The organism is Micromonospora sp. WMMD730 (assembly GCF_049178955.1).
Lineage (GTDB): Bacteria > Actinomycetota > Actinomycetes > Mycobacteriales > Micromonosporaceae > Micromonospora > Micromonospora wenchangensis.
The window spans coordinates 1,143,115-1,200,785 of record NZ_JBMHML010000002.1; the positions used below are offsets into that span (position 1 = coordinate 1,143,115).

Genomic DNA, 57,671 nt, shown 5'->3' on the forward strand with positions numbered 1-57,671 from the left:
CGACCTGCCCGAGCAGCGGCGGGGCGACGTCGCCGACGACGTGGCCACCCGCCGCTGGCTGCTCGACATCCTCGGCGCGCTCAGCGCCCGCGAGCGGGCCATCGTGGTGCTCCGCTACTACTTCGACCTACCGGAGGCGCAGGTGGCCCGCGAACTGGGGGTATCGCTCGGCACGGTGAAGAGCACCGGTTCCCGGGCGTTGCAGAAGCTGCGCGCCACCGGGATCCCGGCGGCCCAGGGGACCGGCCGATGACCGAGCTGGAGCAGTTGCGCCGGGCGATGCGGGCGACCGAACGGCCGTACCCCGAGGATCTCGACCTGACCGTGATCATGCGGGACGGCCGGCGGCTGCGCCGACGCCGCCGGCTCGTCGGCGCGGGCGCGACGGCGCTGGCCACCGTGCTGGTGGCCGGCGGCGTCGGACTCGGCGTGCGGTGGGCCGGGCCGCCGGCGGCGGACCGCCCACCCGCCCGCGCCGCCACCGTGCCCGACGCGACGCCCCCGGCGACCGCGTCGCCGACCCCCGGACCCACCCGGTGGGAGCCGCCCCGGAAGCCGATCGGCGAGGTGATCGACACCGGCATCCGGTACGGCGTCGAGCAGCGGGTGTACTACCTGGTGGCGGTCGACGTGCCCGAGGCGCCCCGGGTGCGGGTCGGGTTGATGGCCGGCCGCCGTACCCCCGCCGGCGAACTGACCGACGACATCGTCCTCAACGACGTGCGGGGCAGCGACCGGCGACCGGGCTTCCACGAGATCGGGTACGACGACGCGACCCCCTCGGACGACCGCCCACCGGTGCCGACGTTCGGCTACTTCGTCGGGCCGGCGAGCCGGATCGTCGGCACCGCCGGGGGCCGGCAGGTCGACGCCCGGCTGGCCCGGTGGAGCACCGACCCGGAACTGGTGATCTTCTGGTTCGATCCGGTCGACCTCACCCCCGGCGTACGACTCGACGGCATCGTCGCCCGCGACCGCTCCGGCCGCCTGCTCTGACCGGCGACGGGGCGGCCGGGTGCCCCGGTCCGGGCGGCGTGGGCGGTGCGTACCCCGTGGGCGCGGACCTCGTGCCGGGCTCCGGTCCGTCGGGTGGCCGCCTCCCGACGTGCTTGTATCGTGCCGGGCGTGACGCGCACCGACTGGTCGGACATCCGTGGACGGCTCGCCCGGTTGGCCGCGACGCCGGACTCCGGTGCGGTGTTCGGTGCCGGCGACCACGGGTGGGAGCTCGAACCACCACTGACCGCCGAGGAGTTGGCCGAGGTGGGGGAGCAGTTGCGGGTGGAGCTGCCCGCCGAGTACCTGTCGTTCCTGCGGGAGGCGGGTCGGGGCGGCGCGGGGCCGGCCTACGGGCTGTTCCCGATGCGCCGGCGCGACGGACGGTGGCAGTGGGAGGGCGACGGCGCGGACCTCACCACACTGGCGGCGCTCGGGCGTCCCTTCGCCCACGTCGAGGCGTTCAACCCGGCCGACGGCCTACCCGCCGAACCCGAGGAGGACGACTACGACTCCCCCGAGGCGTTCACCGCCGCGCAGGACGCCCACTGGGAGCGGTACGAGCAGGTCGTCTACACGCCGGAGAACTCGGTCGGCCTGCTCTACCTGTGCCATCTCGGCTGCGCGTTACGGGAGGCACTCGTCGTCAGCGGTCCCGCCCGGGGACAGATGTGGGCGGACGACATCGCCGAGGGCGGTGGGTTCCGGCCGCTGTACGACGACGACGGGACACCGCTGGGCTTCGCCCGTTGGTACCGGCGCTGGCTGGAGGCGGCCGAGCGCGAGGTCGCACCCGGCTAGCCGTCCTGGTCGACGGCGAACGGGCAAGCCGCGAAGCGGCGCAACAGTCGAGCGCCCCGGCATCGACGACGAGCGGCCACGCTGGCGCTCGTCACGGCCCAACCTATCGGTCACGACCAGTCCGACGCGTGGCGCGATACTCAAGGAACCAGTAGGTGGCCATGAGGACCGATGCGGCCAGCAACAACCCCGCACCGATCCACCGGCCCTGAGCGCGCCAAGCGCTGGGCGTGACCTCCGTGAGATTCCCTACCCCCAGGAGAGCGTAGAAGCCAATGCACGCCGCCCCTGCGGCCCACACGCGGGGGTAACGCAGGGTCCGCCCGAGCAGCTGAACCGTTGGCGTGCGCCGGCTGCGAACAACCACCCAAGCAGCGCACCCGATCAGGGCGACAGCAGCGCCGGCAAGCAGAGTGTCGGCAACCAGGAGGTCCATGACCGTTTCACCCGACTCATAGGTCGTCACGGCAGTCACGGTAGCGGTACCACACAGCTGCCGACCGCAGACATATGGGCAGCCGTCGTCTGGTGCGGCGGGCGTCGGGTGACCCGATCATGGCATCGGTGTTGGTCATGCCCGGCAGCCGCCACGAGATCGAAGACACCTACGTGTGGTCCTGACCTGGTCAGGACCACACGTCGCCGTAGAAGTCCTCGTCATCGTCGGCTTGCGGCAGCGGGGTCCGCCACCACAGCTCGATGAGGAACTCCTGGGTGTCGGCCCGCCTGCGGTGGACCCGAACCCCGTAGACGCCGGCTCCCTGCGAAGGGGTGACCTCCATTGCTGCTCCGGAGGTGATCACCTCGACGACCAGCTCTCCGGTCGGGCAGTGCAGCTCAAGCTGTCGAGATTCGTCCCACGGGCCGCTGTCCGGCGCGGGCTCACTGGCCCACGTCCGGAGTTCAAGGCCCACCTTCGATGCGTCCGAGAGAACTCGAACGCAGATTTCGTACGTGGACGCGCCGGCTACCTGGTCCTCCGCGTCCTGGAGTGACTCGCCTTCGTCGCCGGCATCACACCACACGTCCCGCAGGACAAAGTGGCCATAGTGGGGGCTGAAGGTGGTGCGGTGCATCATGAGCGGCTTCATGGGTCCGGAGGCTGGCACCACCGTCCGACATTCGGGTACGAGAACGGCCCAGGCTCGGCGAGTGTGCCGCTGACCTGGGCCGGAGGGTGTGGAGCGGGCGACGGGAATCGAACCCGCACCGTCAGTTTGGAAGACTGAAGCTCTGCCATTGAGCTACGCCCGCGTACGCCCGGAAACCGGACGCGCCGCAAGCCTACCCCCACCCCCTCCCCCCGGCATTTCCTCCCCCCGACCTCGTGTCCTCGGTGATCAAGAGGTTTGCGTCACCCTCGACGCTCCCCCCTGACGCAAACCTCTTGATCACCGAGACCGTGCCGAGGTCGCGCCGAGACCGTGCAGCGGACATGTCGAGGACACGTCGAGTGCGCACCGGGGACACGCCGGGTGAACGCCGGGGGCGTACGGCACACACGTCGAACGCGAGTGGGGGACGGGCCGGTGGGGGACGCCCCGGCATACCGGGCAGGGCGCGACGGCATACACTTCTTTCGCCACGGGGTGTGGCGCAGCTTGGTAGCGCACTCGCTTTGGGAGCGAGGGGCCGTGGGTTCAAATCCCGCCACCCCGACTGCGTGCGCATCCCGGGATCATCCCCGGGAGGCGACGCCGATCCGTGCGGTTCGCCGGGCGCTGCCGGAGCAGCGTCCCGGCTCGCCTACACTCGATGCGCGCAATCACGCCCAGACCCAGACCCACCACTGAGATCCGTCAAGGAGTACGCCTGTGAAGAGCACCGTCGAGACTCTGAGCCCGACGCGCGTGCGGCTCGCCATCGAGGTGCCGTTCGTCGAGCTCGAGCCGAGCCTCAAGAAGGCGTACCGGGAGATCGGCCAGCAGGTCCAGGTTCCCGGCTTCCGTCGGGGCAAGATCCCGGCCGCCGTGATCGACCAGCGGGTGGGCCGGGGCACCGTGCTCAACGAGGCGGTGCAGGAGGCGATCCCGCAGAACATCCTCGCCGCCGTACGTGAGCACGACCTCAAGACGCTCGGCCGTCCCGAGGTCGAGATCACCGAGTTCAACGACGGTGACTCGCTCAACTTCACCGCCGAGGTCGACGTCCGGCCCGAGCTGACCCTGCCGGACCCGGCCACCGTCGAGGTGACCGTCGACGAGCTCCAGATCGACGAGAGCGAGATCGACGAGCAGGTCAAGAACCTGCGCGAGCGGTTCGCCACGCTCAAGACCGTCGAGCGGGCCGCCGCCGAGGGTGACTACGTGCAGATCGACCTGAACGCGACCGTCGACGGCGAGGACGTGCCGGGCGGCTCGGCGAGCAACATCTCGCACGAGGTCGGCAGCAAGCAGCTCCTGCCGGGTCTGGACGAGGCCCTGGTCGGTCTCGCCGCCGGCGACGACACCACCTTCACGACCCAGCTCGTGGGCGGCGACTTCGCCGGCCGGGACGCCGAGGTGGCGGTGACCGTCCGCACGGTCAAGGAGAAGGAGCTGCCGGAGCTGGACGACGACTTCGCCCAGATGGCCAGCGAGTTCGACACCATCGAGGAGCTGCGCGCCGACCTGCGGGAGAAGGTCACCCGGGGCAAGCGGGTCGAGCAGATCTACGCCGCCCGGGACAAGGCCCTGGAGCAGTTGGTCGCCGCCGCCGAGGTGCCGGCGCCGGAGGGTGTCGTCCGCGAGGAGGTCGAGAGCCGTAAGCAGGCGATGGTCGACCAGCTGGAGCGGATCGGCGCCTCGATGGAGGAGTACCTCGCCGCCGAGGAGAAGACCGAGGAGCAGATCGACACCGAGCTGACCGAGGCGGCGACCGAGGGCGTCAAGATCCAGCTGCTGCTGGACACCCTGGCCGACGCCGAGGACACCCAGGTCTCCGACGACGAGTTCGGCCACGAGATCGTCCACCGGGCGCAGCGCGCCGGGATGGCCCCGCAGCAGTACTACGACCAGCTGGTCCGCTCCGGTGCCGCCGCCGCCGTCTTCGGTGACGTGCGGCGCGGCAAGGCGCTCGCCTCCGTGATGGAGAAGATCAAGATCAAGGACTCGGCCGGCAACGAGGTCACCCTCGACGCGCTGCGGGCCGAGAGCGAGCAGGCGCACGACCACGACCACGAGCACTGATCCGACCCGGTAGGCCGCCGTGCGCCCGTTGCGGCGCACGGCGGCCGAACCCCTTTTCCGGGTACGTCCCGAGCCTGCTGCGCTGAGAGCGAACAGTGCCGCGAGCGGGAGTCGATCACCCGGTGGAGCGGTTAATGTCGGGTACGACGGTACGGAGAGCGAAGGGCTGCCATGACCGACATGCACATCCCAGCGAAGCCGCTCCGGGCGATCGAAGCCCGAGGTGGCGACACCATTGGCAACCTCGACGACTCGGTCTACAACCGGTTGCTCAAGGAGCGCATCATCTTCCTCGGCAGCGAGGTGAACGACCAGGTCGCCAACCGCATCTGCGCCCAGCTGCTGCTGCTCGCGGCGGAGGACCCGGACCGCGACATCTTCCTCTGGATCAACTCGCCGGGCGGCTCGGTCTACTCCGGCATGGCGATCTACGACACCATGCAGTACATCGACAACGACGTGTCGACCGTGGCGATGGGCATGGCCGCCTCGATGGGTCAGCTGCTGCTCTGCGCGGGCACCAAGGGCAAGCGGTACGCCCTGCCGCACGCGCGGATCATGATGCACCAGCCGTCCGGTGGCCTTGGCGGCACCGCGTCGGACATCGCGATCCAGGCCGAGCAGATGCTCTACACCAAGCGGATGTTCCAGGAGCGGGTCGCCCACCACACCGGGCAGAGCCAGGCGCAGATCGAGGCCGACTCGGACCGCGACCGCTGGTTCACCGCCCAGGAGGCCATGGACTACGGCTTCATCGACAAGGTGATCATCGGAGCCACCCAGGTTCCGGATGGCGCCGGGACCCTGAGCTGAGGAGCTGACGATGACCGATCTGAGCCTGCCGCCCCAGTTCGCGGCCGTGCACAACCGTTACGTCCTGCCGTCGTTCGTCGAGCGCACCTCGTACGGGGTCAAGGAGTCCAACCCGTACAACAAGCTCTTCGAGGACCGGATCATCTTCCTCGGCGTCCAGGTCGACGACGCGTCGGCAAACGACGTGATGGCGCAGCTGCTGACCCTCGAGGGCACCGACCCGGACCGCGACATCATCATGTACATCAACTCGCCCGGTGGTTCGTTCACCGCCATGACGGCGATCTACGACACCATGCAGTACGTCCGGCCGGACATCTCCACCGTCTGCCTGGGCCAGGCGGCCAGCGCGGCGGCGGTGCTGCTGTCGGCGGGCACCCCGGGCAAGCGGATGGCGCTGCCGAACTCGCGGATCATCATCCACCAGCCGGCCACCGAGGGCGGCTACGGGCAGGGCTCGGACATCGAGATCCAGGCCCGGGAGATCCTGCGGATGCGCACCCAGCTGGAGGACATGCTCTCCCGGCACTGCAACCGGCCGATCGAGCAGGTCCGCAAGGACATCGACCGTGACAAGATCATGACGGCCGAGGAGTCCAAGGAGTACGGGCTGGTCGACACGATCCTGACCAGCCGCAAGAAGGGCCTGCTGGCCGCCAACGCGGCCCGCTGAGCACCATCGTTCGGAGGTCGGTCGGGGCGAGCAGTTCCCGGCCGACCTCTGACACACCCGTTTTGGGGGTCGGAGAAACCCTCGCCAGCGGGTAACGTCGGGGCCGTACGGCGTGGCCGGGTCGGACCGGCGGAACGGATTTCACCACGGACGGGCGTTCCGGCGCCCGCGGTTCAGGGCCGGTCTCCGGTCGACGAGTGCAGGGAGAACGTAGGTGGCACGGATCGGTGACGGCGGCGACCTACTGAAGTGCTCGTTCTGCGGCAAGTCGCAGAAGCAGGTCAAGAAGCTCATCGCGGGCCCAGGGGTCTACATCTGCGACGAGTGCATCGACCTCTGCAACGAGATCATCGAAGAGGAGCTGGCCGAGTCCGGCGAGGTGAAGTGGGAAGAGCTTCCCAAGCCGATGGAGATCTGCCAGTTCCTCGACAACTACGTCGTCGGTCAGGACCAGGCCAAGAAGGCGCTCGCGGTGGCGGTCTACAACCACTACAAGCGCATCCAGGCCGAGGCGGCCAACGCCCCCGGCTCCGGTAGCGACGCCGTCGAGCTGGCCAAGTCCAACATCCTGCTGCTGGGCCCGACCGGATGCGGCAAGACGCACCTCGCGCAGACCCTGGCCCGGATGCTCAACGTGCCCTTCGCGATCGCGGACGCCACCGCGCTGACCGAGGCGGGCTACGTCGGCGAGGATGTGGAGAACATCCTCCTCAAGCTGATCCAGGCCGCCGACTACGACATCAAGCGCGCCGAGACGGGCATCATCTACATCGACGAGGTCGACAAGATCGCCCGTAAGTCGGAGAACCCGTCGATCACCCGGGACGTCTCCGGCGAGGGGGTGCAGCAGGCCCTGCTCAAGATGCTTGAGGGCACGGTGTCGAACGTGCCGCCGCAGGGCGGGCGCAAACACCCGCACCAGGAGTTCATCCAGATCGACACCACCAACGTGCTGTTCATCTGCGGTGGCGCCTTCGCCGGCCTCGACCAGATCATCGAGGCCCGCACCGGCTCCGGCGGCACCGGCTTCGGCGCCCGGCTCCGGTCGGTCTCCGAGCGTTCCACCGACGACATCTTCAGCCAGGTGATGCCGGAGGACATGCTCAAGTTCGGGCTGATCCCCGAGTTCATCGGCCGACTGCCGGTGATCACCAACGTGCGCAGCCTGGACCGTTCCGCCCTGGTGCGCATCCTCACCGAGCCGCGCAACGCCCTGGTCCGGCAGTACCAGCGGCTCTTCGAGCTGGACGGCGTCGAGCTGGAGTTCGAGCCGGCCGCGCTGGAGGCGATCGCCGACCAGGCGATGCTCCGGGGCACCGGTGCCCGTGGTCTGCGCGCCATCATGGAAGAGGTCCTCCTCTCCGTCATGTACGAGGTGCCGAGCAACCCGGACGCCGCCCGGGTGCTGATCACCCGCGAGGTCGTGCTGGAGAACGTCAACCCGACCATCGTGCCGCGCGAGTTCACCGGTCGCCGGGCCCGTCGCGACCGCGAGGAGAAGTCGGCCTGACCGACACCCCGACCACCGTCGGAAGCACGGCCCCCGCCCGGGGCCGTGCTTCCGCGCGTACGGCGCTTCTGCCCTGAGCGCCGTCTGAACGGGCCCGTCCCTCCCGATCCACACCCCCGGCTCGCGATCGGCTCTCGGCCGCGCTCGGGGCGTCCACGTGGTGCCCGGTGGTCGACGACGGGCGGCCGAGCGCCCGGCGTCCGGGGACGAAGCCCGGGCGGGGGTCCGCGTTCCGGCCCCGTCGGGCCGCGCACTGTCCCGGGTCGCCGTCCGCCCGTACCCTGGGCAGCATGCGCGTCGCCGTCTGCCAGCTCAACGCCCGCGACGACCGGTCGGCCAACCTGGCCGCCGCCGAGGCTCTGCTCGTGCGGGCCGCGGCGGCCGGTGCCGACCTGGCGGTCCTTCCCGAGTACGTCGACTATCTCGGCCCGGCCGACGGGATGCCGCCGGCCGAGGGGGTGGACGGGACGGTGGGCACCTTCTTCGCCGAGGTGACCAGCCGGTTGGGGATCTGGCTGGTCGCCGGCTCCTTCCACGAGATCGGGCCGGATCCGGCGCACACCTGGAACACCTCGCTGGTCTTCGACCGGTCCGGCACCCTCGCCGCCAGCTACCGGAAGATCCACCTGTACGACGTGGAGATCCCCGGACGGGTGTCCTACCGCGAGTCCGCCACGGTGGCCCCCGGAGCGGAACCGGTGGTGGTCGACGTGGAGGGCCTGCGGGTGGGCCTGACCATCTGCTACGACCTGCGCTTCCCGGAGCTGTACCGGCGACTCGCCACGGACGGGGGAGCGCACCTGCTCGTCGTGCCGGCGGCGTTCATGATGCACACCGGGCGGGACCACTGGGAGGTTCTGCTGCGGGCCCGGGCGATCGAGAACCAGTGTTTCGTGGCCGCCGCCGGGCAGACCGGTGACCACGACCCGGGCCGGACGTGCTTCGGCCGCAGCATGGTGGTCGACCCGTGGGGCACGGTGCTCGGCCAGGTGCCGGACGGACCGGGTCTCACCGTGGTCGACCTCGACCTGGACCGGCTGCGCACGATCCGCGCCGAACTGCCCAGCCTGGCCAACCGCCGCCTCTGACGCACCCGCGGGCGGGGCCGGGCGCGGTCAGCTCAGCAGCACCCCCACGACTGCCAGCGTGATGATCGCCGCCGCCGTCACCAGCAGGGCCGTTCCCATCCTGGAGGGCCCGCGCCGGGCCAGCCGCACGACCGACAGTACGACGACGACGAGCACGACCGCTGCGATCACCAGTTGCCAGAATGGCATCAGGAGTCCCAGTAGTGCGTCGTCGGCGAGGGTGACCGTGGGGGAGCGGGACGCCTCATCCATGGCAGCCACTCTGGCACGGATCGGCCACCTCGGCGTTGTTTCGGTGCGCGGGCGCAACACCGGCAGGGGTGCACGCCGGCGGGTGATGCCCGCCGACGAAGGTAGTGACGATCGTTGATTTGCCTTCCGTGGGGCGTCCGCGTAACTTTCTCTCTGCACGCGGGAGGCCGGACGAACTGGCCGAAAGCGGGCACCAGGATCGTGGCGGAGACGCCGAGCGATGCTGAGGATCGGGCGGTGCGGGACTCCTCGGAAAGTCGGGGTTGCGAACGCGAAGCCGACCGGGTAAGGTTCTGAAGCCGGCAGGGAGCCGGGCGGGCACCGCGAAAGCGGATGCCGGCCGGTCTGCTGATTCCCACGATCGCAACGACCACCGGAAACGGTGTGCGTGACAACGTGGATAAGGCTGAACCAGGCTGACAGATCGCGACAGCGAATTTGACAGCGGAATTCAGTCCAAGTAACTTAGAGAAGTTGCCCCGGTCGGGTTGCCGTTGGTGCGGTGGTTTGGCTGGTGTGTGGTTGTTCTTTGAGAACTCAACAGGGTGCTTGTAAAGCCAGTGCCAATTGTTTTATACCCCGGGCTGGCCGAATCTTCGGGTTTGGTTGGCTGGGATTCCTTTGGCAACACTTTTGTTGTCAGGATGCTGTTCAACAGGTTTTTGTTGGAGAGTTTGATCCTGGCTCAGGACGAACGCTGGCGGCGTGCTTAACACATGCAAGTCGAGCGGAAAGGCCCTTCGGGGTACTCGAGCGGCGAACGGGTGAGTAACACGTGAGTAACCTGCCCTAGGCTTTGGGATAACCCTCGGAAACGGGGGCTAATACCGGATATGACCTTGCCCTGCATGGGGTTTGGTGGAAAGTTTTTCGGCCTGGGATGGGCTCGCGGCCTATCAGCTTGTTGGTGGGGTGATGGCCTACCAAGGCGACGACGGGTAGCCGGCCTGAGAGGGCGACCGGCCACACTGGGACTGAGACACGGCCCAGACTCCTACGGGAGGCAGCAGTGGGGAATATTGCACAATGGGCGGAAGCCTGATGCAGCGACGCCGCGTGAGGGATGACGGCCTTCGGGTTGTAAACCTCTTTCAGCAGGGACGAAGCGCAAGTGACGGTACCTGCAGAAGAAGCACCGGCCAACTACGTGCCAGCAGCCGCGGTAAGACGTAGGGTGCGAGCGTTGTCCGGATTTATTGGGCGTAAAGAGCTCGTAGGCGGCTTGTCGCGTCGACCGTGAAAACTTGGGGCTCAACCCCAAGCCTGCGGTCGATACGGGCAGGCTAGAGTTCGGTAGGGGAGACTGGAATTCCTGGTGTAGCGGTGAAATGCGCAGATATCAGGAGGAACACCGGTGGCGAAGGCGGGTCTCTGGGCCGATACTGACGCTGAGGAGCGAAAGCGTGGGGAGCGAACAGGATTAGATACCCTGGTAGTCCACGCTGTAAACGTTGGGCGCTAGGTGTGGGGGGCCTCTCCGGTTCCCTGTGCCGCAGCTAACGCATTAAGCGCCCCGCCTGGGGAGTACGGCCGCAAGGCTAAAACTCAAAGGAATTGACGGGGGCCCGCACAAGCGGCGGAGCATGCGGATTAATTCGATGCAACGCGAAGAACCTTACCTGGGTTTGACATGGCCGCAAAACTTCCAGAGATGGGAGGTCCTTCGGGGGCGGTCACAGGTGGTGCATGGCTGTCGTCAGCTCGTGTCGTGAGATGTTGGGTTAAGTCCCGCAACGAGCGCAACCCTCGTTCGATGTTGCCAGCGCGTTATGGCGGGGACTCATCGAAGACTGCCGGGGTCAACTCGGAGGAAGGTGGGGATGACGTCAAGTCATCATGCCCCTTATGTCCAGGGCTTCACGCATGCTACAATGGCCGGTACAATGGGTTGCGATGCCGTGAGGTGGAGCGAATCCCAAAAAGCCGGTCTCAGTTCGGATCGGGGTCTGCAACTCGACCCCGTGAAGTCGGAGTCGCTAGTAATCGCAGATCAGCAACGCTGCGGTGAATACGTTCCCGGGCCTTGTACACACCGCCCGTCACGTCACGAAAGTCGGCAACACCCGAAGCCGGTGGCCCAACCCTTGTGGAGGGAGCCGTCGAAGGTGGGGCTGGCGATTGGGACGAAGTCGTAACAAGGTAGCCGTACCGGAAGGTGCGGCTGGATCACCTCCTTTCTAAGGAGCACCATCCGGTGAAAGCCGGTATGGAGCCCGCGGCCTGCGAATGTCGGGTCGGGGTGCTCAGATGGCGGAGACACTGGCAAGTTTTTCCCTGGCAACGGCCGGGATACCTAGTACAGCTGCTTCGGTGGTGGGAACGGGGTCCTGGTGCGGCTGGTGGAGGGATGTGAGCACCCTGTTGGGTCCTGAAGGAACAACCTGAGGTTGTTTTTTCGGAGGACTGTTCTGGAGCGTGAGCTTCGGTGGTCTGCCAGGCATGGCCTGGTCTCGCATACCGGATTCTGTTCTGCCTTGTGGGGTGGGGTGGGGTTGCTGGTGTGGGGCTTTCGGGTTGTGGGTTGGTTGTTTGTTGAGAATTGCACAGTGGACGCGAGCATCTTTGTGGTCAAGTTGTCAAGGGCGAACGGTGGATGCCTTGGCACCAGGAGCCGATGAAGGACGTGGGAGGCCGCGATAGGCCTGGGGGAGCTGTCAACCAAGCTGTGATCCCAGGGTGTCCGAATGGGGAAACCTGGCACCAGTCATGTGGTGTCACCCGCACCTGAACACATAGGGTGTGTGGGGGGAACGCGGGGAAGTGAAACATCTCAGTACCCGTAGGAAGAGAAAACAATGTAGTGATTCCGTGAGTAGTGGCGAGCGAAAGCGGATTGAGGCTAAACCGGTTGCGTGTGATACCTGTCAGGGGTTGCGTGGTCGGGGTTGTGGGACCCTGCTGAGTGTACTGACATGCATTCGAGGAGTTATAAAATCAGTGGCTAGCCGAATGGTGTGGAAAAGCCAACCGTAGTCGGTGAGAGTCCGGTAGGTGAAAGTTGCTGATCTTCTGTGGGTGTTCCCGAGTAGCGGCGGACTCCTGAAATCTGCCGTGAATCTGCCAGGACCACCTGGTAAGCCTAAATACTTCCTGGTGACCGATAGCGGACGAGTACCGTGAGGGAATGGTGAAAAGTACCCCGGGAGGGGAGTGAAATAGTACCTGAAACCGTTCGCCTACAATCCGTCGGAGCCTTGCGGGGTGACGGCGTGCCTTTTGAAGAATGAGCCTGCGAGTTAGTGGCATGTGGCGAGGTTAACCCGTGTGGGGGAGCCGTAGCGAAAGCGAGTCTGAATAGGGCGTCGTAGTCGCATGTTCTAGACCCGAAGCGGAGTGATCTAGCCATGGGCAGGCTGAAGCGCGGGTAAGACCGCGTGGAGGGCCGAACCCACCAACGTTGAAAAGTTGGGGGATGACCTGTGGTTAGGGGTGAAAGGCCAATCAAACTCCGTGATAGCTGGTTCTCCCCGAAATGCATTTAGGTGCAGCGTCGTGTGTTTCTTGCCGGAGGTAGAGCACTGGATGGTCTAGGGGGCCTACAAGCTTACCGAAATCAGCCAAACTCCGAATGCCGGTAAGTGAGAGCGCGGCAGTGAGACTGCGGGGGATAAGCTTCGTAGTCGAGAGGGAAACAGCCCAGATCACCAGCTAAGGCCCCTAAGCGTGTGCTAAGTGGAAAAGGATGTGGGGTCGCATAGACAACCAGGAGGTTGGCTTAGAAGCAGCCACCCTTTAAAGAGTGCGTAATAGCTCACTGGTCAAGTGGTTCCGCGCCGACAATGTAGCGGGGCTCAAGCACACCGCCGAAGCTGTGGCATTCACATTTTAATCTCGCTTGGACTTGATTCCTTGTGCAGGTGTGTGGATGGGTAGGGGAGCGTCGTGCCGGGGGTGAAGCAGCGGGGTGACCCAGTTGTGGACGCGGCACGAGTGAGAATGCAGGCATGAGTAGCGAAAGAAGGGTGAGAAACCCTTCCGCCGGATGACCAAGGGTTCCAGGGCCAGGCTAATCCGCCCTGGGTGAGTCGGGACCTAAGGCGAGGCCGAGAGGCGTAGTCGATGGACAACGGGTTGATATTCCCGTACCCGCGAAAGAGCGTCCCTGATGAACCTCGTTGTGCTAACCACCCGAGCTGGCTGATGTCTTCGGACGGATGTTGGGGAGCGTGGGAACCTGGCGGGTAGTAGTCAAGCGATGGGGTGACGCAGGAAGGTAGCTGAGCCCGGCCGGTGGTTGTGCCGGGGTAAGCGTGTAGGCCGACATGTAGGCAAATCCGCATGTCATGGGGCTGAGACGTGATGCCGAGCCGATTCAGGTGAAGTCAGTGATCCTATGCTGCCGAGAAAAGCCTCTAGCGAGTTCTGAGCGGCCCGTACCCCAAACCGACACAGGTGGTCAGGTAGAGAATACCGAGGCGATCGGGCGAACTGTGGTTAAGGAACTCGGCAAATTGCCCCCGTAACTTAGGGAGAAGGGGGGCCGGAGACGTGAAGCCCCGTGCGGGTGGAGCGTTGTATGGCCGCAGAGAGCAGGGGGAAGCGACTGTTTACTAAAAACACAGGTCCATGCGAAGAAGTAATTCGATGTATATGGACTGACGCCTGCCCGGTGCTGGAACGTTAAGGGGACCTGTTAGCTCCTTTTGGGGGCGAAGCGGAGAACTTAAGCGCCAGTAAACGGCGGTGGTAACTATAACCATCCTAAGGTAGCGAAATTCCTTGTCGGGTAAGTTCCGACCTGCACGAATGGCGTAACGACTTCCCCACTGTCTCAACCACAGGCCCGGCGAAATTGCAGTACGAGTAAAGATGCTCGTTACGCGCGGCAGGACGGAAAGACCCCGGGACCTTTACTATAGCTTGACATTGGTATCTGAATGGACTTGTGTAGGATAGGTGGGAGCCGGTGAAACCTGTACGCCAGTATGGGTGGAGGCAATCTTGAAATACCACTCTGGTTGATTTGGGTATCTAACTTCGGACCGTTATCCGGTTCAGGGACAGTGTCTGGTGGGTAGTTTAACTGGGGCGGTTGCCTCCTAAAGGGTAACGGAGGCGCCCAAAGGTTCCCTCAGCCTGGTTGGCAATCAGGTGTTGAGTGCAAGTGCACAAGGGAGCTTGACTGTGAGACTGACAGGTCGAGCAGGGACGAAAGTCGGGACTAGTGATCCGGCACTTGCGTGTGGAAGCGGTGTCGCTCAACGGATAAAAGGTACCCCGGGGATAACAGGCTGATCTTCCCCAAGAGTCCATATCGACGGGATGGTTTGGCACCTCGATGTCGGCTCGTCGCATCCTGGGGCTGTAGCAGGTCCCAAGGGTTGGGCTGTTCGCCCATTAAAGCGGTACGCGAGCTGGGTTTAGAACGTCGTGAGACAGTTCGGTCCCTATCCGCCGTGCGCGTAGGATACTTGAGAAGGGCTGTCCCTAGTACGAGAGGACCGGGACGGACGAACCTCTGGTGTGCCAGTTGTCCCGCCAGGGGCACGGCTGGTTAGCTACGTTCGGAAGGGATAACCGCTGAAAGCATCTAAGCGGGAAGCCTGCTTCAAGATGAGGTATCCCACCCCACTTTGTGGGGGTAAGGCCCCCAGCTAGACGACTGGGTTGATAGGCCGGAAATGTAAGCTCGGTAACGGGTTGAGTTGACCGGTACTAATAGGCCGAGGACTTGATAACAAGGCTGCTACGCGTCCACTGTGCAACTCTGAACAAACACCAAACAACCCCCCACAGTGTGTGGGTGTGTGTGTTGTTTGATATGTTCATAGTGTTACGGCGGTCATGGCGGAGGGGAAACGCCCGGTCACATTCCGAACCCGGAAGCTAAGCCCTCCAGCGCCGATGGTACTGCACTCGGGAGGGTGTGGGAGAGTAGGACACCGCCGGACAACCTTTCAGTTGAGGCCAACCCCGAACAGGGGTTGGCCTCAACTGCATTCCACACCATATCTCTCCCCCCGGAACTGCTCCCCACCATCCATTTCCCCCCGGAACTGCTCCCCGCCATCGGTGGGAGAACCCTCGCCACCGAAGTCGGAAACTCAAGCCGCCCCGGACGCGGAAAGGTCACGCCCCCGGAACCCCTCGCCCCGGCCCAAGGACCCCAAGGCTGAGCGCTGGTGGGTTGAGGGCTGGTGGGCGGAAGAAGCGGCCATCCCGACACGGGATACCCCTACCTCCCCGACATGGGCGGTAGGCAACCAGACACAAAGCGGCGCCCAGCCCCAGCCCAACACGGAATACCCCCACTCCCCGATACAGGCGGCACCGTCCCAGACATAGACCACACCCGCCCCCGACCCAGAACGGGATGCCCCACATCCCCGACCTCGGAGTAATCAACAACCGCTGAAGCAACCGACCATGACACGCCACGACAGCGCCAAGCGCCAAGCCAAGCTGACCCAACCACTAACACCCATCAGCAGGCAGCCCCGCACGGCCACCACCAGCCGGCGACATCACGATGACCCTGACCGCCCCAGTACCGGCGCGGTCAGCTCGACCCCGTGGACAGGGATCGCTTGGGTGGCAACGTTGCGGTAATGCTCGGCTGGGAAAGCGCAACGTCGCCGACATGGCACGGTCAGCGCAAGGGCCCCGAGGGAGACAGGGGCGGCGAGGGCAACCGGGGGTCGAGGAGGCGGAGGGCGTCCTGGTGGCGAGCGGGGAGCTGGGCGAACGGCGAACTGGGCCAGCGGCGAACGGGGCCAGGGGCGAGCGGGGAGCTGGGCCAGGGGCGAGCCGGGCGAGGGGAGGCCCGGCGGCGGTCAGTCCCGGGTCTGGATGCCTTCGCGGAGTTGGCGGAAGAGGCTGGCCGAGTCGTCGACGGAACGGTTGGCGAACATGCCCATCGCCACGCTGCCGTGGTCGGCCCAGCCGCAGATCGCGAAGTCGCCACCGTCACCGCTGGTCCGACCACACTTCATCACGCCGCCGTACTTCCCGGCGGGCACCGTACGGAGGTCGGTCACCTTGCCGGTCTCGTCGGCCATCAACCGGAACAGGCTGTCCAGGTCGCGTTCCGGCTGCCAGAGCAGCGTGGTGCCACCGAAGAACAGCACCGTCCGCTTCTCGTCGGCGGGGTCGCGGTAGACCGTACCGATGCTTCGGTCCAGGTCGATGTCGGCGGCGAATCCGGCGCGCAGGTAGTCGGCGGTGCTGCGGGCCCGGTCGGAGTCGTCGCGGGTGAGACCGGCGAGGTGGCCGGGCGGGTCCAGCCGGACGTCCTTCTGCTGGGCGATGCGCCAGCCCGCGGTGCCGAGCGCGGCGGCGCCGACGAGGCCGACCACGAGCGCGACGGTGAGCGCGATCCGCCGGCGTCGGGACACCGGGCCCCGCCCCTGCGGGCTCTGCTCCGGGTCGTGGGTGCTCAACCGGATCGGCTCGTCGGTCAGCTCGACCGGTTCGGGACCCTCGATGAGCTGACGCTCGGTGAGATGTGCGTCGGACATGTTCGCCACCGTACGCGAATGACCGGTGGCGCACGTCGGGTCCGCCGAAGCGCTCCGTAGACTTTCACAGGTGACCGAGAGACTGGATGCCCGACGCCCCGACGCCCCGACCCTTGCCGGCCAGTACCAGCCCGGCGAGGTAGAGCAGCGACGGTACGAGCAGTGGGTAGCCGCCGGCCACTTCCGGGCGTCGGCGCAGAGTGACAAGCCCCCGTTCACCATCGTGATCCCCCCGCCGAACGTCACCGGTGTGCTGCACATGGGCCACGCCCTGGACCACACCGTCCAGGACTCGCTGGTGCGCCGTAAGCGGATGCAGGGGTACGAGGCGCTCTGGCTGCCCGGCACGGACCACGCCGGTATCGCCACCCAGAACGTGGTGGAGCGGCAGCTCGCGGGTGAGGGGCTGTCCCGGCACGACCTCGGTCGGGACAAGTTCGTCGAGCGGGTCTGGCAGTGGAAGGCCGAGTCCGGCGGGGCGATCCTCGGCCAGATGCGCCGGCTCGGCGACTCGGTCGACTGGGACCGGGAACGCTTCACCATGGACGAGGGCCTGTCCCGGGCCGTGCAGACCATGTTCAAGAAGCTCTACGACGAGGGTCTGATCTACCGGGCCAACCGGATCATCAACTGGTGCCCGCGCTGCCTGACCGCCCTGTCGGACATCGAGGTGGAGCACACCGACGACGAGGGTGAGCTGGTCTCGATCCGGTACAGCGACGACGTGGTGGTCGCCACCACCCGGGCCGAGACCATGCTCGGGGACACCGCCGTGGCCGTGCACCCCGACGACGAGCGTTACCGGCACCTGGTCGGCACCGAGGTCGAGGTGCCGTTGACCGGCCGGCGTATCCCGATCGTCGCCGACGAGCACGTCGATCCGGCGTTCGGCACCGGCATGGTCAAGGTGACCCCGGCGCACGACCCCAACGACTTCGAGATCGGCCAGCGGCACGACCTGCCCGCCCTGACGATCATGGACGAGCGGGGCGTCATCACCGCGCCCGGTCCGTTCCAGGGCCTGGACCGGTACGAGGCCCGCCCGGCGATCGTGGCGGCGCTGCGCGAGCAGGGCCGGGTCGTGGCCGAGAAGCGGCCGTACGTGCACGCGGTGGGGCACTGCTCGCGGTGTCGTACCACGGTCGAGCCGCGGCTGTCGTTGCAGTGGTTCGTCAACACCACCCCGCTGGCGAAGGCGGCCGGCGACGCGGTGCGCGACGGCCGGGTGAAGATCGAGCCGGCCGAGCTGGCCAAGCGCTACTTCGCCTGGGTCGACAACATGCACGACTGGTGCATCTCCCGGCAGCTGTGGTGGGGCCACCGCATCCCGGTCTGGTACGGCCCGGCGGGCGAGATCGTCTGCGTCGGCCCGGACGAGACGCCCCCCACCGGCGAGGGCTGGGTCCAGGACGAGGACGTCCTGGACACCTGGTTCTCCAGCGGCCTGTGGCCGTTCTCCACCCTCGGCTGGCCGGAGCAGACCCCGGACCTGGCGAAGTTCTACCCGACCAGTGTGCTGGTCACCGGCTACGACATCCTCTTCTTCTGGGTCGCCCGGATGATGATGTTCGGCCTGTACGCGATGGACGGCCGGCAGCCGTTCGACACGGTCGCCCTGCACGGCATGGTCCGCGACCAGTACGGCAAGAAGATGTCGAAGTCGTTCGGCAACGTGGTCGACCCGTTGGACTGGGTCGACCGGTACGGGGCCGACGCGACCCGGTTCACCCTGGCCCGGGGCGCGAACCCGGGCGGGGACGTCCCGGTCAGCGAGGAGTGGTGCCAGGGCTCCCGCAACTTCTGCAACAAGCTGTGGAACGCGACCCGGTTCGCGCTGCTCAACGGCGCGCACACCACCGGCCCGCTGCCGGCCGCCGACGGGCTCTCCACCGTCGACCGGTGGATCCTGTCCCGGCTGGCGCACGTCACCGCCGAGGTGGACGAGCAGTTCGAGGCGTACGAGTTCGCGAAGGTGTGCGACCTGCTCTACCACTTCGCCTGGGACGACGTCTGCGACTGGTACGTGGAGCTGGCCAAGCCGGTGCTCGCCGAGGGCGGGCCGGCCGCCGACGCCACCCGCCGGGTGCTCGGGCACGTGCTGGACCAGTTGCTGCGGCTGCTGCACCCGGTGATCCCGTTCGTCACCGAGGAGCTGTGGACGGCACTGACCGGCGGCGAGACCGTCATGACGGCAGCCTGGCCGACCGCCGACCGTGCGCTGGTGGACGACGCCGCGGAGCGCGAGGTCGGCACCGTTCAGCGGGTGGTGACCGAGATCCGGCGGTTCCGCTCCGACCAGGGGCTGCGGCCCACCCAGCGGGTGGCCGCCCGGCTGGACGGGCTGGCCGGGGTCCAGATCGCCGCGCACGAGCCGCTGATCCGTTCGCTGGCCCGGCTGGACGCCCCGGCCGACGACTTCCAGGCCAGCGCCACCCTCGCCATGCCCGGTGAGGTCAGCGTGGCGCTGGACACCCGGGGGTCGATCGACGTGGCCGCCGAGCGGGCCCGGCTCACCAAGGACCGGGCGGCGGCTGAGAAGGAGGTCGCGCAGGCCCGGGCGAAGCTCGACAACCCGGCGTTCGTCGGGAAGGCGCCCGAGCCGGTGGTCGCGAAGATCCGCGACCGGCTGGCGGTGGCCGAGGCCGACCTGGTCCGCATCGACGCCGCTCTGGAGGCGCTTCCCTCGTGACCGACCGCACCGATCAGACCAGCCGGCCCGGGGCCGGGCGCGGCGAGTTCGCCGCCGTCGACGCCGAGCTGGCCGCGCGCGGGTTCACCCGGATGCACTTCGAGCTGGACCGCATCGAGATGCTGCTCGACCTGCTGGGGAGCCCGCAGCGGGCGTACCCGTCGATCCACCTCACCGGGACGAACGGCAAGACGTCCACGGCCCGGATGATCGACTCGCTGCTGCGGGCCTTCGGCCTGCACACCGGCCGCTACACCAGCCCGCACCTGGAGACCGTCCGGGAACGGATCAGCCTGGACGGGGAGCCCGTCGACGAGGCCCGCTTCGTCGCCACGTACCGCGAGGTGAAGCCGCTGGCCGACCTGGTCGACCAGCGGTCGGCCGAGCCGCTCACCTACTTCGACCTGACCACCGCGTTGGCGTTCGCCACGTTCGCCGACGCGCCTGTCGACGTGGCGGTGGTGGAGGTGGGGCTGGGCGGTGCCGAGGACGCCACCAACGTGCTCCAGGCCGGGGTGGCGGTGCTCACCCCGATCGGGTTGGACCACACCGAGTGGCTCGGTGACACCCTGGAGGACATCGCCCTGCACAAGGCCGGCATCATCCACTCCGGGGCGACGGTCATCGCCGCCGCGCAGGAGGAGGAGGCGGCCCGGCCGATCCTGGAACGGTGCGCCGAGGTCGGTGCCACGGTCGCCCGGGAGGGCGCGGAGTTCGGGGTGCTGCGCCGGGCGGTCGCCGTCGGCGGCCAGGTGCTGACCCTCCAGGGCCTCGGCGGGGTGTACGACGAGGTGTTCCTCCCGCTGCACGGGGCGCACCAGGCGCAGAACGCGGCGGTGGCGCTGGCCGCCGTCGAGGCGTTCCTCGGGGCCGGGGCGAAGCGGCAGCTCGACGTCGAGGCCGTCCGGGAGGGTTTCGCCGCGACCAGCTCCCCGGGCCGGCTGGAGAAGGTGCGCAACGCCCCGACGGTGCTGCTCGACGGGGCGCACAATCCGCACGGGATGGCCGCCACGGTCACCGCGCTGCAGGAGGAGTTCGCGTTCAGCAAGCTGGTCGGGGTGCTCGCCGTGCTCGGCGACAAGGACGCCGCCGGCCTGCTGGAGCTGCTGGAACCGGTGCTCGACTCGCTCGTCGTCACCCGCAACTCCTCGCCCCGGGCGATGCCGGCCGAGGAACTGGCCGAGCTGGCCCGGGAGGTCTTCGGGCCGGACCGGGTCCAGGTGGCCGACTCGATGCCGGATGCCATCGAGGCGGCCGTCGCCGAGGCCGAGTACGACGTGCCCGGCGAGTTGGCCGGGGTGGGGGTGCTGGTCACCGGCTCGGTGGTGACGGTGGCCGACGCCCGACGGCTGCTGAAGCGATGACCGGCCCGACCCCGGGCCGCCCGCACCCGGACCGCCGCCCTGCCGACCCCCCGGAGCCGGCCCGAAGCGCCGGCCCGGCCGGAAGTGCCGGAAGTGCCGACCGCACCGCCCCGACCGCAGGCACCGGCCCGGCCGCAGGCAGTGCAACGTCCGACCGCACCGGCCCGGCCGAGGGCACCGGCCCGGCCGGGCGGCGCTCGGGGCTGCGTAACCCCGAGGCGGCCGTCCGGGGTCTCGGGGCCGGGACGCTCGGCCTGGAAGCGCTGGTGCTGCTGCTGGCCATCCAGCCGATCCGGCTGGTCGGCGGGCACTTCGGCGGGGCGGCGATCGCGGCCACGGTGGCGCTGGCCGTGGCGGCGGTGCTGCTGGCCGGCCTGATGCGACGCCCGTGGGCCTGGTCGGCGGGCACCGTGTTGCAGGGGCTGCTGCTGCTCGCCGGCCTGCTGCACTGGTCGCTGTTCGGGCTCGGGGTCATCTTCGCCCTGGTCTGGGCGTACGCGTTGCACGTGCGGCGGGTCATCCTCGGCTGAGCGGGGTCACGCCTCGGCGCGTTCCCGCCACTGGGTCAGCGCGATGCCGTGCCCGTCCGGGTCCCGGAAGGCGGCGGCCCACACCTCCAGTTTGGTGCCCCGGTTGACCACCCGGGGCGCGTAGGTGAACCGGACGCCGGTGTCCTTGAGCCGCCGGTACGCCGCCTCGATGTCGTCCACCTCCAGGTTGACGTGGACCAGCCGGCGGCTGATCGGGGCGGCCCCGGTCACCTCGCGCAGCACCAGCCGGGTCTGCCCGGAGGCGAGCACCGCGTTGCCGGTGCCCCGGTCGAACTCCTCGAAGCCGAGGTCCCGGTAGAAGTCCAGCGAGCGGGACAGGTCGGTGACCAGCAGGGTCAGCCCGACGCCGCTGATCGGGCCGGCCGCGTCGTCGCCCCCGGCGGTCGCGGCAGCCGGGTCGTACCCGAAGATCGCCTCGTCCAGGTCGGGGTCGAGCCGGCCGTCACCGGTGGTGGGCCCGTCCAGCGGTACGTCGACCGGGTCGAGGATCGGCGCGTCGAACCGTTCCTCGGCGGGCGGCCGGGGGGCGGGCGCAGCGGTGGCCGGGCCGGCGGCGGCACCGGTGGGGGTGGTGCCGGCAGGGCCGGTGGCGGCAGTGGACGCGGCGGCGGTCGAAGCGGCGGCGGTGGGGGCGGTGGCTCGGCGGGGGAGTTGGCCGGTCGCCGGCTGCTCGACCAGGGTGCCCTCCAGCACCACCGGGCCGCCCGGCCGCTGGTGCACCACCACCCGCTCCCGCTCGTCGGTCAGCACCTCCACGTCGTCGCGCAGCGGCTCGGACCGGACCGGGTCCGGGTGCGGCGGCTCCGGACGCAGCGGATCGGCCCGGACCGGGTCGGCGGGCGGCGGGTCGCGCAGGTCGTCCCGGAACTCGTCGTGGAAGTCGTCGTCGGCCGTGCGGCCCGCCCACGGCGGGGCCTCCTGCTGGATCAGCAGGTCGTCGAGCGGCTCGGCGTCGGCGTACTCCGGGGGCAGGTCGGTCACGCCCGCGGCGGCCTCGGTGTGGGTCGGCACCTCGTCCCACAGGACGCGGACGTGCCGCTGGTCGTCCAGGGCCACCCGGATCGGCAGGGTCTGCCCCAGCGACGGCCACTTCGCCACCGGCACCCGAGGCTCGATGATCTTCTTGGACCGGGGCGGCAGGCCCGGCGCGTCGATCACCAACTGGAGCTCGCACCGGCCGAAGGAGTACTGGGTGGGGGGTTCGGAAGCGCTGTGCACGTGCCCGACGCCGACCACCCAGGTGCGTCCGCCGCCGCGTACGGTGCCCAGGGCGACGGCGAGCACGACCAGGGCCACGCCGAGCGCGACGATGGCCCAGCTGGTCATGCCCAGCCCGAACAGGACGACGAAGACCGCCACGGTGCCGAGCACCGCGGCGATCAGCTTGCGTACCGGCGCGATGGTGCGGTTCCCGCCATTCGCCACAGTGGACCTCCCAGGGGTCAGAGCCAGGCTAGGCCGCGCGGCGACCGAGGGAAAGAGCAGCCGCCGCGCCGGTGCCGGTACCGGGTCGCTAGGCTGACCGTACCCAGCCGAACCGCCTTGTGCGCACAGGAGGAACCCAGCGTGTCCAGCAGCAGCCCGGATGAGCGCACCCTCGTACTGATCAAGCCCGACGCGGTGCGTCGTGGCCTGGTCGGCGAGATCATCTCCCGTTTCGAGCGCAAGGGCCTGCGGATCGACGCGCTGGAGATCCGGACGCTCGACGGCGGGTTCGCCGACCAGCACTACGCCGAGCACGTGGACAAGCCGTTCTACCCGCCGCTGAAGACGTTCATGACCAGCGGGCCGCTGGTGTCGCTGGTGCTCTCCGGCGACCAGGTGATCGAGGTGGTCCGGGCGATGATCGGCAGCACCGACGGGCGTAAGGCCGCCGCCGGCACGATCCGGGGTGACCTGTCGCTGTCCAACCGGGAGAACCTGGTGCACGCCTCGGACTCCACCGACAGCGCCAAGCGCGAGATCGCGCTCTGGTTCCCCGCCCTGGGCTGACCCCGGGACACCCTGCTGGCGGCCCAGGGGCGCGGAGCCGCGTCAGGTGGCCGGGCGGTCGCGGAACGGGCGACCCCGGCCGAGCGCGTCGGCGTACCCCCAGCGGCCCCTGATGTCGAGCAGCTCGATCTGGCCCAGTTCCTCGGGGACCGCGGCGTCGACGGCGAGATGGTCCTCGTACGGTTCCAGCCCGAGCAGCACGCGCAGCAGCATCAGGGGCGCTCCGGCCGACGGCGCGTACGGGCTGTCGGTGAAGCCGTGCGGGACGGGGACGTGGGTGGTGGCCCGGTCGTAGCCGGTGAGGTACGCCGGCAGCCGGCCCTGGAAGTGCCGGGCGGCGTCGAGCAGCCCGGTGGCGACCCGGGCGGCCTGCGCCCGGAACCCGGCCCGGCGCAGCCCCCAGGCGATCAGCGAGTTCTCCCAGGGCCAGACCGCGCCGGTGTGGTGGCCCAGCGGGTTGTAGTCGGCTGCCGTGCTGGCCAGGGTGCGGATGCCCCAGCCGGAGTACAGCGCCGGGGACATCAGGTGCGCCACCAACTGCTCGGCGCGGTGCGGGGCGACGATGCCGGTGCACAGCAGCTGCCCCATGTTGGACGTGAGGGAGTCCAGCGGGACGCCGTCGAGCTGCACCGCCACCGCGTAGTGGCCCTGGTCGGGCAGCCAGAAGTCCCGGTCGAACCGGTCCCGCAGCCGGGCGGCGTCGCGGTCGAGCTGGTCGGCCCAGGCGGGATCGTCCCAGAACCGGCGGGCCATCCGGGCGGCCCGGCGGCGGGCCTCGAAGGCGTACCCCTGGATCTCGCAGATCGCCAGGGGGTAGGTGGCCGGTCGGCCGTCGGCGAAGCAGATCGCGTCGGCGGAGTTGCGCCAGCTCTCGTTCTGCGGTCCGGTGCGGGTCGGGCGTCGGGTGGACCAGACGTAGCCGCTGTCGGCCCGGTCCGCGTCGTGGTCGAGCCAGCCGATGGCGGCCCGGATCTCGAACTCGAACCGGCGTACCAGTTCCGCGTCGCCGGTCCAGCGTTCGTACTCGTCGAGCAGGATGACGAAGGCGGCCGTGGTGTCGGCGGCGCTGAAGCTGGCCGACTCCGGGGTGTCGTTGAACGCGCCGGAGTCGCCGTACCGGCTCTCCTGGACGATCTTGCCGGGTTGTTCGCCGCGGAACGGGTCCTGCCGGACGCCCTGGCTCAGCGCCAGGATGCGCAGCGTGTTGACCGCCCGTTCGGGCATGAACGGCAGCGCCTGGAAGCTGCTGACCAGGCTCTCCCGGCCGAGCAGCGCCATCGACCAGGGCAGCCCGGTGGCGGGCAGCGCGGTCTGGAAGTTCAGCCCGGGGTAGTGCAGCGCGGCCAGGTCCCGCACGCCGTACTCGTACGCCTGCTGCAGGGGTTTGTGGTCGGCGCGCAGCCGGGGCACCCCGGCGGTGCGGGCGCTGATGTCCCGGCCCCGCTGGTGCTGGCTGCGCCCCACCGAACTGGTCAGCCGTTCCCGCAGGTCACGGCGGTGCAGGTCGCGCAGGAGGGCGAGCACCCGCAGCCGGGTGGACCAGGTGCCGTGGGGGTCGACGGTGAACGTCCAGGTCAGGCCGTGCTCGTCGAGCGCGGCCGGCGTGCTGGAAGTGATCACGGTTTCCCGGTGCAGGCCGGCCCGCTTGTAGTGCAGCCGTAGCGCGTCGTCGGCGATGGTGACGGTCACCGGCCGGGCCCTGCGGAAGCCGTCGCGGACCTCCAGCACCTCGGCGAAGTCCGCGCCCGCGTCGAGCCGGACGACGTAGCGCACCGGTTCCGGCGCGTAGTTGAACAGGGTGATCTCCTCCTCGTACTCCGGACCGACCCAGCGGTGCCGCAGCACGGAGGTGGTGGCGTTGACGTAGTGGGTGGGTTCGCCGGGGACCAGTCCGAACTTCGCCTCGTAGGTGGCGACGTCGTCGACGGAGAGCACCGAGAGGGACTCGGTGTTGATGGTCAGCGCCCAGGTGGACAGGAACCGGGTGTCGAAGGAGAAGAGCCCGAGCGGGGAGGTCGGGGTGGCCCGCACGTCCCCGTTCTTCTCGCTGATCATGAACATGTTGCCGGCGAAGACGCTGGTGACCTCGTGCAGCCCGATGACACCGGAGGCGGTGTGCGGGACCAGTTCGGCGGCGGGTTCGGTGCCGACGCTGTCGGCGGCGACCGGGAGCAGCCGCCGGAAGGTGAACAGCAGCGCCAGGTCGCCGGCGACCGAGGCGTCGCCGCGCAGCAGCATCGACACCATGTTGTCCCGGCCGGCCAGCAGCCGGACGAACGCCTCGGGTCGGACCTCGACCGTGCAGTCGGGGTGTTTGCCGGTGCGGGCGACCCGGATCTGTGCGCCGTCGAGCCGGACGAACCAGGTGGCGGTCTCGCCGCCCTCGGCGACGACGTCGAACCGGAGCAGTCCGCTGGGGGCGACGGGCAACCGGCCCCGGCCGTCGGCGACCAGGGCGGCGAAGAACTCGTCGATCCGCCCGTCCACGGCCCGCTCCCGTTCCACCGCTGCGCCACCCGAAAAAGGTCCAGGTGTGCCAAAAGGAACAATACGCCGTGCCCGAACCGACCGGGCGCGCTTAAGTGGAAGAACGCCACTACCTGCGAAAACGCCGGGGAGGGTTCGACGATGGACGGGCAGACTGCCGCCGGGATGCGGTACTGGACGTACGGGCACGGCAGGCGCGGCACCTTCCTGCTGGTGCACGGCTGGTGCTGCGACCACGACTTCATGGCACCCCTGGCCCGGCACCTGGCCACCCGCCAGGACCGGGTGATCGCCGTCGACATGCCGGGCCACGGGGCCAGCCCGCCCCCAGCCGACGGCTACGGGGTCACCGCGATGGCCGGTCACCTGCGGGCCTTCGTCGCCGCGCTCGACCTGCGCCGGGTCTTCGTGATCGGGCACAGCCTGGGCGGGGTCTGGTCACTGCAGGCCGCCGCCGGGGACCGGGACCGGTTCGCCGGGCTGGGACTGCTCGACTCCGCGGTGGCCGGGGCACCCGGTTCCGCCGCCGCGATCGCCCAGGTGGCGGCGTCGCTGCGGGAGGACACCTCGGGCGCGGTCCGGGAGTCGATCGTCAGGTCGTACTTCCCGCCGTACTCCGACCCGCGCCTGGTGGAGCGGGTGGTGGCGGCCACCGCCCGCCCGTCGACCGAGGTGGCGTACGCGCCGATCGCCGGGCTGGCCGACTGGATCGCGGCCGAGCAGGACGTGGCCGCCCTGCGCCGCTGGGACCGCCCGCTGCTCTTCGTGGGCAGCAACGCCCCGTTCGCCGACTACGCCCGGCTGGCCGAACTCGCCCCGCAGGCGTTCATCGGGCAGACCGTGGGTTCCGGGCACTTCGTGCAGCTCCAGGTGCCGGCGCAGGTCGACGCGATGGTCGACCGCTACCTGGAGGTCACCGACTAGCGTCGCCCGCACCGCCTCAGAGGGTGTCCAGCGAGGCGCGGCGACGGGACTCCGCCTCGAAGATCGTCAACAGACCGGCGGCCAGCACGGCGTAGCCGACCCCGACGGCCAGTTCGAGGCCGATCGCCGGCAGGACGTCGCCGAGCGGGGCGCCGCCGGCCAGCCGCCGGGCCGCGTCGGCGGCGTGGGTGATCGGCAGCACCGCGCCGACCGCACGGATGCCCGCCGGCAGGCTGTCGGCCGGCACGTTGACGCCGGTGAACAACAGCAGCAGCGCCACCGCCACGTTCGAGATCAGGAAGACGTCCCGGAAGCGCAACCCCAGCGCGCCCAGGGTCAGCCCGAAGAAACCGCAGGCCAGCGCGGCGGTGGCCAGTGCCAGCAGCAGGCCGGGCAGGGCGGTGGCCGGGACCCGCAGGCCGAGCAGGAGCGCGGCCACGGTGAGCGTGCTCGCCGCGATCAGCAGGCCGTTGCCGGCGTACGGCAGCACCCGGCCGAGGAAGATGGCGGTGCGGCTGCGCGGGGAGAGCAGCACGTGCCCCAGGGTGCCGAAACGCCGCTCGTTGGCCACCGCCATGGTGCCGCCGTAGACGCAGGCCAGCGCGGCGGTGAGCACCGCGTTGCCGACGACGTAGAACCGGTCGTCGGCGACCCCGAACTCCCGCCCCAGGTAGGCGAAGAAGAAGAGTTGGAACAGCGGGCCCACCAGCAGGGTGCCCACGAAGATCGACGGGGTGGTCCAGTTGAACAGGGCCCGGTAGGCGATGACCCCGCCCACCCCGACCAGCCGCAGCAGCGCGCCCACCGGTGCCTCCTCAGGCCAGGGCCAGGGTCGCGGTGACCCGGGCCCGGCGCTCGACGTACGTCATCAGGGCCCAGCCGGCGGCCAGGCAGGTCAGGCTGATCGCCAGGCAGACGGCCAGCGCCGGCCAGACCGGCCCGCCGGACGCGGCCTCGTGCACCGCGCGGGCACCCCAGGTGGTCGGCAGCACCGCGGCGACCGGCCCGGTCCAGCCGGGCAGCGCGGTGACCGGCACGAGCATCCCGGAGACCAACCAGATCGGGTACTCCAGCGTGTTCGCCAGCGCGTTGGCGTGCCGCAGCAGCACGAAGCCGGACGCCAGCAGCAGCCCGAACATGCCCAGCCCGGCGATGCAGCCGGCGACGGCCACCGGGAAGGCCACCGGGTGGGCGAAATCGAGCGGGATGCCGTACAGCAGCCGGCCCCAGGCCAGCGTGGCGAGCATCGCGTACGTGCCGGTGATGCCGGTGGCCAGGGTGACCGGCAGCAGCACCAACGCCGGCGACCGGGGTGCTAGCATGATCATCTCCAGGGTGCCCTGCCAGCGCTGGTTCTGGATCGCCCCGCCGGAGCCGAACAGCACCGTCGACCAGACCCCCATCAGGCCCGCGCCGACCGCCGCCTCCAGTAGCCGGTCCGGCTCACCGCCGGCCCGGAACAGGTAGACCGCCAGGGTCGCCTGCACCACCGGGACGATCAACGCGATGGCGATCTCGAACGGGGAACGGCTGAGCTGCTTGACGTGCAGCAGCGCACCGACCGCGATCATCCGCAGGGTGTTCACGCCGGCACCGGCCCGGCCACCGGCGTCGGCGCCGCCGCCCGGTTGACGATCGCCACGTACGCGTCCTCCAGGGTGGGCTGCCGGGCGGTCACCCGGCCCAGCCGTACCCCGTCCAGCTCCCGCAGCACGTCGGCCTGCACGTCCACCCCCGCGTCGGACTGCACCCCGAGGACCTGCGCCGCCCCGTGCACCGCCAGGCTCACCTCGCGGACGCCCGGCCGGGCCCGGATCGCGGCCAGCTGCCCGTCGGTCACCCCGTACGCCTCCACCTCCAGCACCCGCCGGCCGTCGGCGTGGTGGCGCAGCTCGGCGGGGGTGCCCAGGGCCTGGATCCGGCCGCCCGCGATCACCGCCATCCGGCCGCACAACTCGTCGGCCTCGGCCATGTAGTGCGTGGTCAGCAGCACGGTGGTGCCGGTGGCGGCCAGGTCGGCGACGGTCTGTCGCAGCTCCCGGGCGGCCACCGGGTCGACCCCGATCGACGGTTCGTCGAGGAACAGCACCCGGGGCCGGTGCAGCAGCCCCCGGGCGATGTGCAGCCGTTGGCGCATCCCCCGGGAGTAGCCCTCGACCCGGTCGTCCTCCCGGCCGGTCAACCGGACCAGCTCGAACAGTTCGGCGATCCGGCGCTTCTGCTCCCGGCCCGGCACGCCGTACAGCTCGGCGAAGTAGCGCAGGTTGTCCCGGGCGGAGAGCCGGTCGTAGAGCCCCCGGTCGCCGCCGAAGACGTACCCGATGCGACGGCGCACCTCCCGGGTGTGCCGGACCACGTCGAAGCCGCATATCCTCGCCGTGCCCGCCGTCGGGACGAGCAGGGTGTTGAGCAGCTTGATGGTGGTGGTCTTGCCGGCGCCGTTCGGGCCGAGCAGGCCGAACAGCTCACCGTGGCCGACCGCGAGGTCCACCCCGGCGACGGCGTGCACCTCCCGGCGCTGTGGTCGTAACCATCCGGTCCGGCTGCGGTAGCTGCGGTGCAGCCCGACCGCCTCGATCGCGTGCTCACCCATGGCCGCGAATCTATGGGCCGGCCCGGCCGCCCGCACCCCCGTTACTCGGCGGCGGCGACCCGGACAGGTCGAGTATCCTTGCCGGTACAGGCGACGACCCGGCCATCACCGGTGAGCCTCCGGAAGAAAGGGCCCGCAGGGTCCGACTAGAACCGGACGGGGCGGCCCGTCACAGCCGGCCAACGAGCGGGCGGTCGATCCTGACCGTCAAGCGGGGTGGTACCGCGGGCCAGGCCCGGAGCGTCGACGACGGCGTACCGGACAGGGCTCGTCCTCGCAGACCACGACTGAGTGAGCTGCCAGAGGAGAGCGACCCCCGATGGGCTATCCGCTGCACGACCCGACCGCCGCCGGCGTCCCGGCGAGCCCGGACCTGCCCGACGTCGAGCGCCGCGTCCTGGAGCACTGGCGCACCGACCAGACCTTCGAGGCGTCGGTGACGGCCCGGCCGGCCGGCGACGACGGCAAGAACGAGTACGTCTTCTACGACGGCCCGCCGTTCGCCAACGGCCTGCCGCACTACGGACACCTGTTCACCGGGTACGTCAAGGACGTGGTGCCGCGCTACCAGACCATGCGCGGCCGGCACGTCGAGCGGCGCTTCGGCTGGGACTGCCACGGCCTGCCCGCCGAGGTGGTGGCCGAGAAGCAGCTCGGCATCACCAGCAAGGCGGAGATCCTCGACCTCGGGGTGGCCCGGTTCAACGACGCGTGCCGCTCCTCGGTGCTGGAGTTCACCCAGGACTGGGAGCGGTACGTCACCCGGCAGGCCCGCTGGGTCGACTTCACCAACGACTACAAGACCCTCGACCTGGACTACATGGAAAGCGTCATGTGGGCCTTCAAGACCCTGCACGACAAGGGCCTGGTCTACGAGGGCTTCCGGGTGCTGGCGTACTGCTGGCGGTGCGAGACGCCGCTGTCGAACACCGAGACCCGGATGGACGACGTCTACCGCGACCGGCACGACCCGACGCTGACCGTGTGGTTCGGGCTGACCGCCGACGAGTCCGCCCCGGAGCTGCTGCGTGGGCCGGTCAGGCTGGGCGTCTGGACCACCACGCCGTGGACCCTGCCGTCCAACCTCGCGCTCGCCGTCGGCCCCGACATCGAGTACGCGGTGCTCGACCGCGACGGGGAACGGTTCGTCGTCGGCGCGGCCCGGCTCGGCGCGTACGCCAAGGAGCTGGAGGGCTACCAGCAGGTCGGCACCGTGTACGGCCGGGACCTGGTCGGGCGGCGGTACACCCCGCTCTACGACTTCCTCGTCGAGCAGGCCGGCGAGAACGCCTACCAGGTGCTCGGCGCGGACTTCGTCACCACCGAGGACGGCACCGGGATCGTGCACCTCGCCCCGGCCTTCGGTGAGGACGACCAGAACGTCTGCAACGCCGCCGGCATCCCCACCATCGTCACCGTGGACGACCACACCCGGTTCACCGCGTTGGTCCCGCCGTACTCCGGTGAGCAGGTCTTCGACGTCAACAAGCCGGTGATCCGGGAGCTGAAGGAGCGGGGGGTGGTGCTGCGGCAGGACACCTACACCCACTCGTACCCGCACTGCTGGCGCTGCGACACCCCGCTGGTCTACAAGGCGGTGTCGTCGTGGTTCGTCGCGGTGACGCAGTTCCGGGACCGGATGGTCGAGCTGAACCAGCAGATCAACTGGACGCCCGGGCACATCAAGGACGGCTCGTTCGGCAAGTGGCTGGCCAACGCCCGGGACTGGTCGATCAGCCGCAACCGGTTCTGGGGCTCGCCGATCCCGGCCTGGAAGTCCGACGACCCCACCTATCCCCGGGTGGACGTCTACGGTTCGCTGGCCGAGATCGAACGGGACTTCGGCGTACGCCTGACCGACCTGCACCGGCCGGCCGTCGACGACCTGACCCGCCCCAACCCGGACGACCCGACCGGCAGGTCGACGATGCGCCGGGTGCCGGAGGTGCTGGACTGCTGGTTCGAGTCCGGTTCGATGCCGTTCGCCCAGGTGCACTACCCGTTCGAGAACGCGGACTGGTTCGAGCACCACTACCCGGGCGACTTCATCGTCGAGTACATCGGGCAGACCCGGGGCTGGTTCTACACCATGCACGTGCTGGCCACCGCGCTGTTCGACAGGCCGGCGTTCCGTAACTGCCTCAGCCACGGCATCCTGCTCGGCTCCGACGGGCGCAAGATGTCCAAGAGCCTGCGCAACTACCCGGACGTCTACCACGTCTTCGACGCGTACGGCTCGGACGCGATGCGCTGGATGCTGATGTCCTCGCCGGTGCTGCGCGGCGGCGACATGGCGGTCACCGAACCGGCGATCCGCGACGCCGTCCGGCAGGTGCTGCTGCCGCTGTGGAACGTCTGGTACTTCTTCTCGCTCTACGCCAACGCCGCCGGGCACACCGCCCGGCGCCGGACCGACTCGACGCACCTGCTCGACAGGTACGTGCTGGCCAAGACCCGGGAACTGGTGGAGACCGTCGGCGCGCAGATGGACGCGTACGACATCTCCGGGGCGTGCGGCACCGTCCGGTCCTACCTGGACGCGCTGACCAACTGGTACGTGCGTCGCTCCCGGGACCGGTTCTGGTCGGGTGACGCCGACGCGTTCGACACGCTGTGGACGGTGCTGGAGACGCTCTGCCGGGTGGTGGCGCCGCTGGCCCCGCTGACCGCCGAGGAGATCTGGCGCGGGCTGACCGGCGAGCGGTCGGTGCACCTGACCGACTGGCCGTCGGCGCAGGACCTGCCCGCCGACCACGACCTGGTCGCGGCGATGGACGCCACCCGGGACGTCTGCTCGGCGGCGCTGTCGCTGCGCAAGGCCAAGGGGCTGCGGGTCCGGCTGCCGCTGCCGAAGCTGACCGTGGCCTCGCCGGTCGCCGACCAGCTCCGGCCGTTCGCCGACCTGGTCGCCGACGAGGTCAACGTCAAGGAGGTGGCGTTCTCGGCGGAGGTCGCCAGCTACTGCCAGCAGGTGCTGACGGTGGTGCCCCGGGCGCTCGGCCCCCGCGTCGGCAAGCAGGTGCAGCAGGTGATCAGGGCGGTCAAGGCGGGGGAGTGGGAGCTGCGCGACGGCGCTCCGGTCGCCGCCGGGGTCACCCTCGCCGAGGGTGAGTACGAGCTGCGCCTGGTCGCCGCCGACGCCGAGCACTCCGCGCCGCTGCCCGGTGGTGAGGGCGTGGTGGTGCTCGACACCGAGGTCACCCCGGAGTTGGCCGCCGAGGGGCTGGCCCGGGACGTGGTCCGGGTCGTGCAGCAGGCCCGGCGGGACGCCGACCTGGACATCTCCGACCGGATCGTGGTGTCGGTGTCGGCCTCCGAGCAGGTCCGGGCGGCGGTGTCGGCGTACACGGGGTTCGTGGCCCGGGAGGTGCTCGCCGACACGGTGGACTTCGCCGACGGCGTCGACGGCTTCGCCGGTGAGGTCGGCGACGGCGAGCGGGTGACGGTGACCGTCCGCCCGGTGTGAGGACGTCGGTGGGTCCCGGCCCGACGGGCCGGGACCCACCGACCACCCGCGCCATCCAGCAGGCGGACGCGCGTGCACCCGTTGGGTCCTACGGGCGTCCGTCCGCTACCGTGACACCGCCTGTTTCACCGTACGACCGCCGGAGGACCCGTGCCGCTGCTCTACACCATCGGCAAGCTCACCGTGGGACCCGCGATGCGGCTCGCGTTCCGCCCGGTCGTGGAGGGGCTGGAGCACATTCCGGCGAGCGGCGGCGCGATCTTCGCGGGCAACCACCTCTCCGTCGCCGACGAGTTGCTGCTCGGCACCGTCGTTCCCCGGCACCTCGCCTTCTGGGCCAAGTCGGAGTACTTCACCGGCACCGGCCCGAAGGGCGCGCTGTCCAAGTTCGTGCTCACCGGCCTGGGGGCCATCCCGGTCGAGCGGGCCGGTGGCCGGGCCGCGCTGTCCGCGTTCGACGCGGCCATCCCCGCGCTGCGCGGCGGTGACCTGGTCGCCGTCTATCCCGAGGGGACCCGGTCGCCCGACGGCCGGCTCTACCGGGGACGGACCGGCACCGCCCGGCTGGCGGTGGCGGCCGGGGTGCCGGTGATCCCGGTCGGGGTGACCGGCACCGACAAGGTCCAGCCGATCGGCACCCGGATTCCCCGCCCCGGCAAGGCGAAGATCGTCATCCGGTTCGGCAAGCCGCTGGACTTCACCGGCCGCTCCGACGACCGCACCTCGCTGCGGGAGATGACCGACGAGCTGATGGCCGAGATCCAGAAGCTCACCGGCCAGGAGTACGTCCCCCGGTACGCCCCCCGCCGCGCCGAACCCACCTCGGGCGGTACGCCCACCGCCGGCAGCGCCCCGGCCTGACCGCCGCGCCCGCACCCGACCGGCGCGGGCCGGTGTGACCGGCACCGCCGCCTGACCCACCTGCGGGGCTGACCGCAGGACCAGCCCGGCCTCCGTACGGTGGCCGGGCTCAGCCCTGCTTCGGGATGACGATCTGGGCGCGCATGGTGGCGAGCAGTCGGGCGCTGTCGTCCACCGAGAGCCGGGTGAACACACCCGTGGCGCTGCTGCCGTGGTCCACCGAGGTGCAGACCACCACGTCGGTGCCGTCGGACGAGCCGGTGGCGCAGCGTTCGTACCGGCCCCGCACGCCGCTGTCGACAGGTTGGGGGGTATCCAGCTTGAAGGTGTCGGTCAGCCGCACCATCGCGTCGTCCGCGTCGGACTCCGGCCGGAGCCGGAAGCCGGTGTCACCGAAGACGATCACCCGTTTGCCGTCGGAGGTGCTGTAGACCCCGGCGTAGACGTCCTCGGCGAGCAGGTTCGCCTTGCGCACCTCGGTCTTGAGCTTGTCGACCTCGCTGCCGGAGTCCGAACGCAGGGTCAGGTCGGCCACCTGAGCGGGCAGGGCGGCGTCGGCCGGGTACTGCTGCCAGGCCGGCTTGCCGAACCAGGCGGGGCAGCCGCAGCAGCAGACCAGGCTGAGCAGCAGCACCCAGGGCCAGCGTCGCCGCTTGCGGCGGACGTACCCCTTGGGCGGCCGGTTGGGCGGTGGCTGCGGCGGCGGGGCGGGCGGCTGCGGGCGGACCCGCCGCTGCTTCGGCGGGCGGGGCGGCGTGGGCGGCGGCTGCGGTGGCGGTGACGCCGGGCGGGCCGGGGGTGGCGACACCGGGCGCGCCGGTGGCAGGGGCGCCGGCCGCGCGGCGGGCACCGGCGTGACCGGGTACGGCCGGGTCGGCGAGGGTGTGACCGGCCCGGCCGGTGCCGCCGACTGGTACGGTGCCGCCGGGCTGTGCTGGCGTGGCGGGGTCGGCGTGTGCTGGTGCGGCGGGGTGGGGGTGTGCTGGTGGGGCGGGACCGCCGCGGCGGCGGGTGGCGGCTGGTCGACGGCCGCCGGGTAGGGGTGGGTCGGCGGTGGCGCGTACGGCAGCGGCACCGGCTCCGGATGGTGTACGTCCCAGCCACCGGTGTCGACACCCGCCCACGGGTCGACCGGCGTGCGGTGTTCGGGCAGCTCCGGCGGGGGCGGTGGAGGTGGCGGAAGCGGCACGAACTGGACCGACTCACCCCACGCGGGGCGACGCGGCGGCGGTGGGGGCACGGCGGCGGAACCGCTCCACCGGGGTACCGCGGGCTCCTCCAGCGTCTGGTCGGGACGCTGCCCGCCCGGGTGCTCGACCCGGGTGGCGTCCGGCCGCTGCTCCACGCGGGTGGCGTCGGGACGCTGCGCCACCGGCGTGTCGTCGGGATGCCGCTCGATCCGCGTGGGGTCGGGACGCTGCTCCGGCCATCCGGCGTCGGGCTGCTCCACCCGGGTGGCGTCGGGCCGGTGCGGTGCGCCGGGCGGGGCGATCCGGCCCGGAACGGCGGCCGACCCCCGGGCCGGGGTGACCGGGCCGGGTGCGACCCCCCGCGCCGGCCCCGCCGACTCCACCGGATCGGCGGACGCGACCGGGCTGACCTGACCCGCTGGGCTGGTCGGCTCCGGCGGGCTGGTCGGCTCCGGCGGGTCGGATTGAGCGGCAGGGCCGGTAGGTGCCGGCGGGCCGCCCTGCGTCGCGGTGCCGCCCTGCGCGGTGGGGTCGTCCTCCGTGACCGTGTCGCCCTGCGCGGTCGGGTCGTCCTCCGTGACCGGGTCGCCCTGCGCGGTCGGGTCGTCCTCCGTGACCGGGTCGTGCTGGTCGGTCGGGGCTTCCGGTGCGGTCGGGGTGCGCCGCTCGGCCGGGTCGTCCTGCGCGGTCGGGTCGGCGGGCCGCGGTGAGGTGTCGGGGGCCGGCGGTGGTTCCGACTCCGTGTCGGGTCCGGGGGAGTTGCCGGCGGGCGGCGACGGGGCGGGCCCTGGTGCAGTGGGGACGGCGACCGGCTCTGCGGGGGCGGTGGCGTCACCGGCCGGGTCGGCCGGCGGAACCGGAGCGGGTGCGGCGGCCGGCGTCGCCGGGTCGGTGGGGTCGCTGGGCGGCGGTACGGGGAGGTCGGCCGGACCGGTGGCGACCACCGGATCCTGCTGCCGACCCGGGACGGGGTCGTCCCCGTCGGCCGGCCGGTCTGCTCCCGGCTGCGGCTCCGGCATCGCGGCAATCTCCTCTCGCACCGGTTGCGAGGTTAGTACCGGGCCGCCACCTCGACCAATCGGCCGCCCTCGGCCCCCGCCGACCGGGAAGCCTCGCACAGCCGGCCCGGGGCCCGCCGGTGCGGTCCCCGTCGGCCGGCCGACCGGTGACGGTGGGACGGCTGACGGGAGCGGGCAGGTCGGCGGTGCGGCGAGCCGTCCGCCGGTGGACGCGTACCCTTGGGCTCCATGAGTGCTCCGTCCACGACCCCGCGCCCCGCCGCGGCCCCGACCGACGACGCGGCGGTCGCGTCGCCGCACCACGACGCCACGTTGTCGGTGTGGCCCCGGCTGGAGGCGCTGCTGCCCCAGGTGACCAAGCCCATCCAGTACGTCGGTGGCGAGCTGGGCGCGGTGGTCAAGGACTGGGACGCCGCGACCGTACGGTGGGCGCTGATGTACCCCGACGCGTACGAGGTGGGGCTGCCCAACCAGGGCGTGCAGATCCTCTACGAGGTGCTCAACGAGCTGCCCGACGTGCTGGCCGAGCGGACGTACGCGGTCTGGCCGGACCTGGAACGGCTGATGCGCGAGCACGACGTGCCGCAGTTCACCGTCGACGCGCACCGCTCGGTGCGCCGGTTCGACGTGTTCGGGGTCTCGTTCTCCACCGAGCTGGGCTACACCAACCTGCTCACCGCGATCGACCTGGCCGGCATTCCGATGCTGGCGGCCGACCGCACCGACGCCGACCCGGTGATCGTGGCCGGCGGGCACGCCGCGTTCAACCCGGAGCCGATCGCCGACTTCATCGACGCCGCCGTGCTCGGCGACGGCGAGGAGGCGGTCCTGGAGATCACCACGATCGTCCGGGAGTGGAAGGCGGAGGGCTCCCCGGGCGGCCGGGACGAGCTGCTGCTGCGGCTGGCCCGCACCGAGAGCGTCTACGTGCCGCGCTTCTACGACGTGGACTACCTGCCCGACGGCCGGATCCAGCGGGTGGTGCCGAACCGCCCGGACGTGCCGTTCCGGGTGCACAAGCGCACGACGATGGACCTGGACGCCTGGCCGTATCCGAAGAAGCCGCTGGTGCCGCTGGCCGAGACGGTGCACGAGCGGTACGCGGTGGAGATCTTCCGGGGCTGCACCCGGGGCTGCCGGTTCTGCCAGGCCGGCATGATCACCCGTCCGGTGCGGGAGCGGTCGATCACCACCGTGGGGCAGATGGTGCAGCAGGGGCTGGAGTTCTCCGGCTTCCACGAGGTGGGGCTGCTGTCGCTGTCGTCGGCCGACCACTCCGAGATCGGCGACATGTGCTCCGGCCTGGCCGAGCAGTACGCCGGCACCAACGTGTCGCTGTCGCTGCCGTCGACCCGGGTGGACGCGTTCAACATCGACCTGGCGCAGGAGTTGTCCCGCAACGGCCGGCGTACCGGGCTGACCTTCGCCCCGGAGGGCGGGTCGGAGCGGATCCGCAAGGTCATCAACAAGATGGTGTCGAAGGACGACCTGATCCGTACGGTGGTCACCGCGTACACCAACGGCTGGCGGCAGGTGAAGCTGTACTTCATGTGCGGCCTGCCCACCGAGACCGACGCCGACGTCCTGGAGATCGCCGACATGGCGCACGAGGTGATCCGGGCCGGGCGGGCGGCCACCGGCTCCAAGGACATCCGCTGCACCGTCTCGATCGGCGGGTTCGTGCCCAAGCCGCACACCCCGTTCCAGTGGGCGTCGATGGAGCGGCCCGAGGTCATCGACGGCCGGCTCAAGCTGCTCAAGCAGGCCATCAACGCGGACCGCTCGCTCGGCCGGGCCATCGGTTTCCGCTACCACGACGGTGAGCCGTCGCTGATCGAGGGCCTGCTCAGCCGGGGTGACCGCCGGGTCGGCGCGGTGATCCACGAGGTGTGGCGCAACGGTGGCCGGTTCGACGGCTGGAGCGAGCACTTCTCGTACCAGCGCTGGGTGGACGCCGCCGCAGCGGTGCTGCCGGGCTTCGGTGTCGACCTGGACTGGTACACCACCCGCGAGCGCGACGAACTGGAGGTGCTCCCCTGGGACCACCTCGACTCGGGCCTGGACAAGGACTGGCTCTGGCAGGACTGGCAGGACTCGCTGGGCGAGTACGAACAGGACGACTGCCGGTGGACCCCGTGCTTCGACTGCGGCGTCTGCCCGTCGATGGACACCGAGATCCAGATCGGGCCCACCGGCCGCAAGCTCCTACCGCTCACCCCGGTGACCGCGTTGAAGGTGCCCACCGGCGCCCAGCAGTGACAGGCGACGGGACGGGGCGGCGCGCCACGGCGGGCCGCCCGTCCCGTTGCGGCGGGTGTGCGGCTATCGTCACCGGCAGCCCGCGCCACGGGGACCGGTGACCAGACCGAGGAGTACGACGATCAGCAGGAAACCACAGCCGGAGGGCGGGCAGGCGCCCGTCGTCCAGCGTGTCCGCATCCGGTACGCCAAGCGCGGGCCGTTGCGGTTCACCTCCCACCGGGACTTCGCCCGCGCCTTCGAGCGCGCCCTACGCCGTGCCGCCGTGCCGGTGGCCTTCTCCCAGGGCTTCACCCCGCACCCGAAGATCTCCTACGCCAGCGCCGCCCCCACCGGCGTGGCCAGCGAGGCGGAGTACCTGGAGGTCGGCCTCCAGGCGGCGGTGGACCCGGAGCAGCTACGGGTGGCCCTCGACGCGGCGCTCTCGCCCGGCCTCGACGTGCTGGACGTGGTGGTCGCGACCGGGGGCAGCCTGGCGGAACGGATCGAGGCGTCGTACTGGCGCATCGAGCTGCCCGGGGTCGAGCAGGCGGTGGCGCAACGGGCGGTCGCCGCCTTCGTGGCCGCCGAGGAGGTGCAGGTCGAGCGGATGACCAAGCAGGGCCGGCGGACGTTCGACGCGCGGAACGCGGTGACCCGCATCGATGTGTTGCCCCCGGTGCAGACGCCTTCCGGGGCAGCGGAGCCGTCATGTGCGATACTCGAACTGGTCGTACGGCAGGTCACCCCGTCCGTACGACCCGATGACGTCCTTTCCGGCCTCCGCGTGGTGGCCGCCCTGGAGCCGCCGGTCTCCCCGAGGGTGATCCGGCTGGCGCAGGGCGTGTTGACCGCGCAGGGCGCGATCGTGGATCCGTTGGACGCGGATCGCGGCGGGGCAGCCATCGGAGAACGCTGACCGTCGGTCGGCGTTCTGGCAGGCAGACTTCGGCGGTCGCGCACGTCGCGCGCCCGGCGGAAACACTTTTGCGGCGATCCTGCGTGGCAGCGCTCACCCGCGCCCGGGGCCGCCAGAACTGGAGAACGTCCATGCTCGAGAACGAGCCCGAGGGCGGCGAACGGACCGGTTCCCAGCCGGCCGGGGACACCGCCGACAGCACCATCGGCACCGGCGCGGGAGCCGCCGCCACGCCACCGGAGGGCGCTGCGGCGTCCACGGACGGCACGGCGGCACCGACCCGGCGGCGGGCCACCCGGCGACGGGTCGCGCCGCTGAGCCAGCCGGAACTGACCGGGGGAGCGCCCGCCGAGGCGTCCGGCAGCGCCCCGTCGGCCACCGACGAGTCACAGCAGGCCGAGGTGATCGTCCCGGTCGCCGGTGAGCTGGACTCCGCGCCGAAGACCACCCGCCGCCGTCGCAAGGCCACCCCGGCCAAGGCCGCCGAGGAGCCGGTGGTCGTCGACGGGGTCGAGGAGGGCAGCGCGGAACTGGTGCCGCCGGTGAAGGTGACCCGGACCCGGCGGAAGAAGGCCGTCGCCCCGGCGGCGACCGAGCCGCCCGTCGAGGCCCCGGCGTCTCCGCCGGCCGCCGAGGTGGTGACCGGCCAGGCGTCGGTGGGTGAGGTTTCCGCAGCTCAGAGTGATTCTCCCGAGGAGGAGCCCGCCGTGGAGGCGGCTGCCCCGGCCGAGCCGACCGTCGCCGACGAGGCCGAGGAGCCCGCAGCCGACCAGGCCGTGGTCGCGGAGCCCGTGGCGCAGGAGCCCGCGACCGACCGGCCGGCCGCCGGGTCGACGTCGCCGGCCGCCGGCGCACAGACCGGGGAGGTGTCGCCGGGCGTCGCCGTGCCGGCCGCCGACGAGCCGGCGGAGCCGGCCGAGCCGCAGCCGCGTACCCGCCGGCGGCGGGCCGCGATCGCCGCGCCGACCGTCCTGTTCATGGCCCCGCTGCCGGAGGAGCCGCCCACCTTCCGGGTGGTCGAGCCCGGCCCGGTCGCCGAGGAGCCCGTCGAGGAACCGGTCGAGACCGGGCGGCGGCGTCGCCGTGGCCGCCGTGAGGCCGAGCCGGTGGAGGCCGTCGAGCCGGTCGAGGTCGTCGCGGAGGAGCCCACCGGCGAGGCCGAGGAGGGCGTCGACGACGAGGACGAGGACGACGACGAGTCGGCCGCCGCGCGTCGCCGTCGCCGCCGGGGCCGCCGGGGACGGGGCCGGGGCAAGGGCGGTGCGGACGACACCGACGAGGACGAGACCGAGGAACCGGCCCAGGCCGAGGCCGAGGGTGAGGGCGACGACGCCGAGGACGAGGGCGACGGGGACGGGCTGACCCGTCGTCGTCGGCGGCGTCGCCGTCGGGGTGCCGGTGACGTCGAGGGTGGCGCCGACGACGGCGTGCCCACGGTGGTCAAGATCCGGGAGCCCCGCAAGGCCGTCGACGAGGTGCAGGGCGTCTCCGGTTCGACCCGGCTGGAGGCCAAGCGCCAGCGCCGCCGGGACGGTCGGGAGCAGCGCCGGACCCGCCCGCCGATCCTGAGCGAGTCGGAGTTCCTGGCCCGCCGGGAGGCGGTCGACCGGGTGATGGCGGTACGCCAGCGGGGCGACCGTACCCAGATCGCGGTCCTGGAGGACGGCGTCCTGGTCGAGCACTACGTCACCCGTAACTCGTCGGGCACCATGGCCGGCAACGTCTACCTGGGCAAGGTGCAGAACGTCCTGCCCAGCATGGAGGCGGCCTTCGTCGACGTCGGGCGGGGACGTAACGCCGTCCTGTACGCCGGTGAGGTCAACTGGGACAGCACCGGCCTGGAGGGGCGCTCCCGCTCGATCGAGCAGGCGCTGCGCTCCGGGGACTCGGTGCTGGTCCAGGTCACCAAGGACCCGATCGGGCACAAGGGTGCCCGGCTGACCAGCCACGTCGCGCTCTCCGGCCGGCACCTGGTCTACGTGCCCAACGGCAACGCCTCCGGGATCAGCCGCAAGCTGCCCGACACCGAGCGCAAGCGGCTGCGGGACGTGCTCAAGAAGCTGGTCCCCGACGGCGCGGGCGTGATCGTGCGGACCGCCGCCGAGGGCGCCAGCGAGGACGAGCTGGCCCGGGACGTCAAGCGGTTGCAGGCCCAGTGGGAGGACATCCAGGCCAAGGCGACCGCCGGTGGCGCCCCGGTGCTGCTCTACGAGGAGCCCGACCTGGTCATCCGGGTGGTCCGGGACCTGTTCAACGAGGACTTCCGCGAGCTGGTCATCGAGGGCGAGCAGTCGTACGGCATGGTCGAGTCGTACCTGTCGCACGTCTCGCCGGACCTGGTCGACCGGGTACGCCGGTACGTCGGCACCGCCGACGTGTTCGCCGAGTACCGCATCGACGAGCAGATCATCAAGGGGTTGGACCGGAAGGTCTTCCTGCCCTCCGGCGGCTCGCTGGTGATCGACCGCACCGAGGCGATGACCGTCATCGACGTCAACACCGGCAAGTACACCGGCTCCGGGGGCAACCTGGAGGAGACGGTCACCCGCAACAACCTGGAGGCGGCCGAGGAGATCGTCCGCCAGCTGCGGCTGCGGGACATCGGCGGCATCGTGGTGATCGACTTCATCGACATGGTGCTGGAGTCCAACCGGGAACTGGTGCTGCGCCGGCTCACCGAGTGCCTGGGCCGGGACCGCACCAAGCACCAGGTGACCGAGATCACCTCGCTCGGTCTGGTGCAGATGACCCGTAAGCGGATCGGGGCCGGTCTGCTGGAGGCGTTCAGCGAGCCCTGCGAGTGCTGCAAGGGTCGGGGCCTGGTGATCCACACCGAGCCGGTGCCGGAGAAGCCGCGTACCGGTGGCGGCGCGGGCGAACGGGTCAAGGCCGTCGCCTCGGCGGTGACCACCCCGGCGGCCGAGCCGACGGCCACCGCCACCACCCCCTCCGCACGGCGGCGCGCCCGCAAGGCGGCGACGGTGGAGCGGACCGTGGTGGAGACCACCGAGACCCCCGAGGTCGAGGTTGCCGCCCCGGCGGCCGACAACGGCTACCACGACACCATGGGCTACGACCTGTCCCGGTACGAGTCGCAGACCCCGGCCGCGGCCGACGCTCAGACCGGCGAGTCGGCCCGGCTCGCCGGGGCGGACGACCCGGACGCGCTGGGCGACTCCGACTCCGAGGGCGATGACGACGGGGAGGCCGGCACGGGCCGGCGGCGCTCCCGCCGGGGCGGTGCCCGTCGCCGTACCCGGCCGTGACCTGTTGCCGTACCCGGCCGTGACCGGCTGAGCCGTACCTGACGGCAGTGGGCCCCTTCCCCGGCGTACCGCCGGTGGGAGGGGTCCCGCCGTGCCGTGGGTACGGCGATACCATCGGTCACCCCCGGCTAGGAGAAGACCATGCGCCGCCTGCCCGCCGCCCTCGTGGTGACCGCCGTCCTGCTGGCCGGCGTCGGCTGTTCCGGTGACCGGGCCGACGCGCCGACGGCCTCCGGCCGGCCGTCCGGTGCCGCCACCCCCGCCTCCGTGGTCCCGTCGGCGGCGGTGAGCGGCTCCCCGGCCGGCGGCAACGGGCCGCAGGTCTGCGCCGACGCCGAGGCGGCGTCGACGACGGCGGTGCGCACCTACGTCGAGGAACTGGGCAAGATGATCGCGGCGGTCGGCGCGAACGACAGCGCGGCGGCGGAGACCGCCCGCAAGCGGGCGGAGACGGCGCTGACCACCTGGCGGACGGCGCTGCGGCAGCAGTCCGGCCGGGCCACCGATCCGCAGCTGAAGACCCTGCTCACCGACCTGGCCACCGAGATCGGCCGGCTCGGCACCGACGTCGACTCGATCGACGAGACCGAGCTGGACCGGCTCCAGCAGCGGCTGGACCAGCTCTGCGCCCGCTGACCGAGGGCCCGGCCGGCGGGGGGTCGGTTTGGGCGGCGGGCGGGTGATGGCGTACTCTTTCCTGCGGCGCACTTTGGTGTGCCGAGTTCCCGCGTGCCCGCGCTGCCGGTGTCACAGCTACCCGGCGAGTTGCCATGGGAACGACCGCCAGCAGCCTCAACGACAGGGAGTCCGCCTCCGATGTACGCGATCGTCAAGACCGGCGGCAAGCAGTACAAGGTCGCCGAGGGCGACGTGATCGAGGTCGAGAAGCTCACCGGTGCCCCCGGTGACGCGGTGAAGCTCACCGCGGTGCTCCTCGTCGACGGTGACGACCTGGTGACCGACGCGGCGAAGCTTGCCAAGGTCGCGGTGTCCGGCGAGATCGCCGCGCACACCAAGGGCCCGAAGATCCGGATCCACAAGTTCAAGAACAAGACCGGCTACCACAAGCGCCAGGGTCACCGCCAGCCGCTGACCCAGGTCAAGGTGACCGGCATCTCCAGCGGGAAGTAGGTCGTCGGACAATGGCTCACAAAAAGGGTGCGTCCAGCTCGCGTAACGGTCGTGACTCCGCGGCCCAGCGACTCGGCGTGAAGCGCTTCGGTGGTCAGGTCGTCAGCGCGGGTGAGATCCTCATCCGTCAGCGTGGCACCAAGTTCCACCCCGGTGACCTGGTCGGCCGCGGTGGCGACGACACGCTCTTCGCGCTGGCCGCCGGTTCGGTCCTGTTCGGCACCAAGCGGGGTCGCAAGACCGTCAGCATCGTGCCGCAGTAACACGCAGGCGAAGCGGGCCGCGGACCTGGGGGTCCCGGCCCGCTTCGCCGTTTCAGGTGGGGGTTGCTCCCACCGCCGGGTGCCCGCCGCCGTCGCGGCGGGGCCCGGGGGGGTGCTTTTCAGGTGCGGGGCCGGACCCCGCTGGAAGGATTGGCGTCGTGACGACGTTCGTTGACCGGGTCGTCCTGCACATGCAGGCCGGCGACGGCGGGCACGGCTGTGTCTCCATCCACCGGGAGAAGTTCAAGCCCTTCGGCGGCCCGGACGGGGGTAACGGCGGGCACGGCGGCAGCGTCTCGCTGGTGGTCGACCCGCAGGTCACCACCCTGCTGGACTTCCACTTCCGCCCGCACCTGAAGGCCGACAACGGCAAGGGGGGCGCGGGCTCGAACCGGGACGGCGCCAACGGCCACGACCTGCTGATCAAGGTGCCGAACGGCACCGTCGTGCAGACCCTCGACGGCACGGTGCTGGCCGACCTGGTCGGCGCGGGCACCACCTTCGAGGCGGCCCGGGGCGGGCGCGGCGGCCGGGGCAACGCCTCGCTGGCCAACGCCCGACGCAAGGCCCCCGGCTTCGCCGAGTTGGGCGAGCCCGGCGACCGGCTCGACGTGGTGCTGGAACTCAAGAGCGTCGCCGACGTCGGCCTGGTGGGTTTCCCGTCGGCGGGCAAGTCGTCGCTGATCTCGGTGATCTCCGCCGCCAAGCCGAAGATCGCCGACTACCCGTTCACCACCCTGGTGCCCAACCTGGGCGTGGTCCGGGTGGACAACCACACGTTCACCGTCGCCGACGTGCCGGGGCTGATCCCCGGGGCGGCCACCGGCAAGGGTCTGGGCCTGGAGTTCCTGCGCCACGTCGAGCGGTGCGCCGTGCTCGTGCACGTGGTCGACACGGCGACCCTGGAACCGGGGCGGGACCCGCTGGCCGACATCGACACCATCGAGGCGGAGCTGGCCGAGTACGGCGGGCTGGCCGACCGGCCCCGACTGGTGGCGCTGAACAAGGTCGACGTGCCGGACGGGCAGGACCTCGCCGACATCGTCCGTCCCGACCTGCAGGCGCGCGGGTTCCGGGTGTTCGACGTCTCCGCGGCGACCCGGGAAGGGCTCAAGGAGCTGACGTACGCGATGGCGGAGCTGGTGGACCAGGCCCGCCGGGCCGCCCCGCCGGCCGAGCCGACCCGGGTCGTGATCCGGCCGAAGGCGGTCGACGACGCCGGGTTCACCATCGAGGCGCAGGCCGACGGCTCGTTCACCGTGCGGGGCGTACGACCCGAACGCTGGGTCCGGCAGACGAACTTCGACAACGACGAGGCGGTCGGTTTCCTCGCCGACCGGCTGGCCCGGCTGGGCGTGGAGGAGAAGCTGGCCAAGGCCGGCGCCAACCCCGGGGACCTGGTCCGCATCGGTGAGCGGGAGTTCGACTGGCAGCCGACCCTGTACGCGGGCGTCGACTTCATCCCCGGCAACCGGGGTACCGACGTCCGGCTGGAGGAGAAGTCGACGCGTCCCGCGGCGGCCGAGCGGTTGGCCGCCCGCAAGGCGCGTCGGCAGCGCCCGGAGGACGAGCTGGACCCGGCCCCGGAACCGGCGGACGACGACGAGGACGGCGACGGGGACGAGGAATAGCCCGGTACCGGTCGGGTCCGGGTCGTTTCCTGGAAACCTTCGTGAAACGGACCCGTCCTACCGTGGGCTGATGCTGATCGAGTCCCGTCCCGCCACCGACCCGGAGGTCGACGCGCTGGTCGCCGCCCAGCAGCGGGAGCTGCGCGAGGCCGACGGCGGGCTGGACGGGCAGGCCACCGTGGTGCACGACGACGTCCGCTACCTGGTGGTGGTCGACGGCGGCCGGGTGGTCGCCTGCGGTGGCCTGCAGTCCCTCGACGCCGGGACCGGCGAGCTGAAGCGGATGTACGTGCGGCCGGCGTACCGGGGGCGGGGCATCGCCCGGCAGTTGCTCAGCGCGCTGGAGGAGATCGCGTTCCAGCAGGGCCACTCGGTGCTCTGCCTGGAGACGGGCAGTTACCTGCCGGCCGCGATCGGCCTCTACACCTCCTGCGGCTACCAGCCGATCCCGGTCTACGGCGAGTACGTGCACAACCCGTACAGCGTGTGTTTCGCCAAGCGGCTGCCGGTGGCGGCCTGACCTGAGCCGGCGGGCCGGCCGGGTGCCTGCCTGAACCGGGCCGGCGGGCCGGTCACGCACCGGTCTGGGCGTGGGCGGCGGCCACCGGCTTCGACTCCGGCGACGACGCCTGCCGCAGCACGATGCTCAGCAGGATCAGCGCCCCGACGGCGAGAAACTCGCTCTGCCAGTTCTGCATCGACTGGAACCAGAAGTCGCTGGTGTGCAGGAACTGCCAGACGCTGATCGGGGCCGTGCCGCTCTGCAGCGCCTGCTCCTCGTTGTAGGCGGCCACCCCGCCGAACAGGTGCCCGACGAAGGACCCGGCGAAGATCAGCAGCAGGACCAGCGGGAGGCTGTGCCGGTACACGGCGAGCGGGAACCCGCCGGCCCGCACCGGCCACGGCGCGTCCGGTCCGGCCTCCCGTTCGTCGTCGGCGGCCCGGTCGGTGGTGTCGTCGGTCTTCGACTCGGCCGACCCCTTCTGCACCAGGTACGCGGTGAGCAGGACGTGGCCGCCCATCTGGAGGAACTCCGACTCCCAGTTCTCGAAGACGGACTCGACGAAGTGCCCGCTGCCGAGATAGGCCCACCAGCTCAGCGTGGGTGCGCCGTACCCGGTCAGCTCCTCGTTGTGGGTCTGCCAACCGGTGACGCTCTGCAGCACCAGGAACACGGCGAACGCGCCCAGCATGGCCAGGCTCAGGGCGTTGTTCCGTAGCCAGCGCGCCATGACGACCTCCTCGTCCGTCGATCCCGTGCCCCGGGTGTGCGGCGGGCAAACGCCGCCGTGGCGCGCCGGGATCGGGAACCACCCGCTCGGGTGACGGGGGTCAGCCCCGGTCGAGGGGGACGTCCAGCCGGCCGCCGGTGCCGGCGTCGTTGGACAGCAGCAGGCCGACGGCGAGCATGCCGAGGCCGAGTCCCAGGTGCAGCCAGCTGTCCGCGCCGTTGACCGGGACGATGTTGGCCGGGGCGTCCCGGGAGACGGCGAAGCCGTACAGCCAGAGCGCCAGGTAGACCGCCCCGCCGACGGTGAGGTAGAGCCGGGCGCCACCGAGCCGGCGGGCCAGCACCAGGCCGGCCAGCCCGAAGATCAGGTGCAGCAGGTTGTGCAGGACCGACACCTGGAACACCCCGAGCAGCTTCGCCCCGGAGTGGTGGCCGGCGAAGGCCAGCTCGTCGTAGCCGGTGGTGACGCCGGGGACGAAGCCGAGGACGCCGAGCAGCAGGAAGACGACCGCGACGGCGGCGGCGACCGTCTGCACCCGGGGCTTCGGGGCGGCCGGGGCGGGCCGTCGTACGGCGTGGGCCATCGCTGTCACCTCCACGGGAGCCAACTGCGCGGCACAGTCGGACGATCCTCACATTCTGGGCCGACCGGCGACTTTCGGCGGGGAAAACGCGAATTGTGCATGGACCCGCAAAGCGGGGGTAGGTCGAAAGCACCGGCCGACGAGCTCGGCACATCCCCCCCCCGCAACCACCGCGACGAGTATCCGAGCGGAAGGACCATCATGACGCACGATCTTTCGTCCACCACGTCATACGGACAGCAGAGCAACGGCACCGGCGTCCGGGAGCAGGCCCGCCAGGTCGGCACGGACGCCGCCCACGCCGGCGGGGCGGTCGCCCAGACCGCCCGTGAACAGGGCCACGAGGTGGTCGGCGAGGCCCGCCGCCAGGTGCGCAACCTCTACGGTGAGGCCCGTGACCAGCTCACCGCCCAGGGCGGCGAGCAGCAGCGCAAGGCGGCCGGTGGACTGCGGTCGCTGGCCGAGGAGATGCGCTCGATGGCGCAGAACGGCGGGCAGGGCGGCCCGGTCACCGAACTCGCCCACCAGGCCGCCGACCGGGTCCACGGAGTGGCCGGCTGGCTGGAGGAGCGCGAGCCGGGTGACCTGCTCAACGAGGTCAAGACGTACGCCCGCCGTAATCCCGGCACGTTCCTGATCGGCGCGGCGGTGCTCGGTGTGCTCGCCGGCCGGCTCGCCAAGGGCCTCACCGCCGACAGCGGCCCCGACCGGCACGGCGCGACGGGCGGCTACGACCCGGAGCAGACCGCCGTCATCCCGACCCAGGCCCCGCCGACCCCGCCGGTCGGCTACCTCGACCCGACGCCCGGCACCTACGCCGAGCCCGACCCGGGATACCCGGCCCAGGGCACGGCCCGACCCGACGGCGCGACCGGCCGCGCCGGTTACCCCGACGACGGCACCGGCACCGGCTACGCCGACCCGGCCGGCGGCATCGGCCAGCCCCTGCCGCCGGTGACCCAGACCGACCCGCTGCCCGGTGTGCCGGCCAGCGGCGTGACCCGTCCGTGAGCCGCGCGACCAGCCGAAGGGAGGCGACGGCATGACCGTGCCGACGCAGGGGTCCGGACTGGACTCCGGATACCACCCCGCGGGTGCGCCGCACTCCGCGGACGAGGTCAGGAACAGCTCACTGGGCGACCTGATGCGGTCGGTCACCACCGACCTGTCCACCCTGATGCGCCAGGAGGTGGAGCTGGCCAAGGCCGAGATCCGCCAGGAGGGCCGTAAGGCGGGCAAGGCCGCCGGGTTGTACGGCGGAGCCGGCTTCGGCGGCTACATGGTCGCCCTCTTCCTCTCCATCGCGCTCTGGGCCGGGCTGTCCAACGTGCTGGACGCCGGGTGGGCGGGCCTGATCGTCGCCGTCGTCTGGGCGGGCATCGCCGCCGTCCTCTACTCGATGGCCAAGAAGAACGCCGCACACGTGCGGGGCCTCAGGCAGACCAATGACAGCGTGCAGCGCATCCCCGACGCGCTGAAGCCGCACCCGGAGGGAGTCACCCGATGAGCACCGATCCCGACCAGATCCGCCGGGAGATCGAGGCCACCCGCAACAGCCTCAGCACCGACGTGGACGCGCTGGCGTACAAGGTCAGCCCCGGCCGCATCGTCGACGACCGCAAGCAACGGGCGCGCAACGCGTTCCAGAATGTGAGGGACAGGGTGATGGGTACCGCTTCCGACCTGGGCCACGGCACCAGCCACGCCGCGCACTCCGTCGGCGACCGCGCCTCCGCGGCGGCCTCCGCCGTCGGCGACGGCGCCCACGCGGCGGCCTCGACCGTCGGCGACGCCGCCCACCGGGCCCCACAGGTGATCCGGCAGAAGTCCGAGGGCAACCCGATCGCCGCCGGCCTGATCGCCTTCGGGGTCGGCATGCTGGTCTCCTCGCTGATCCCGGCCAGCCGGCGCGAGCAGGAACTGGCCGCGCAGGTCAGGGAGAAGGCCGGCGAGCACGGCGGAGCCGTCAAGGAGAAGCTGGGCGCGGTGGCCGGCGAACTCACCGAGGAGCTGCGCGAGCCGGCCCGGCAGGCCACCGAGTCGCTGCGCGGCACCGCCGAGGAGGCCGTGCACGCCGTCCGGGACGACACCCGGTCGGCCGCCCAGGAGGTGAAGGACTCCGCACAGCAGTCCCGCGAACAGGTACGCCACTGAAGCAGCACCGGCACCGGCCCGCGGCCACCCCCGGCATCCGCCGGTGGAGGGCCACGGGTCGCCTCCGGTCAGCGGCCCCGGGCGGCCGGGTCGGCCCGGACCCACCGGGTCAGCTCGCCCGGCTCCACCGGGGCCATCCGGCGCCGTAGCGTCCGCACCGAGTGGGCCGGGCGGCGCACCCGCCGACCGGCGTAGCGCACCCCGCCACGGCCGACCCGACGGGCCACCGCGAGCCAGCCGCAGAGCCCGCGTTCGAGCAGCCAGAACGGCGCGGCCAGGGCGGTGCCCGGGGGGAACACCGCTGTTCCGCCGGCCCGCCGCCGGCCGATCTCCGCCAGCGCCACCGCACCGGCCGCCCCGGCGGCCAGCAGCCCCGGTCGGCGGGCCACCGACGCGGCCACCACCGCAGGCAGCACCGCCAGCGCCACCAGCAACCGCGCCGGTCGGGCCAGGTCGTCGTACGCCTGGCGGACCCGCTGGCCCCGGAAGTGCGCCGGGGTCGGCGGCAGCCGGCGGACGTAGAGCCAGGCGGGGCTGGCCTCGGTGCCGCCGTACGCGCGCACCGTGCGGACCAGTTCCAGGTTCTCGAAGAGCACGTCCGGGTCGTAGCCGCCCATCGCCCGGAAGGTGCTGCGCCGCACCGCCAGGGTGCCCGGCCAGTCGACGCCGAACGCCCGGTTGAGCAGGGTCCGGCCGGTGTCCCACCAGGCGTGCCAGGGCAGCGGGTGGAAGTAGTTCTGCGGGCGGACCAGGTCGACGGTGTCCAGCAGCCGGTGCACCACCCGCAGCTCCGCCTCGGTGTACCGGACGTCGTCGTCGGCGATCACCACGTGCTCGTGCCGGGCCGCCGCCACCCCGGTCAGCACCCCGCGTACCTTGCCGTTGAGCCCGTGCACCGCCGGATCGGGGGGCAGGTGCCGCAGCAGGCCGTGCCAGTGGGCGGCGTGCCGGGCGAACACCGGCGGCGGCGACCCGTCGACCACGGTCACCTCGACCAGCCGGCACAGGGTGCGCAGGTAGCCGGTCAGCTCGTCCAGGTCGTCGTCGTCGGTCCGGTGCAGGGGCAGGACGTACTCGACGGGGAGCCGGGGCGGGCGTGGCGGGCCGCCCGGCGCGGCGGCCGGGCGGGACCCGACCGGGGCCGGACGCGCCGACCCGGCGGGGGCGCTCACCCGCGAGCCCCGTGCCGCCGGGCGGCCGGCATGCCGCGGACGTCGGCGAGCACCAGGCCGCTGGGCGGCAGGGTCGGCACCTTGGCCAGGTCCAGGGCGAGGTCCTGCGGCGGGAGCCGGTAGTCCATCGCCCCGGTGAGCAGGCCGACCGCCTGCTTCATCAGCTCGATGGTGATCCACTCCCCGGCGCAGCGGTGGCCGGCCAGGTGGCTGCCCCCGCCCTGCGGCACGAAACCGTACGGGTCGTCCCGCCAGCCGGCGAACCGCTCCGGGCGGAACCGCTCCGGCTCGGACCAGATCCCGGGGTGGTGGTTGGTGCCGTACAGGTCGAGCAGCACCCGGCGGTCCTTCGGGAAGTGGTGCCCCTGCCACTCGAAGGGGTGCCGCACCCGGGCGAAGGCGACCGGGAAGAACGGGTAGTAGCGGCGGACCTCCTGGACGAACCACTCGGTCGGCTCGTCGCCGGCGCGCACCCGGTCCCGCCAGTCCGGATGGTCGTGCAGGGCCAGGGCGGCGAACAGGACGTACCGGTCGACGGCGACGGTGGGACGCAGCACGTTGATCAGTTCCACGGCGGCGACCCGGCGGGGGAGCAGCCGCCCCTCGGCGTCGCGGTGCTCGGCGATCACCGCGAGCGCGCTGCCCTCGGGCGCGGCAACGGTGCCGACCCGTACCCGTTCCACCAGGTCGGCGATCCAGCGTTCGGCCCGCAGGCGACCGCGCAACCCGCGCCAGTGCCGGGGGCCGAGCGCGGCCGGTCCGTCGATCATGGCCTGCATCTGGGCGTTGCGCCGGCCGACCTCGCTCTCCGGCAGCGGTACGCCCGCCCAGGCGCAGACCGCCCGCAGCAGCATCGGGCCCACCTCGTCGCGGAGCACCACGGGACCGCCGCCACCCCAGGCCGCCAGCCGGATCCGCCACTCGTCGGCGAAGAGCCGGCCGATCCGCTCGACCGCCGAGGGCGTCATGATCGACATGAACATGGCCTTGCGGTCGGCGTGGGCCGGACCGTCCAACCCCTGCACCCCACCCTGCCCGGTCAGCGTCCGCTGGCCCCGCTTGGGTGCCGCACCGGCACGCCGGAAGCGCTCCGGGTCGTAGAACAGTTCCGCCGCGGCCCGCCCCCGCAGGAAGATCGTCGGCTCCAGGAGAAACCGGGCGGTGAAGATGTCCGTGTCGTAGCGCTCACACCTGTTGCTGATGAACCGGTAGCCCTCGCGAAAGAACGCCAGCGTGCTCTCCGGGCTGCGGTCGGCCGGTGTGGTGGCCATCGGGCTCTCCTGACGCGGTGACGGTCGGCGGACCCGGCTGGTCGGCCGCGGGTCGTCTACCCCGGTTCGGGGCCCTGAATCCCGCCGTGCCGCCGGACGGTGACCGGGTGCCCGCTGGCCCCTCCCGGGCCGCCGTGAACCTGGTTGGCTCGACACCGGGCCACCACGGGCGGCCGTGGGGCGTTCGACGACGGGGAGGACCGGATGCGGGAGAACACGCCGCCGTACTGGCGTCAGCGACAGGTGGTCGACGTGCTCGGCCGGGCCGGCGGGGACCACCCGCCGGGGCGGCCGCTGCTCGCCCGGCCGCGCCGGCCGTCCCGGCGGTTCACCGTGCACCTCGGGTTCACCGCCGACGGGCCGGAGCACGCCCGGGAGCTGGCGGTGGCGTACGCGGAGGCGCTGAGCCTGCTACGCCCGGAGCTGGTGCTGGCCTCGGTCGCGCTGTCCCCGGCCGATGCCTGGCGGGACGCGGAGCGGCTGTTCTGTTCCGCCGTCGGCCCGGACGGCGACCGCTGCGCCGACGTCGCCGGCCACCCCGGGTTCCACCATGCCCCGGGGCCGGGCGGGCTGGGCTGGGGCGAGGGGGACGGGTGAGCCGTCGTCCGGGCACCGCCGCGCCGGCCCGCGTCGGGGCGGGGCGGCGGTCGCCCGACGGGCCGGTGCCCCCGGGCGTGGGGCGGGTCGCCGCGTACCGCCCGGGGGTCGCCGCCCGGCGGTCAGTCCAGGTCGAACTCGCCGTCCTGGGCACCGGCGACGAACGCGTCCCACTCGGCCTGGGTGAACACCAGCACCGGGCCGTCCGGCTCGGCCGAGTTGCGCATCCCGATCAGGTCGTCCACGAAGGCCACCTCGACCGCGCTGTCGGAGGTGTCGCCCTCGGCTCGCTGCCAGACCGCCCGGGACAGGTCGAAGTCGCCCTTGGGGTGCTGACCCATTGTTGATCCTCCATTGCCGCGCGTATCGGGGAGCCCGGCCGGCTCCCCGTCGGGCAGGATAAGCGGATGCCGAGCCTGACCCGTGTAGAGGCGACCGCGCGTCGCGCACTGATCGATGTCGAGTCCTATCAGGTGGACCTCGATCTCACCGGTGGCGACGAGCGTTTCCGCTCGACGACCACCATCCGGTTCCGCGCCGCCACCCCCGACGCCGAGACGTTCGTCGAGGTCAAACCCGCAGTCCTGGAGGCGGTCCGGCTCAACGACCGGAAGCTCGACCCGGCGGCCCTCGCCGACGGCCGGTTCCCGCTCACCGGGCTGGCGGCGGAGAACACCCTCACGGTCACCGCCGAGATGGCCTACACCAACACCGGCGAGGGGATGCACCGCTTCGTCGACCCGGCCGACGGCGCGACGTACCTCTACGCGATGTCCTTCCTGGACGAGGCGCCACGCATCTTCGCCGCCTTCGACCAGCCCGACCTCAAGGCCCCGGTGACCCTCGCCGTGACCGCTCCGCCGCAGTGGACGGTCGCCGCCAACGGCCCGCTCACCGCCAACCCGGCCCCGGGACGCTGGGAGTTCGCCCCCACCGCGCCACTGGCCAGCTACTTCGTCACGCTGATCGCCGGCCCCTGGCACGTACGGCGGGACAGCCACGGCGACATCCCGCTGGGCGTCTACTGCCGGCAGTCGTTGGCCGCGCACCTCGACGCCGACCTCGACGAGATCCTCACCGTCACCAAGCAGTGCCTGGACCGGTTCCACCAGCTCTTCGCCGAGCCGTACCCGTTCGTCAAGTACGACCAGGCGTTCGTGCCGGAGTTCAACGCCGGGGCGATGGAGAACCCGGGCCTGGTCACCATCCGCGACGACGACGTGTTCCGCTCGGCGGTCACCGACAGCGAGCGGGAGCAGCGGGCCACCACCATCGCCCACGAGATGGCCCACATGTGGTTCGGTGACCTGGTCACGATGCGTTGGTGGGACGACCTGTGGCTGAACGAGTCCTTCGCCGAGTACCTGGGCACCCGGGTCACCGCCGAGGCGACCCGGTTCGACCGGGCCTGGACGACCTTCGCGATCCGCCGCAAGGCGTGGGGGTACGCCGCCGACCAGCGCCCGTCCACCCATCCGGTCGCCCCGGAGGAGGTCGCCGACGCCGCCCAGGCCCTGCTCAACTTCGACGGCATCTCGTACGCCAAGGGCGCCAGCGTGCTCCGCCAGCTCGTCGCCTGGCTCGGCGACGACGCCTTCCTGGCCGGGCTCAACCAGCACTTCGCCGCTCACCGGTTCGGCAACGCCACCCTGGCCGACCTGCTGGCCAGCCTCAGCGCCGCCAGCGGGCGGGACCTCACCGACTGGGCCGACCGCTGGCTGCGTCAACCGCAGGTCAACACGCTGCGGACGGAGACCTCGGTGGACGCCGACGGCCGGTGGTCCTCGGTGGCGGTGGTGCAGACCGCGCCGTCGGAGCACCCGGTGCTGCGCCCACACCGCATCGCGGTCGGCCGGTACGCCTGCGACGGCGCGGTGGAACGGGTCGAGGTCGATCTCGACCCGGCCGCCGACGACGGACGCACCGCGCTTCCCGCGCTGACCGGGCGGGCCGCCGGGCTGCTCCTGCCCAACGACGGTGACCTCACCTTCGCCAAGATCCGGCTCGATCCGGCGTCGGTGGACGCGGTCGCCACGGTGCTGCCCACGCTCACCGACCCGCTGGCCCGTGCGCTGCTGTGGGAGGAGACGCTGGACGCCGCCACCGACGGCGAACGGCCGGTGTCGGCGGTGGTGGCGCTGCTGACGGCGGCCCTGCCCACCGAGACCGAGGTGGCCGTCGCGGAGAGCGTGCTCGTCCGCAGCCGCAACCTGGTCGACCGCTATCTCGACCCGCTCGCCCGGGACGCCGCGCTGCTGCGTACGGCCGACGCCTGCGCCACGCTGCTCGCCACCGCCCCGGCCGGCGGGTCGCTGCAACTGGCCGCCGTGCGGGGGCTGCTCTCCGCCACCGCCGACGCCGACCTGCTCGCCGGGTGGCTGGTCGGCCGGGGCGTGCCCGACGGGCTGGCCGTCGACGCCGAGCTGCGCTGGGCGCTGCTGCACCGGCTGGTGGTGCTGGGCGCGGCCGGCGAGACCGAGATCGCGGCCGAGGCGGCGACCGACCGCAGCGCCACCGGTGCGGAACGGGCGGCCCGGTGCCGGGCGGCCCTGCCGGAGGTGGCCGCGAAGGAGGCCGCCTGGGAGATCGTCACCCGGGACACCACCCGCTCCAACCGGCTCGTCGAGGCGGCGGCCGAGGGGTTCTGGCAGCCGGACCAGGCGGAGCTGACCGGTACGTACGTCGACCGGTACTTCACCGAGATGCCGGCGGCGGCGCGGCGGCGTACCCCGTGGGTGGCCGAACGGGTCGCCCGGCTGGCCTTCCCCCGCTACGCCGTGGCGCAGCCCACGCTGGATTCGGCCGCGACCCTGCTCATCCGGGACGACCTGACCCCGGGGTTGCGCCGCAGCGTCGTCGACGCCGCCGACGACCTGCGTCGGGCCCTGGTCGCCCGGACGGCGGTCGCGGCGGCCGCCGCCTGAGGGTCGGTCCGCGCCGGGCCCCGGCGGGCCCGGCGCGGGGCGGCCTACGATCATGGGGTGGAGGACGACATCCGACGGATCGGCATCATGGGCGGCACCTTCGACCCGATCCATCACGGTCACCTGGTGGCGGCCAGCGAGGTGGCCGACCGGTTCGCCCTGGACGAGGTGGTCTTCGTGCCGACGGGGCAGCCGTGGCAGAAGGCGGACACCCCGGTCAGCCCGGCCGAGGACCGCTACCTGATGACGGTGATCGCCACCGCCTCCAACCCCCGGTTCCAGGTCAGCCGGGTCGACATCGACCGCGGCGGCCCCACCTACACCGTCGACACCCTGCGGGACCTGCACCACGAGTACGGCCCGAAGGCGCAACTGCACTTCATCACCGGCGCCGACGCGTTGGAGCGGATCCTGTCCTGGAAGGATCTGGACGAGATCTTCGCGCTGGCCCATTTCATCGGGGTGACCCGGCCCGGGTTCGAGCTGACCGACAAGCACCTGCCCGCCGACACCGTCAGCCTGGTGCAGGTGCCCGCGATGGCGATCTCCTCGACCGACTGCCGGGAACGGGTCGGCCGGGGGGAGCCGGTCTGGTACCTGGTGCCCGACGGTGTGGTGCAGTACATCGCGAAACGACGGCTCTACCAGCGGTGATTACGCCCGGTTACAGCTACTTCGTCCCGGTAAGCGGCCAGAACTGACAAGTCGTCTCCGCTCCGGGTGTGAGACGCTTGACGGGTCGCACTGTTGATCGAAGGAGAACGGTGACAGTTTCCGAACGCGCTCACGAGCTGGCGATGGCCGCCGCCCAGGCCGCGGCCGACAAGAAGGCGCAGGACATCGTCATCATCGACGTGGGTGACCAGCTCGCCATCACCGACGCGTTCCTGGTGGCCTCGGCGCCCAACGAGCGTCAGGTGATGGCCATCGTCGACGCCGTCGAGGAGCGTCTGCTGGAGCTGCCCGAGAAGGCCAAGCCGATTCGCCGCGAGGGTGAGCGGGGTGGCCGCTGGGTGCTGCTCGACTACGTCGACATCGTGGTCCACGTCCAGCACACCGAGGAACGCGAGTTCTACGCCCTCGACCGGCTCTGGAAGGACTGCCCCCAGCTCCCGTTCGTCGACCGCGACCTGGTCGAGGCCGACGCCGCGGGTGCCGCCGCCGAATGACCCGCCTGATCATCTGGCGGCACGGCAACACCGACTGGAACGCCGCCGGTCGGGTGCAGGGGCAGATCGACGTACCCCTCAACGACCTCGGCCGGGAGCAGGCCAGCGCCGCCGCCCCGCTGCTCGCGGCGCTGCGCCCGGCCGTCGTCGTCGCCTCCGACCTGAGCCGCGCCGCCGACACCGCCGCCACGCTCACCCGGCTCACCGGCCAGCCGGTCCGCCCCGACGCCCGGCTGCGGGAACGGCACTTCGGCCAGTGGCAGGGCCTCGCCCTCACCGACGCCGCCGCCCGGTTCCCCACCGAGCACGCCCGGTGGCGGGCCGGCGACCCGGACCCGGGAGCGGGCATCGAACCCCTCGACGACCTCGGCAAGCGGGTCGGCGAGGCGTTGCTCGCCGCCGTCGAGCTGGCCGACGGGGCCACCGTCGTGGTCGCCACCCACGGTGGCGCCGCCCGGCAGGGCGTCGGTCAGCTCCTCGGCTGGGACCACACCGTGCTGCGCAGCATCGGCTCGCTGGCCAACTGCCACTGGACCGAACTACGCCACAACGACCTGCGGGGCTGGCACCTGCGCGCGCACAACGTCGGCCCGCTCACCCCGCCGCCACCGGCCGAGCCGGTCTGAACCGACCGGTCCGCACCGCCCCGGGTCGACCGGTCCGGGAGGTCCGTGCCGGCCGGCCGGGGCGGGCGGTCCCGGCATCGGCTAGCGTGCCGGGCATGTCCGTCGCGGTCGTCACCGACTCCACCGCCTACCTTCCACCCGGGCCGGTGCGGGCGCACCGGTTGACCGTGGTGCCGCTGACCGTCGTACTCAACGGCGCGGAGGGGCTGGAGGGGGTGGAGACCCACCCTGCCGACGCCACCCGGGCCCTCGGCGGCCGGCGGGTCTCGGTGAGCACGTCCCGGCCGTCCCCGGCGCAGTTCGCCGCCACGTACCGGCGGCTGCTGGCCGACGGCGCGGACGGCGTGCTGTCGGTGCACCTGTCGGCCGAGCTGTCCGGCACGGTCGAGGCGGCCCGGCTCGCCGCCGCCGAGGTCGGCGACCGCGTCGAGGTGGTCGACAGCCGGTCCACCGGCATGGGACTGGGCTTCCCGGCGCTGGCCGCCGCCGGCGCCGCCGAGGCGGGCGTCGACCTGCCCGGGGTACGCGCGGCGGCGCTGGCCGCCGTCGACCGCACCACCATCTTCTTCTACGTCGACACGCTGGAGTTCCTGCGCCGGGGT

At 71.3% G+C, this 57,671-nt stretch carries 46 protein-coding genes, 2 tRNA genes and 3 rRNA genes (2 of these 51 only partly in view); 36 read left to right on the forward strand and 15 right to left on the reverse strand.

Annotated elements, in window-relative coordinates; translation table 11 throughout:
• The 3 genes from ACN265_RS05265 to ACN265_RS05275 form a co-directional block, all read left to right on the forward strand.
• Positions 1 to 253, forward strand: partial view of a SigE family RNA polymerase sigma factor gene (locus ACN265_RS05265; protein ID WP_204928032.1) — the 3' portion only. The gene continues 245 nt to the left of window position 1, outside the view; the window shows 253 of its 498 coding nt (coding positions 246-498); its start codon lies off the left edge, out of view; the stop codon is at positions 251 to 253.
• Positions 250 to 996: a hypothetical protein gene (locus ACN265_RS05270; RefSeq protein WP_421406225.1), complete on the forward strand. Its 747-nt coding sequence runs from the start codon at positions 250 to 252 to the stop codon at positions 994 to 996. The genes ACN265_RS05265 and ACN265_RS05270 overlap by 4 nt, the downstream gene beginning before the upstream one ends.
• 129 nt (positions 997 to 1,125) lie before the next feature.
• Positions 1,126 to 1,797, forward strand: coding sequence for an SMI1/KNR4 family protein (locus ACN265_RS05275; protein WP_420115836.1), 672 nt, complete (start codon positions 1,126 to 1,128; stop codon positions 1,795 to 1,797).
• A gap of 626 nt (positions 1,798 to 2,423) precedes the next feature.
• On the opposite strand, the gene ACN265_RS05280 is transcribed toward ACN265_RS05275, so the two are convergent.
• Positions 2,424 to 2,888, reverse strand: a complete 465-nt coding sequence (locus tag ACN265_RS05280) for a hypothetical protein (protein ID WP_421406226.1) — start codon at positions 2,886 to 2,888, stop codon at positions 2,424 to 2,426.
• Positions 2,889 to 2,977: 89 nt separating this feature from the next.
• Positions 2,978 to 3,051 (reverse strand) — tRNA-Gly (locus tag ACN265_RS05285).
• Between the two features lie 331 nt (positions 3,052 to 3,382).
• On the opposite strand from ACN265_RS05285, the gene ACN265_RS05290 reads away from it, so the two are divergent.
• The 6 genes from ACN265_RS05290 to ACN265_RS05315 all read left to right on the forward strand — a co-directional run bounded on the left by ACN265_RS05290 (position 3,383) and on the right by ACN265_RS05315 (position 9,048).
• A tRNA-Pro gene (locus tag ACN265_RS05290) sits at positions 3,383 to 3,456 on the forward strand.
• Between the two features lie 155 nt (positions 3,457 to 3,611).
• A complete protein-coding gene (gene tig, locus ACN265_RS05295; RefSeq protein WP_204928617.1) occupies positions 3,612 to 4,964 on the forward strand; it encodes a trigger factor in 1,353 nt (450 codons plus the stop codon).
• 171 nt (positions 4,965 to 5,135) lie between these two features.
• Positions 5,136 to 5,777, forward strand: a complete 642-nt coding sequence (locus tag ACN265_RS05300; protein WP_067310650.1) for an ATP-dependent Clp protease proteolytic subunit — start codon at positions 5,136 to 5,138, stop codon at positions 5,775 to 5,777.
• A gap of 10 nt (positions 5,778 to 5,787) precedes the next feature.
• Positions 5,788 to 6,450, forward strand: coding sequence for an ATP-dependent Clp protease proteolytic subunit (locus tag ACN265_RS05305; RefSeq protein ID WP_030333536.1), 663 nt, complete (start codon positions 5,788 to 5,790; stop codon positions 6,448 to 6,450).
• Between the two features lie 214 nt (positions 6,451 to 6,664).
• Positions 6,665 to 7,960 carry an ATP-dependent Clp protease ATP-binding subunit ClpX gene (clpX, locus tag ACN265_RS05310; protein ID WP_357928115.1) on the forward strand — a complete coding sequence of 432 codons (1,296 nt, stop codon included), beginning with the start codon at positions 6,665 to 6,667 and terminating at the stop codon, positions 7,958 to 7,960.
• Between the two features lie 290 nt (positions 7,961 to 8,250).
• Positions 8,251 to 9,048, forward strand: coding sequence for a carbon-nitrogen hydrolase family protein (locus ACN265_RS05315; protein ID WP_421406227.1), 798 nt, complete (start codon positions 8,251 to 8,253; stop codon positions 9,046 to 9,048).
• Between the two features lie 27 nt (positions 9,049 to 9,075).
• On the opposite strand, the gene ACN265_RS05320 is transcribed toward ACN265_RS05315, so the two are convergent.
• On the reverse strand, positions 9,076 to 9,300 hold the full coding sequence (locus ACN265_RS05320) for a hypothetical protein (protein WP_357928119.1): 225 nt from the start codon (positions 9,298 to 9,300) through the stop codon (positions 9,076 to 9,078).
• A gap of 662 nt (positions 9,301 to 9,962) precedes the next feature.
• On the opposite strand from ACN265_RS05320, the gene ACN265_RS05325 reads away from it, so the two are divergent.
• The 3 genes from ACN265_RS05325 (at position 9,963) to rrf (ending at position 15,191) form a co-directional block, all read left to right on the forward strand.
• A 16S ribosomal RNA gene (locus ACN265_RS05325) occupies positions 9,963 to 11,477 on the forward strand.
• 389 nt (positions 11,478 to 11,866) lie between these two features.
• A 23S ribosomal RNA gene (locus ACN265_RS05330) occupies positions 11,867 to 14,979 on the forward strand.
• Positions 14,980 to 15,074: 95 nt separating this feature from the next.
• Positions 15,075 to 15,191 (forward strand): 5S ribosomal RNA (gene rrf, locus ACN265_RS05335).
• The 16S, 23S and 5S rRNA genes sit together here, the layout of an rRNA operon.
• A gap of 882 nt (positions 15,192 to 16,073) precedes the next feature.
• Here rrf and ACN265_RS05340 read toward each other — a convergent pair.
• Positions 16,074 to 16,757 (reverse strand): hypothetical protein, encoded by a 684-nt coding sequence (locus tag ACN265_RS05340; RefSeq protein ID WP_420119477.1) that lies wholly within the window; start codon positions 16,755 to 16,757, stop codon positions 16,074 to 16,076.
• Between the two features lie 70 nt (positions 16,758 to 16,827).
• Here ACN265_RS05340 and ACN265_RS05345 point away from each other — a divergent pair, with 70 nt between their 5' ends.
• From ACN265_RS05345 to ACN265_RS05355, 3 genes are all read left to right on the forward strand, one after another.
• On the forward strand, positions 16,828 to 19,446 hold the full coding sequence (locus ACN265_RS05345) for a valine--tRNA ligase (RefSeq protein ID WP_421406228.1): 2,619 nt from the start codon (positions 16,828 to 16,830) through the stop codon (positions 19,444 to 19,446).
• 92 nt (positions 19,447 to 19,538) lie between these two features.
• Positions 19,539 to 20,810, forward strand: a complete 1,272-nt coding sequence (locus ACN265_RS05350) for a bifunctional folylpolyglutamate synthase/dihydrofolate synthase (protein WP_232378176.1) — start codon at positions 19,539 to 19,541, stop codon at positions 20,808 to 20,810.
• Complete coding sequence (locus tag ACN265_RS05355) at positions 20,807 to 21,340, forward strand: DUF4233 domain-containing protein (protein ID WP_421406229.1); 534 nt, start codon at positions 20,807 to 20,809, stop codon at positions 21,338 to 21,340. The genes ACN265_RS05350 and ACN265_RS05355 overlap by 4 nt, the downstream gene beginning before the upstream one ends.
• Positions 21,341 to 21,346: 6 nt before the next feature.
• Here the strand turns inward: ACN265_RS05355 and ACN265_RS05360 are convergent, their stop codons facing one another.
• Complete coding sequence (locus ACN265_RS05360) at positions 21,347 to 22,786, reverse strand: VOC family protein (protein WP_421406230.1); 1,440 nt, start codon at positions 22,784 to 22,786, stop codon at positions 21,347 to 21,349.
• Positions 22,787 to 22,927: 141 nt separating this feature from the next.
• Between ACN265_RS05360 and ndk the strand changes: the two genes are divergently transcribed.
• The gene (gene ndk, locus ACN265_RS05365; RefSeq protein ID WP_204926261.1) at positions 22,928 to 23,353 is read left to right on the forward strand and encodes a nucleoside-diphosphate kinase; all 426 of its coding nucleotides are present in this window, start codon (positions 22,928 to 22,930) and stop codon (positions 23,351 to 23,353) included.
• Between the two features lie 42 nt (positions 23,354 to 23,395).
• Here the strand turns inward: ndk and ACN265_RS05370 are convergent, their stop codons facing one another.
• On the reverse strand, positions 23,396 to 25,858 hold the full coding sequence (locus ACN265_RS05370) for a glycogen debranching N-terminal domain-containing protein (RefSeq protein ID WP_420116250.1): 2,463 nt from the start codon (positions 25,856 to 25,858) through the stop codon (positions 23,396 to 23,398).
• Positions 25,859 to 25,981: 123 nt separating this feature from the next.
• On the opposite strand from ACN265_RS05370, the gene ACN265_RS05375 reads away from it, so the two are divergent.
• Positions 25,982 to 26,764, forward strand: a complete 783-nt coding sequence (locus tag ACN265_RS05375; RefSeq protein ID WP_420116249.1) for an alpha/beta fold hydrolase — start codon at positions 25,982 to 25,984, stop codon at positions 26,762 to 26,764.
• Positions 26,765 to 26,780: 16 nt separating this feature from the next.
• Here ACN265_RS05375 and ACN265_RS05380 read toward each other — a convergent pair whose 3' ends face one another.
• Genes ACN265_RS05380 through ACN265_RS05390 form a run of 3 tightly spaced genes read right to left on the reverse strand, consistent with a single transcriptional unit; the run spans position 26,781 to position 29,357 of the window.
• A complete protein-coding gene (locus ACN265_RS05380) occupies positions 26,781 to 27,569 on the reverse strand; it encodes an ABC transporter permease (RefSeq protein ID WP_420116248.1) in 789 nt (262 codons plus the stop codon).
• Between the two features lie 10 nt (positions 27,570 to 27,579).
• Positions 27,580 to 28,350: an ABC transporter permease gene (locus ACN265_RS05385; RefSeq protein WP_421406233.1), complete on the reverse strand. Its 771-nt coding sequence runs from the start codon at positions 28,348 to 28,350 to the stop codon at positions 27,580 to 27,582.
• Positions 28,347 to 29,357 carry an ABC transporter ATP-binding protein gene (locus tag ACN265_RS05390; protein WP_357932043.1) on the reverse strand — a complete coding sequence of 337 codons (1,011 nt, stop codon included), beginning with the start codon at positions 29,355 to 29,357 and terminating at the stop codon, positions 28,347 to 28,349. Before ACN265_RS05390 ends, ACN265_RS05385 begins: the two co-directional genes overlap by 4 nt.
• Positions 29,358 to 29,676: 319 nt before the next feature.
• On the opposite strand from ACN265_RS05390, the gene ileS reads away from it, so the two are divergent.
• Both ileS and ACN265_RS05400 read left to right on the forward strand, forming a co-directional pair.
• A complete protein-coding gene (gene ileS, locus ACN265_RS05395; protein ID WP_421406234.1) occupies positions 29,677 to 32,823 on the forward strand; it encodes an isoleucine--tRNA ligase in 3,147 nt (1,048 codons plus the stop codon).
• A 150-nt stretch (positions 32,824 to 32,973) separates the two neighbouring features.
• Complete coding sequence (locus tag ACN265_RS05400; RefSeq protein WP_204926266.1) at positions 32,974 to 33,684, forward strand: lysophospholipid acyltransferase family protein; 711 nt, start codon at positions 32,974 to 32,976, stop codon at positions 33,682 to 33,684.
• Positions 33,685 to 33,793: 109 nt separating this feature from the next.
• On the opposite strand, the gene ACN265_RS05405 is transcribed toward ACN265_RS05400, so the two are convergent.
• The gene (locus ACN265_RS05405; protein WP_421406236.1) at positions 33,794 to 35,914 is read right to left on the reverse strand and encodes a hypothetical protein; all 2,121 of its coding nucleotides are present in this window, start codon (positions 35,912 to 35,914) and stop codon (positions 33,794 to 33,796) included.
• A 207-nt stretch (positions 35,915 to 36,121) separates the two neighbouring features.
• Here ACN265_RS05405 and ACN265_RS05410 point away from each other — a divergent pair, with 207 nt between their 5' ends.
• From ACN265_RS05410 to ACN265_RS05445, 8 genes are all read left to right on the forward strand, one after another.
• Complete coding sequence (locus ACN265_RS05410; protein ID WP_421406237.1) at positions 36,122 to 38,152, forward strand: TIGR03960 family B12-binding radical SAM protein; 2,031 nt, start codon at positions 36,122 to 36,124, stop codon at positions 38,150 to 38,152.
• Positions 38,153 to 38,330: 178 nt separating this feature from the next.
• The gene (locus ACN265_RS05415) at positions 38,331 to 39,050 is read left to right on the forward strand and encodes a TIGR03936 family radical SAM-associated protein (RefSeq protein ID WP_204926471.1); all 720 of its coding nucleotides are present in this window, start codon (positions 38,331 to 38,333) and stop codon (positions 39,048 to 39,050) included.
• Between the two features lie 131 nt (positions 39,051 to 39,181).
• Entirely contained in the window at positions 39,182 to 42,316 is a 3,135-nt protein-coding gene (locus ACN265_RS05420; protein WP_421406238.1) for an Rne/Rng family ribonuclease, read from the forward strand.
• 141 nt (positions 42,317 to 42,457) lie between these two features.
• Positions 42,458 to 42,952: a hypothetical protein gene (locus ACN265_RS05425; RefSeq protein ID WP_204926269.1), complete on the forward strand. Its 495-nt coding sequence runs from the start codon at positions 42,458 to 42,460 to the stop codon at positions 42,950 to 42,952.
• A gap of 180 nt (positions 42,953 to 43,132) precedes the next feature.
• Positions 43,133 to 43,447 carry a 50S ribosomal protein L21 gene (gene rplU, locus ACN265_RS05430; RefSeq protein WP_067312477.1) on the forward strand — a complete coding sequence of 105 codons (315 nt, stop codon included), beginning with the start codon at positions 43,133 to 43,135 and terminating at the stop codon, positions 43,445 to 43,447.
• Between the two features lie 11 nt (positions 43,448 to 43,458).
• Positions 43,459 to 43,710 carry a 50S ribosomal protein L27 gene (gene rpmA / locus ACN265_RS05435; RefSeq protein ID WP_088647594.1) on the forward strand — a complete coding sequence of 84 codons (252 nt, stop codon included), beginning with the start codon at positions 43,459 to 43,461 and terminating at the stop codon, positions 43,708 to 43,710.
• A 158-nt stretch (positions 43,711 to 43,868) separates the two neighbouring features.
• On the forward strand, positions 43,869 to 45,341 hold the full coding sequence (gene obgE / locus ACN265_RS05440) for a GTPase ObgE (protein ID WP_204926270.1): 1,473 nt from the start codon (positions 43,869 to 43,871) through the stop codon (positions 45,339 to 45,341).
• 70 nt (positions 45,342 to 45,411) lie between these two features.
• A complete protein-coding gene (locus ACN265_RS05445) occupies positions 45,412 to 45,861 on the forward strand; it encodes a GNAT family N-acetyltransferase (RefSeq protein ID WP_420116241.1) in 450 nt (149 codons plus the stop codon).
• A 52-nt stretch (positions 45,862 to 45,913) separates the two neighbouring features.
• Here ACN265_RS05445 and ACN265_RS05450 read toward each other — a convergent pair whose 3' ends face one another.
• Together ACN265_RS05450 and ACN265_RS05455 are read right to left on the reverse strand one after the other, a co-directional pair.
• On the reverse strand, positions 45,914 to 46,573 hold the full coding sequence (locus tag ACN265_RS05450) for a DUF6766 family protein (protein ID WP_421406240.1): 660 nt from the start codon (positions 46,571 to 46,573) through the stop codon (positions 45,914 to 45,916).
• A gap of 100 nt (positions 46,574 to 46,673) precedes the next feature.
• Positions 46,674 to 47,156 (reverse strand): DUF4383 domain-containing protein, encoded by a 483-nt coding sequence (locus ACN265_RS05455; protein WP_421406241.1) that lies wholly within the window; start codon positions 47,154 to 47,156, stop codon positions 46,674 to 46,676.
• Between the two features lie 201 nt (positions 47,157 to 47,357).
• Between ACN265_RS05455 and ACN265_RS05460 the strand changes: the two genes are divergently transcribed.
• From ACN265_RS05460 to ACN265_RS05470, 3 genes are read left to right on the forward strand one after another with little or no spacing between them, the layout of a single operon-like run.
• Positions 47,358 to 48,167, forward strand: a complete 810-nt coding sequence (locus ACN265_RS05460; RefSeq protein ID WP_363651145.1) for a hypothetical protein — start codon at positions 47,358 to 47,360, stop codon at positions 48,165 to 48,167.
• A gap of 31 nt (positions 48,168 to 48,198) precedes the next feature.
• Complete coding sequence (locus ACN265_RS05465) at positions 48,199 to 48,663, forward strand: phage holin family protein (protein WP_421406243.1); 465 nt, start codon at positions 48,199 to 48,201, stop codon at positions 48,661 to 48,663.
• Complete coding sequence (locus ACN265_RS05470; RefSeq protein WP_420116236.1) at positions 48,660 to 49,310, forward strand: DUF3618 domain-containing protein; 651 nt, start codon at positions 48,660 to 48,662, stop codon at positions 49,308 to 49,310. The genes ACN265_RS05465 and ACN265_RS05470 overlap by 4 nt, the downstream gene beginning before the upstream one ends.
• A 68-nt stretch (positions 49,311 to 49,378) precedes the next feature.
• On the opposite strand, the gene ACN265_RS05475 is transcribed toward ACN265_RS05470, so the two are convergent.
• Together ACN265_RS05475 and ACN265_RS05480 are read right to left on the reverse strand one after the other, a co-directional pair.
• Positions 49,379 to 50,482: a glycosyltransferase gene (locus ACN265_RS05475; protein WP_421406245.1), complete on the reverse strand. Its 1,104-nt coding sequence runs from the start codon at positions 50,480 to 50,482 to the stop codon at positions 49,379 to 49,381.
• Complete coding sequence (locus ACN265_RS05480; RefSeq protein WP_421406247.1) at positions 50,479 to 51,753, reverse strand: cytochrome P450; 1,275 nt, start codon at positions 51,751 to 51,753, stop codon at positions 50,479 to 50,481. Before ACN265_RS05480 ends, ACN265_RS05475 begins: the two co-directional genes overlap by 4 nt.
• Positions 51,754 to 51,957: 204 nt before the next feature.
• Here ACN265_RS05480 and ACN265_RS05485 point away from each other — a divergent pair, with 204 nt between their 5' ends.
• The gene (locus ACN265_RS05485) at positions 51,958 to 52,350 is read left to right on the forward strand and encodes a hypothetical protein (RefSeq protein WP_204926275.1); all 393 of its coding nucleotides are present in this window, start codon (positions 51,958 to 51,960) and stop codon (positions 52,348 to 52,350) included.
• A 122-nt stretch (positions 52,351 to 52,472) separates the two neighbouring features.
• Here the strand turns inward: ACN265_RS05485 and ACN265_RS05490 are convergent, their stop codons facing one another.
• Positions 52,473 to 52,691: a DUF397 domain-containing protein gene (locus tag ACN265_RS05490; protein ID WP_067312494.1), complete on the reverse strand. Its 219-nt coding sequence runs from the start codon at positions 52,689 to 52,691 to the stop codon at positions 52,473 to 52,475.
• A 66-nt stretch (positions 52,692 to 52,757) separates the two neighbouring features.
• Between ACN265_RS05490 and pepN the strand changes: the two genes are divergently transcribed.
• The 5 genes from pepN to ACN265_RS05515 form a co-directional block, all read left to right on the forward strand.
• Positions 52,758 to 55,274, forward strand: coding sequence for an aminopeptidase N (gene pepN, locus ACN265_RS05495; RefSeq protein ID WP_421406249.1), 2,517 nt, complete (start codon positions 52,758 to 52,760; stop codon positions 55,272 to 55,274).
• Between the two features lie 57 nt (positions 55,275 to 55,331).
• Entirely contained in the window at positions 55,332 to 55,928 is a 597-nt protein-coding gene (gene nadD / locus ACN265_RS05500; protein WP_204926277.1) for a nicotinate-nucleotide adenylyltransferase, read from the forward strand.
• 110 nt (positions 55,929 to 56,038) lie between these two features.
• Complete coding sequence (gene rsfS, locus ACN265_RS05505) at positions 56,039 to 56,443, forward strand: ribosome silencing factor (protein ID WP_204926278.1); 405 nt, start codon at positions 56,039 to 56,041, stop codon at positions 56,441 to 56,443.
• Entirely contained in the window at positions 56,440 to 57,069 is a 630-nt protein-coding gene (locus ACN265_RS05510) for a histidine phosphatase family protein (RefSeq protein WP_357932085.1), read from the forward strand. The genes rsfS and ACN265_RS05510 overlap by 4 nt, the downstream gene beginning before the upstream one ends.
• 95 nt (positions 57,070 to 57,164) lie before the next feature.
• Positions 57,165 to 57,671, forward strand: partial view of a DegV family protein gene (locus ACN265_RS05515; RefSeq protein ID WP_357932088.1) — the 5' portion only. Its footprint extends 345 nt past the window's final position; 507 of the gene's 852 nt are visible here — the first part of the coding sequence; it begins with the start codon at positions 57,165 to 57,167; its stop codon lies off the right edge, out of view.

Excerpts from the sequence above, each read along its gene's own strand:
- ileS (WP_421406234.1), top strand. The coding sequence starts at position 29,677 with ATGGGCTATCCGCTGCACGACCCGACCGCCGCCGGCGTCCCGGCGAGC.
- ACN265_RS05270 (WP_421406225.1), top strand. The coding sequence starts at position 250 with ATGACCGAGCTGGAGCAGTTGCGCCGGGCGATGCGGGCGACCGAACGG.
- ACN265_RS05375 (WP_420116249.1), top strand. The coding sequence starts at position 25,982 with ATGGACGGGCAGACTGCCGCCGGGATGCGGTACTGGACGTACGGGCAC.
- ACN265_RS05350 (WP_232378176.1), top strand. The coding sequence starts at position 19,539 with ATGCACTTCGAGCTGGACCGCATCGAGATGCTGCTCGACCTGCTGGGG.
- ACN265_RS05465 (WP_421406243.1), top strand. The coding sequence starts at position 48,199 with ATGACCGTGCCGACGCAGGGGTCCGGACTGGACTCCGGATACCACCCC.
- rpmA (WP_088647594.1), top strand. The coding sequence starts at position 43,459 with ATGGCTCACAAAAAGGGTGCGTCCAGCTCGCGTAACGGTCGTGACTCC.
- ACN265_RS05445 (WP_420116241.1), top strand. The coding sequence starts at position 45,412 with ATGCTGATCGAGTCCCGTCCCGCCACCGACCCGGAGGTCGACGCGCTG.
- ACN265_RS05315 (WP_421406227.1), top strand. The coding sequence starts at position 8,251 with ATGCGCGTCGCCGTCTGCCAGCTCAACGCCCGCGACGACCGGTCGGCC.
- ACN265_RS05390 (WP_357932043.1), bottom strand. The coding sequence starts at position 29,357 with ATGGGTGAGCACGCGATCGAGGCGGTCGGGCTGCACCGCAGCTACCGC.
- ACN265_RS05485 (WP_204926275.1), top strand. The coding sequence starts at position 51,958 with ATGCGGGAGAACACGCCGCCGTACTGGCGTCAGCGACAGGTGGTCGAC.
- ACN265_RS05510 (WP_357932085.1), top strand. The coding sequence starts at position 56,440 with ATGACCCGCCTGATCATCTGGCGGCACGGCAACACCGACTGGAACGCC.
- ACN265_RS05425 (WP_204926269.1), top strand. The coding sequence starts at position 42,458 with ATGCGCCGCCTGCCCGCCGCCCTCGTGGTGACCGCCGTCCTGCTGGCC.
- ACN265_RS05410 (WP_421406237.1), top strand. The coding sequence starts at position 36,122 with ATGAGTGCTCCGTCCACGACCCCGCGCCCCGCCGCGGCCCCGACCGAC.
- pepN (WP_421406249.1), top strand. The coding sequence starts at position 52,758 with ATGCCGAGCCTGACCCGTGTAGAGGCGACCGCGCGTCGCGCACTGATC.
- ACN265_RS05470 (WP_420116236.1), top strand. The coding sequence starts at position 48,660 with ATGAGCACCGATCCCGACCAGATCCGCCGGGAGATCGAGGCCACCCGC.
- ACN265_RS05480 (WP_421406247.1), bottom strand. The coding sequence starts at position 51,753 with ATGGCCACCACACCGGCCGACCGCAGCCCGGAGAGCACGCTGGCGTTC.
- rplU (WP_067312477.1), top strand. The coding sequence starts at position 43,133 with ATGTACGCGATCGTCAAGACCGGCGGCAAGCAGTACAAGGTCGCCGAG.
- ACN265_RS05450 (WP_421406240.1), bottom strand. The coding sequence starts at position 46,573 with ATGGCGCGCTGGCTACGGAACAACGCCCTGAGCCTGGCCATGCTGGGC.
- ACN265_RS05340 (WP_420119477.1), bottom strand. The coding sequence starts at position 16,757 with ATGTCCGACGCACATCTCACCGAGCGTCAGCTCATCGAGGGTCCCGAA.
- ACN265_RS05280 (WP_421406226.1), bottom strand. The coding sequence starts at position 2,888 with ATGAAGCCGCTCATGATGCACCGCACCACCTTCAGCCCCCACTATGGC.
- ACN265_RS05320 (WP_357928119.1), bottom strand. The coding sequence starts at position 9,300 with ATGGATGAGGCGTCCCGCTCCCCCACGGTCACCCTCGCCGACGACGCA.
- ACN265_RS05455 (WP_421406241.1), bottom strand. The coding sequence starts at position 47,156 with ATGGCCCACGCCGTACGACGGCCCGCCCCGGCCGCCCCGAAGCCCCGG.
- ACN265_RS05305 (WP_030333536.1), top strand. The coding sequence starts at position 5,788 with ATGACCGATCTGAGCCTGCCGCCCCAGTTCGCGGCCGTGCACAACCGT.
- ACN265_RS05490 (WP_067312494.1), bottom strand. The coding sequence starts at position 52,691 with ATGGGTCAGCACCCCAAGGGCGACTTCGACCTGTCCCGGGCGGTCTGG.
- ACN265_RS05300 (WP_067310650.1), top strand. The coding sequence starts at position 5,136 with ATGACCGACATGCACATCCCAGCGAAGCCGCTCCGGGCGATCGAAGCC.
- ACN265_RS05420 (WP_421406238.1), top strand. The coding sequence starts at position 39,182 with ATGCTCGAGAACGAGCCCGAGGGCGGCGAACGGACCGGTTCCCAGCCG.
- ACN265_RS05355 (WP_421406229.1), top strand. The coding sequence starts at position 20,807 with ATGACCGGCCCGACCCCGGGCCGCCCGCACCCGGACCGCCGCCCTGCC.
- ACN265_RS05460 (WP_363651145.1), top strand. The coding sequence starts at position 47,358 with ATGACGCACGATCTTTCGTCCACCACGTCATACGGACAGCAGAGCAAC.